Here is a 46,520-nt window from a genome sequence, read left to right on the forward strand (position 1 = left end):
CCATTCAGCTGGGCATTTCCGTAAGCGTCCGGCCATCGGCGTGTTGCGCGTTCGTGCCTCGTTGGCGAGGAAGCGAGCGACAGGAGTCTCCTTCTGGACTCCATAAGGAGATCAGGAGATGGGCCGGATCGAGGTCATCACCCGCACGGAGCGCCGCCGTAAATATTCCCCTGTCGAGCGGGCTGCCATCATGCGCGAGGCTGATGCCCCGGATGTCACTGTCCGGGAGGTGGCGAAGCGGCACGATATAGCCGAGAGTCTGATCTACAGCTGGCGGACGGCACGACGGTAGGCGGAGAAGATTGCCAGCGAACCGCTGGCTTTCATTTCCTACGGGTCGGTGGCGGATCAAGACCTCGTAACTGCCCAACCGGCGGCGCCACCATCGCGGCCTGTGTCTGCTTTGGCGCCGCCAACGATGACGGAGGAGTTGACCCGTCCGCATCCCGGTGCACGTCCTGCCGGGATCGATATCGACCTGCCCAGTCAGCGAACCGGCACCTGCCGAAGAACGTCCATCGATCGCCCGCGAGCCCAAGCGCCTGCCATTGCCCGATCATCTGCCGCGCGACGAGACGGTGCATGTCGCCCCTGATGCGGATGGCTGCTCCGCTTGCGGCGGCACCATGGGTAAGCTGGGCGAGGATGTGACCGAAGTGCTGGAGTATGTGCCGGGCCGTTTCCGCGTCGTGCGCCATGTCCGGCCCAAGCTGGCTTGCGGGCGCTGCGATGCGATCAGTCAACCGCATTGACGAGCTGCTCCCATGGAACTGGATCACCGAATAATATGGATCGGAAGCGGGTAAGCTACTTACCCGGTCCGGACCATCTCGTGCAGATCAAGCGTTCGATCTCTCGTCAAGTCCCGCGAGCACCGTCCCGCCAAAATTTTGGCAATTGAGCCTTTGACCGTAGAGTATGCCGCGCAGTTTACATCTCGATATTGCAGCCACAGTCTCTGCGATGCCCGCAGTTGCCTTGGCTCAATCTCGGCTCGTCTGAGAGCGGCGTGGTATTCTTCGTTCAGGCGCCGGTCCCAAACATCCGATTGAGCCGTGAAGCACTCTGCCATCGCTACCGGGCTGCCATAGCCGTAATCTTGGCAGTCTTTGTCAGCTGGGTAAATGGACGGTGTCGAAGGCGCCTGGGTTACTGCAGCGAGAAAAATCAGCAGAATCATGACATTTCCCAAGTGCAGGGCCCCCTCTGCGGCAAACCTAAACAGAGAAAGCCTACTTAGCGATGAACCCGGCGCTGCCAGCCATCAAGACCATCGGCCCACGCCGGACGCTTACCATGGGCGCGAACATAGCATTCTGCAGCTTCGGCTTGCGTTCGAGCATGACGTGGCGATCTCGCGAATCTCGGCATGGCTCCGCGGACGTTCTCGCCGGACCGTCTTGGGGTCTATGCCGATCAGCACGCACGTCCGGCGCTGCGAGACTTGATAATCCGCACCACACCGAGCGCCGCGTCCCGTCGCTGGCCCGGCGTCGTCCGACTTTTCCCAGCATGTCCTTCGGGATTGCATGTCGAGCACGCTCTCGGCCAGCAGCCGCTTGAGCTTCGGGGCCAACTGATCGGTCCGATGGCCTTCCTCCTGTTGCTGATCCCCATCGCGCTGGTGCTGTCGGGCGTTCACGGCAGCGCCGGACTGGCGTTCGTTGCCCTGCTTGTAGGTTTTTCATTCGGGTCCGAGATGGACGTGGCCATCTATCTGAGTACGCGCTATTTCGATTCGAGGATCTTCATTACGATCCTCGGAGCGATCATGGGTCTGCTGATGCTCGGAAACGGAATAGGCGCAGCGATCCCCGGCAGGATATTCGATGCGACCGGCAACTACCGGCTTTTCCTGGCCGCCGTCATCCCTCTCGTACTGATTTCATCCCTTCTGACGCGAACGCTCGGTCCTTATGCAAGGGCATCGGCGCTCTGAACAGCGATGACTGGAAGGGCAAGGCCTCCCGAACGCCCCGGCAACCTATTCACGCCGGACCCGAATGCGGAAAACCGCCGGTCAGTTGAAGCTTCCGGGATCGGCGTCTGCCGAGCAGCGCATATACCAGGACAGGAGGTCGTGGTACGATCCGAGGCAGAGCTTCTCGTACAGCCGCTTGCGATAGCAGATGACCGTTTCGCGCCCGATGCCGAGATCGAGCGCGATCCCCGCGGCGGTGATCCCCCTCAAAATGCGTGCGGCGACCTGGATCTCGCGGGGAGGGAGCTTTTCGGGCGCATCCTGCATGCGTCGTTCGATCTCGCGGACGTCGAGCAACTCTTTCGAGAATTTCGCGCGCTGCGAACAATAGTCGCGGTGCTTCATGAAGAGGGGGAGCGCTATATCGCGCACCAGTTCGAGGTTCACGCCGGTATCGTGGAAGGTGCCGGTGCGCACCGAATTGGCAATCGAAATCCCCGAAACACCCTGCTCGCCCGTGCCGCACACCATTACGCGGTCCGCGACCTGCATGGTGTCGTAATAGTTGCGCATCTCGCCACAGCGCGCTTCCCGCCGTGTGAAGTGGAACAAGGCCGGCGCCGTCGAAGGGCCGTTCATCCAGTCGGCCACCCAGGGATCGATGCTGAACAGCTTGCGCGATAGGTAGAAATCGGCTTGCCGCTCCGCTTCGCCCGAGGCGTCGAGGCTCACCGAACGGAGGACGTGCGGGCGCGAATCGAACATTTCGAAGAAATGGACGAACTCGGCCCCCGAGGCTTGCCTGAGGAAATGCAGAAGCTCGTCGGCGAACCGGGGCGTTCCGATCGCATCGACGAGGCCGCCAAGGTTGGCGCGCGCGATACGTCCATTGTCCTGGTCGCGTGCCGGGTCGGCTATCGATGTTGTCACCATGTCGTCACCTCCCTTGATCGGGCGCGGTCAAAAACGAATTTGCACGGCTTTGGTCTCTGTATAGGCCGCAATCGACTCGGCGCCAAATTCCCGCCCGATCCCTGATTGCTTGAAGCCGCCGAACGGCATGACCGGATCGGTTTCCCCATAGGTATTGATCCAGATACGGCCCGCCTTCAGGGCGCGCGCCACCTTATGCGCGCGGCCGACATCCTTCGTCCAGATCCCTGCTGCAAGGCCGTAGGTCGTATCATTCCCCTTGAAGACCGCGTCATCCTCGTCGCGGAACGCGATTATGGTGACGACCGGGCCGAAAATTTCCTCGCGCGCGATCTTCATGTCGTTGGTGACGCCGGTGAAGACGGTGGGTTCGATGAAGAAGCCGGGACGGGACAGGCGGTTTCCGCCGGTGAGCATCCTCGCCCCTTCGTCATTGCCCGCGTCGATGTAGGACATCACGCGGTCGCAGTGCGTGGCGGACGCGACGGGACCGAGGAATGTATCTGCACCGAAGGGGTCGCCGACCTTGCGTCCCGCCGATATCGAAGCGATCCGCTCCGCCACTTCGTCATAAATGTCGCGGTGCACGAAGATGCGCGTGCCGGAGGAACAAATCTGGCCGGAGTTGCGGGTAAAGCCGTTGACCGCGGCGTCGAGCGCGCGGTCGAGGTCGGCGTCGGGAAAGATGATGTTCGGCGACTTTCCGCCGAGTTCGAGCGTGACGCGCTTCAAGTTGCCGGCCGATGCCTGCAGGATCCGCTTGCCGACCGCGGTCGAACCGGTGAACGAGATCTTGTCGATACCCGAGTGGTTGGCCATGCGTTCGCCGACCGACGGGCCGAAACCCGTTACGACATTGAGCACGCCGGGCGGAAGATCGGCCTCCTGGATGAGCTCGGCGAGGCGGAGTGTCGACAGGGATGCGATCTCGGACGGCTTGACGACGATCGTGTTTCCGCAGGCGAGTGCCGGGGCGATCTTGAAGCAAGCCAGCAGCAGCGGAACATTCCATGGTGTGATGGCGCCGCATACGCCGACGGGTTCCTTCAGCGTATAGATGAAATTGGATGCGTCAGTGGGAAGCGTCGAGCCGGCAATCTTGGTCGTCCACCCCGCGTAATAGCGAAAGGTCTCGCCCGCCATTTTTGCGACGGCCGTGCTGAACCAGGCCGGCATTCCCATGTCGATGGTTTCGATCAACGCGAGTTCGTCGGCGTGGCGGTCCACCAGGTCGGCGATTTGCAAAAGGTAACGCGCGCGCTGGTGCGGAGAAATTCCCGCCCAGCTTTTGCATTCGAGCGCCTTTTGCGCGGCGGCGACGGCCGCATCGACGTCGATGTCAGCGCCCTCGGCGAGCAGTGCAAGTACAGCCTCGCTGGACGGGTCGATCGTCTCCAGCGTCTTTCCCGAAGCGGCCGATACCCACCTGCCATCGATCAGCAGCGATTTGGGCCCCGCGCCGATCCACGCGCGCGGGGCCTCGACTGCGGCGCGATCAATTTTCTGTGTTCCCGAGATTCCGGTGAACGACATGCTTTTCTCCCCCGTCCCATTGTCGCTGACTCTTCGAAAGCTGTGCTTCCCGAAAGTCTGCCAGTGCGGATGGGACCGATCGCCCGGCTATCTTTTCAGAGCTGTGAATATCGCCGCGCTGAGTTCCAGTTCAATTTGCAAATTGTGAAGCCCTGCTTCGCCTATGCCGAACCGGCCCGGCCGGGGACCGTATGGACGCCGGGGTCTGCATGCCCCCAATATTGGGGGCTTCAGGCGTTTCGCCTCCCGCCTAGCTTGGATCCAATAGCTGAACGACTCTTTGTCGGATCAGGCTGAAAGCTGGACCCTTGGGAGGGGAGAAAAGATGCGAAATATTCTATGTCTGGGCGGGCTGATCCTGTCGTGTGCCCCAGCCGTCGCCGCCGCTCAGGACAAGCCAGGCGACGAAGCGACCGGGCGCGATCCGAACGTAATCATCGTTACGGCGCAGCGCCGCGCCGAACGCCTCGTCGATGTGCCGATCTCGGTCAATTCGGTGAGCCAGGAGGATCTGGAGCTCAAGAAGATCAATTCGATCCTCGACCTGTCCAAGGCCGTGACCAGCCTCCGTTTCGAAGGGCACACGCCTGCGTTTCAGCCGACGCTGCGTGGCGTTGGCAGCCAGGTGCAGGGGGCCGGTGTCGATTCCAACGTCGCGGTCTACATCGATGGCTTCTATCTCTCAAACAATTACGGGATGGGGTTCGACCTTCCAAATGTCGAGAATGTCCAGATTTTGAAGGGTCCGCAGGGCACACTCTTCGGGCGTAACGCAACCGGCGGCGCCATCCTCGTTACCACCGCCGAACCCTCCTTCGAAGCAACAGGGCGGCTGAAGCTCAAATATACCGAATTCAACGACGTGACAGCGTCGGGTTATATCTCGGGGGCGCTCAGCAGCAATGTTGCGGCGGGGCTGAGCGTCTATTTCCGCAAGGGTGATGGCTATACCAGGAACATCGTCACCGGCGCGGACGACGATGCAGGAGTGAAGCAGTTCAGCATTCGCCCCGACATCCTGTTCACCAACCACGACAATCTTAAGCTTCGCCTGATCTACGAGCATAATTATAACTCGACCGCGCTCGGGCTCGCGGCATCTTATTCGGATGATTACAATATTTTCGGGGCTCTCGGCGTCCCCGTTGGCCGCAAGGCGAGTGAAACCGCCGAAAATGTCCTGCCGTTCAACCAGTCGAAGGGGGACGCCATCTACGCATTGGCGGAATGGAACCTCAACGATGACATGACGCTGAAGAGCAACACCGGCTACCGCCACGACCACCTCTATTTCCAGACCGAGGGTGATTTTTCGCCTTTGGATCTCCTCTGGGTGTCGGCTGTCACCGACAACAAAACCTTTTCGCAGGAGTTCGTCTTATCCGGAGAGAGCGGCCGCCTCGATTGGGTGGCGGGCGTTAACTATTATTATAACCTCGGCAAGGAACCGGATTCCGGGATCGTCCAGGGTACGGTCCGCACGACGCTGAAATCGCAGACCGTGAAGACCAATGCGATAGCCGCGTTCGCCGACGTCACGCTCGAGGCCAGCGATGGCTTGTTCCTCACCGCGGGCGGTCGGTACAGCACCGAAAAGAAGGTATCCGATACGATCCTGTTCGGCGCTCGGCAGCCCACCGAAAGCGAGCGCTGGAACAAGTTTACACCGCGCGCTGTTGTCCGGTACCAGATCGAACCCAATACGAATGTCTATGCATCGTATAGCAAGGGCTTCCGGTCGGGCGCATTCACGGGCTTCCCACCCGAAAAGGTCAATCCCGAAACGCTCGATGCCTTTGAGGCGGGCTTCAAACATGCTTCGCCGGTCTTCGACCTGAATGCTGCGGCCTTTTTCTACAATTACAAGGATGCACAGGTCTCGATCATCGACCTGAATGGTCTCGGCCGAACGTTGAACGCGGGCAACCAGCATAATTACGGCGCCGAGATCGAACTTGCCATCCGTCCGGTTCCGGAATGGTCGATCAACCTCGCCGGGGCATATCTGCGCGCCAAATACACGGATTTCCAGGGCGCCGCCGCAGCGGTGCCGGTCGATGTCCAGCTCGCCCCAGGCTTTTTCGTTCCGGGTGGGTGGGCACAGGTCTCGCGCGATGCTTCGGGAACCTATGCGCCGCGATCGCCGAAATGGACGGGCAATATCGCCTCGACTTACGATATCGATGTTGGCGCGGGGACAATCCAGCTCGCCGGCAATGTGAGCCTGACGAGCCATTTTTTCCACTTTACCAATGAGGGTTTTCGCGAGCCCGGCTACGCCAAGGTCGATCTCAACGTCTCCTACACAACAGAGGACAAGCATTGGCGCGGCGAACTGTTCGTCACCAATCTCACGAACCACCACAGCGCCGCCGAACGGATCGGGGGCCCGTTCGGGACGCTAGCGCTCTATACCCCGCCGCGCGTGTTCGGCGGCTCGATCAGCTACAACTTCTGAACCGGCGACAGGCCGAGATCGTCTGCCCCCCAATAGTGAGGAGAGAATTATCATGAGCACCGAACAGCTGATGCAGCGTTTCGCCGCGGCACTGGAAACCGATATCTCGATCCTCAAAGAGCTCTGCTCCGAGAACTGCAAGCTGTGGCACAGCAATGACAATGTCTGGATGGAACAGCGTCCGGCCCTCGAAGCTTTCATGGTCGCACAGCAGGCCGGAATGATCCCGAAGTTCGACGAGGTCCGGACAATGGCAACCGCGAACGGCTTTCTCGCGCAGACGTCGCTTACCATGCCGAAGATCGGCAAGATCCACGCTTTGCAGCTGATGACGGTCAAGGACGGCAGGATCAGTTCGATCGAGGAATATATCGGGCCCGAAATGGATCTGGCTGCCAGGCTGGCAGAAGCTTGACTCGGTTCCGTCCGCGGCCGCGCCAACACATGGATGATTAACGATGACTATTGCCAAATCTGCACGCCGGATGCCGTTCGTCGCCGCCGTTGCCATCGCAGCGATGGCTGTAACGGGCTGCGGCAAGACCGAACGGGCCGCGCCGGCGGCATCGGCTGCCGACCTCGACAGGGCGGGTGAAGAGACGCTCGCCGTAATGAATCGGCATGCCGAGATGATGAAGACGCGCGATGTCGAGAAAATCGTTGCGGACTATTCGGACGATACGATCGTGATCGCGACGCTGTTCCCGAAGCCGATCGTCGGCAAGGACGCGCTGAGGAAGGCCGTCGCCGACGTTCTCAAGATTCCCCCCGTGGCAGACGCCGCGCAACCGACATTCGCCCGCAAGGAAGCCATCGGCGAACTGGGCTATCAAATCTTCGAAGCCGAAGGGCTCACCGGAACCGAAACCTATGTCGTCCGGAACGGGAAGATCGTCTTCGAGACCGCGAACATCACGCTGAAGGCCGCGACAAAGAAATAGGTCGGCGCCGCTCGCTGCTGGAGGAATTCCATGATGAAATTGAACGGGTACGCGATCGTGGCAGCCATTGCTGTGGCCATCTCGATGACCGGCGGGGCCGCGGCCGAAGAGGCGCCGGTCGCCGGATCGTCAGACCTCGACAGGTCGGGCAGGGAAACCATGGCGGTGATCGACCGCCATATCGCCGCCATGCCGACCAAGGATGTCGAGACGATCGTCTCCGATTATTCCGACGATACGATCGTGATCGTCACGCTGTTTCCCCAGCCGATCGTCGGCAAGGATGCGTTGCGAAAGGCCGTGGGGGATGTTGTCAAAATGTCGGCCGATCCGAATGCTCCGAAGGAGCTGAAATTCCTCCGCAAGGAGGCGATCGGCGAATATGGCTATCTCGTGGTCGACGCGGGCGCGGCAATCGTGACCGAGACCTATGTGGTACGCGGCGGCAAGGTCGTGTTCGAATCTGCTACCTTCGTTCCCAAGGTGCAGCCCGCAGAATAGCTCGCGGGCGGCGCCTGTCGGGAGGATATCCGACTTCCGGCGCTCTCCGGCTCATCCCCGCCGATAGGTGTGCCGCACAAAACTCCGGTACGCATCGATGAATCCGGCCTCATGATCCTGCCCGGGGATCATCTCGCTGCTGATTCGAAGGCCCGGCAAAGGATCGGCCATCGCCTGGTCGAGAAATCGCAGCGCGCCCATCGCGAGCTTCCGGTAGGCGCGCACCGGGCCCTCCATTTCATGAATGTTGATCGACAGGTGAAGATGCGCGGGGTGCGCTTCGGCCCCGGCCGCCAGCATCGTCTCGTACAACCCGAATACCACGCTGTCGTCGACCATGATTCCGGGGCTGCCGGCACCATATTTTACAAAGAAGCGGTTCCCGCACGACAGGGCGTAGAGGGCGAGCAGCCCGCCGAATGAATAGCCGAAAAAGCCAACATCCCATGCGTCTGCGCGAAATCGGGCTGCGACTTGGGGATGGAGCTCTTCCTCGATGAATTTCAGGAGCCTGTCCCCATGCCCGTCGGCGTAGGAATCGAAAAATATGTCGAGCGCAGTTTCGGGAGCCAGCCCCTCGTCGATCCCCAAATGGTCCCGCATATAGGGGATCATCTCCGGCGCCACGCGTTCGCCGGGCGGCACGAGATCGCGATTGCGCGTTGACAGCATCCGCCGGGCTCCGTCCTCGGGGTAGCCGATATTCACCTGGATGAAGGGCCGGCAGGGTATCGCCGCCTCCGGCAGAAACATCGAAAAGGCCACGCCGCCGGTCATCGGAGCGGCGATATTGCCGTCGGTCACGTACAGGACCGGGAGAGGATCGTCCGTGAGGTCATAGGTTGCCGGTAGCGATATGGATATCGCGAACCGGTCGCCGACATGGTCGGAATCGATCTCGAGATAGGTGCACCGGTCCAAGGGGTTGAACATGCTTTGCGTCGCATTTGCCGCCACGTGACTCACTCCTTCGGCACAAAAAAGAGCGCCGGACTTTCGGAGGAAAGTCCGGCGCAGCCATTAACCCCAAGGAAATGTTTTGGTTGGCGGGAAGGGCGCGCTCAGCCGAAGCTGGGCTCGCCTTCGAGGATCACGGTCTTGGCCTCAAGGAAGGGATGAAGCCCTTCGATGCCGCCTTCGCGACCGATTCCGGACTGCTTGAAGCCGCCGAATGCGATTGTGAAATCGCTGCGGAACCAGTTATGGCCGATGGTGCCCGACTGGATTTGGCGCGCAACCTGCCATGCGCGCGTCGGGTCGTTGGTGAACACCGATGCGTTGAGGCCGTAAACCGAATCATTGGCGATCTCGACGGCCTGGGCATCATTGTCCGCGGGAATGATGCTGACGACGGGCCCGAAAATTTCCTCGCGGGCGATCGTCATATTGTTGTCGACATTCGCAAACACCGTCGGTTCGACGAAATAGCCGCGGTTGAGATGGGCGGGCCGGCCGCCGCCAGCCGCGACCGTTGCGCCTTCTTCCCGGCCCTTCGCGATATAGCCTTCGACCCGGTCGCGCTGGCGCGACATGGCGAGTGGCCCCATCCCGGTCGCGGCGTCCATGGGGTCGCCGACGGAAATCTGCTTGAACGCCGCCGCCATCGCCTCGGTGAATTCGTCATGGCGATGCTTCGAAACGATCAGGCGGGTGAGCGACGAGCAGGCCTGGCCGCTGACCAGCGGTGCATAGGCCGCAATGCGGTTCGCCGCTTCCTGAACGTCGAAATCGTCGAGGATGACCGCCGCTGACTTGCCCCCGAGTTCGAGCGTGCATCGCGCGATGCGCTCACCGCAGATCGAGGCTATCTTCTTGCCGGCCGCCGTCGAGCCGGTGAAGGTGATCTTGTCGACCCGCGGGTCGCGCACGAGCAGTTCGGATACTTCGCGATCGGCGGTCACGACGTTGAGTACGCCCGCCGGAAGGCCGATCGCCTTCGCCACCTCGGCATAGAGAAGAAGGCCTGCGGGAGATTCCGGCGAAGCCTTAAGGATCACCGTGCAGCCCGAGATGAGCGCAGGAGCGATTTTCCATGCTGCGAGCGGTGCCGCGAAATTCCAGGGTACAATCGCGCCCACCACGCCTACCGGCTCACGGACGAGGAAACTGGCCACGGCGCCGGGCGAATGGAGCGCCTCGTGGCGTTCGACCCACTGGAAAGTCTCGCCAAGGCCGGCATAATATTCGAATGTTCCCGGTACGCCGGCGAGGAAGGCGTCGGCCACGCCCCGAGTAACCCCGATCTCGGAAATCCAGAGGTTGCTGACGTCGCCGATACGGCGCTGGAGCTCCTGGGCGAAAGCGCGCAAATAGGCGGCGCGCTCGGCATGCGAAATGCGCGGCCAAGGCCCCTTGTCGAACGCATGACGGGCGGCAGCGACGGCCCGCGACATATCCTCGGCCTGCGCTTCGGCAACCTTCAGGAAGAGCTCCTCGGTTGCGGGATTGATGACGTCGATGAAGGAACCGCTCGAGGGCGCGACCCATTCGCCACCGATGAAAAACTGGTCAGGCAGTTCAAGAATGCAGGAAGCGGGGGTGTCAGGCATCATCTTCTCCATTGAATTACGATTTTCGAAAGACCTGCCGGTGCAGGCCCGTGCCGTCGGTTGCGGATTCCGTGGGTGAATTCGGCACGGCGACGGGTATCCTTCCGTTCCGGCGAATATTTACGCGCCTTCTCATACGGTCGCTGCCCCCACTTATGGGGGCAGTCTGATTGGTGGGCGCCGTCGATTTCGCTTCGGTGCAAAGGCGTGTATTGATGACGAACGGCCCGTTCAGGGCACTGAGGGAGCGGGCGGCGGCATTCAAATCGCCGGTTATGATATGGGCAAATTCAATCAGACGCATTTGATCAGGCGGATCGACCTGTTCACGCTACGACTCTTCCTGTCGGTGGTCGAAGAGGGGCAGATCGGTCGCGCGGCGGCGCGCGAAAACATCGCTCCGTCTACGGCCACCAAACGAATCCAGGACCTTGAGGAGATCGCGGGTATCGAGCTGCTCGATCGAAGCGCCAAGGGCGTCGTTCCCAGCGCGGCAGGTGCGGTGATGCTCCGATACGCGCGCGATATTGTCGACAGCATCGAAGGTTTGCGCGCGGAAATCGCCGCGTTCAACGATGGACGCGAGGGCAAGGTCACCATTGCTTCGGCGCGCTCGATCATCGACCCGTTCCTGACCAGCGAGCTAAGCGGGTTTGCGCGCGACTTTCCGTTGGTCGAACTCGACGTCCACGAGGTAGAAAATAGCGAGATCGTCGAGATGGTCGCGCGCGGTGACGCCGACATCGGCGTTTTTGCCAAGGAGCCGAGGCTCGGCATTGAGGGCCTGCGCACGATCCCTTTTCGCGAGGACCGGCTGGTTGCCATCGTGCCCCGCTCGCATCGCTTCGCGGACTGCGCGCGCGTGAGCTTCAGCGAACTCATGTCGGAGAACATCATTGCGCTGAAAGCGCTGATGGCGGCGTTCGTCACCGCCGCCAAGCGTTCGGGCGTCCGTTTCGATCCTCGGTTCAGCGTGAAGAGTCCGGGCCTCGCGGTGAATCTCGTTCGCGACGGTTTCGGAGTCGCGATCCTGCCCGAAGGCCTTCTCACCCGCGAGAATCTGGAGAATGTTGCCAGCATCGAACTCGACGAGATGTGGGCGCGGCGGATCATCCATGTTGCGACGGCGCGCAATCGACCGCTCAATCCGGTCGCCGAGCAATTTCTCGGGCGGTTGACGGCGGACGTCTGACGGCCGCGCTCGGCGCGCTTTGCTGCTCCTTCGAAATCGCCAAACCCGAGGTTCGAAAATCGCCAATTGCCGCTCGTGGCAGTGGAGATGACGATGTGGCGGCGAGAGCGCGATATGCGCGCCGCGATGGGAGGGAAGCCGTGCCACGGTACAAGCTGATCGTCATGACCAACGCGGTCGAGGGGCGGGCCGACGAGTTCAACGACTGGTATACGAATGTCCATCTGGCCGACTTCCTGAAATTGCCGGGTGTCGTGGGGGCTCAACGGTTCGCGCGCAGTGAGGCGCAGCGGTCCGACGGTCCGTTTCCATGGGATTACCTGGCGATCTATGACTGCGACACCGACGACATCGAGGGCGTAATTGCCGAACTCAGGGCGAAGGCGGGGACGCCCGAAATGCCGATAAGCGACGCGCTTGTCCCGGAGCGCTTCGTCTGTTTCTTCGAGGAAATGACCGATCGGCTCACGGTTTCGGACAAGAGCTGAGATGGTGGGATCGGAGGGGTAGGGGGACGAGACATCCTCGGTACGTCCGGCGATCTCCAACCCGACCGGATCCTATTATACCAGCCGGCGTGGTGACCGAGCTCGACGCGGAAGGGCAGTCAGCCGTCGCGTCCGACATGACGCTCGATCAAATCGTAAGCGCTAAAACACCCCCACGGGGGAGCGCTCAGGCGGCCTGATCGATGACGGGGCTGGTGGCAGCGCGACTATCTACCCAGTTGTATGGGAGCAGATCATCGATGGGATCTGCATCGCCGCGCAGGACGATGCGGGCGAGGACATCGGTGAGGTAGGCCTGAGGGTTGATGCCGCCCAGTTTGCAGGTTTCTATCAGGCTGGCAAAGGTCGCCCAGTTTTCAGCCCCCAGGTCATGGCCTGTGAACAGGGCATTTTTCCTGTTATGGAAAGGTATGCATAACCGCAATTATGCGAAGCGCAGGATTATGCGCAGGTGCTCCCGGCGGACCCAGATATTACGCTGGCCCCGCCGCCCCGAACTTCACATAATCACAATGTCTGCAGAAAGCTCATCAGGTAGTCGGAGGCACGGAAGCGACCCGGCGTGGCGGTTCCTGGTTGCAGCTTCATCAGGGCTTGTTCCTTCATCGCGAGATCCGCTTCCACATACATGTGCGTCGTCGCGGTATCCTCGTGTCCGAGCCACAGTGCAATGACGGTAATATCGACCCCCGATTGAAGCAGGTGCATTGCCGTCGTGTGTCGAACCGTATGGGGAGTGACCGGGCGCTCAAGGAGTCCCGGATACTTGCGCCCTGCAATTGCGACGGCGAGGCCCAAACGCTGGGTGACGTTTGAGCGAGTCATACGGCCACCGCTACGGTTGGGGAACAGGATGCTATCGCCAGCGGGATCCCCGATCTGGCGGCGCCAGGATCTGATGAGTGCGGCTGTCGGTCGCCAGAGCGGCACACTACGTTCTTTGCGACCCTTACCGCACAAATGCACTGCGGGTTGCCCTTCCAGCACAACATCCCGACAGCGGATGCCGATCATCTCGGAAACGCGGGCACCAGTATTGTACATCATGCTGAAGAAGGCGCGGTCACGTTGGCCGGCCCAACTGGACCGGTCAGGCGCTTCGATGATGGCGATGACCTCGGATCGTGAGAGAAAGCCGACCAATGGCCGATCGAACCGCTTGAACGGTATCGCCAACGCCCGCTCGATTGTGGCCAGCGACGCAAGGTCGTAATGCGATGCATATTTAAGGAACGTCCTGATTGCAGCGAGACGTGCATTGCGGCTTCGGACGCTGTTGCCTCGGCCCTTCTCCAGATGATCAAGGAATGCGAGCAACAATGGTGCGTCGAGATCGGACAATGTGATAGCGCTTGGCGTTCGACGAAGCACTGTAGCCGCATAGTTGAAGAGCAGGCGCAGAGTATCCCGATACGCCGCGACGGTCTGCGCGCTGACCGCGCGCTGTTCCGTGAGATGATCGAGAAAGAATCGCTGCACGAGCGTCGGCAATGAGAGAGGCGCATGTTCAGCCACGGCCGCTCTCCCCGAATGCATAATCTTCGAACCGGTCGCCTGCGATAGCCATCAGATCCGGGATGCCGGTCAAATACCAATATGTATCGGATACCTTTGTGTGGCCGACGTAAGTCGAGAGCGCCGCGATCGCGTTATCGATATCGGCACCTTCGGCTTGCCACCTCTGGATGCGCCGACAGATAAATGTATGCCGGAGATCATGGATGCGGACGTCGGGATAGGCCCCCCGAGCGACGATCCCCGCCTCGTTGCGCAACCTCTGGAAGGTCCAGTGCACGGCGCGCGATTTTAGCGATCGTGTCGGCGTCGAGACGAAGAAGGCATCTTCCTGCTCACGTGGCAGGAAACGATCTCGCACGGCCACATAGTCGGCGAGCGCAGCCGCGACGGTTGGATGGAAGGGCACGTGCCTTGACTTGCTGAACTTCGTCATCCGAACGGTCAAACATCGACTCCCGAGGTCCACATCGGCGCATCGCAGCTTGATCGCCTCAGACACACGCAGGCCGGTTGCGGAGATCAGACCGAAGAAAGCCTCGAACGCTGCGGGGCGCAGGCTGCCTTCCGGATCGAGATGTCGTGCCGCTGCAAGCAGCGCCATGACCTCGTCCTCGGTGTAGATATGCGGGGTGGCCCGGCGCTGGGACTTGCCGAATATCCGGGTCTGCGGAAACTCCGTGGCCGGATCCATCCGCAACAGGTAGGTGGCGAAGGGTCGGATAGCATCGAGCCGACGCGCCCACGCCCTCGGTTCATGGGTACGAGCATGACCCTTTGCCCATTCGATCGCGAGATCTGTCGTTAGGGAACCTTGATGGCCAGAGCCGTCGAAGAATCTGGCGAAGGAATGAAGCTGGCTGGCACCCGGCCCGGTATCGAGAAACCCTAATGCTCGCCGCTCGGCGAGATAGGCCTCGGCTTGTGCTGTCATAGTCGTCATCATCACGCCCTCCCTGGCCAAGGCAGAGCCACAGCCGACAGGCGATCAAGATCGATCTTGGTGTAGATCTTCGACGTGTCGAGGCTGCGGTGACGCAGAATATCGGCGATGTGCTTCATGGGCGTGCCGTCGCGGAGCAGACGGCTCGCGATGCTGTGACGCAGGACGTGCGGATCAGTCCGATCCCACCCGCAGCGTGCGAAAGCCGCGATTACCGCATGCTTGGCGACGCCAGCCCTGATCGGGACGTCATACGGCGCGACATGGCGAACGAAGATCGCGCGGTTGTGGGTCTTCGGTCGTTCATGGCGCAAATAATCTGCGATCGCGTCGCCGGTGGCCACCGGCAATGGAAGGCTATCGGTAAAATGCGTCTTGGTCCTGGCTATCCGAATGATCCCATTCCGCCAGTCTACGTCGTCGAGCCGAAGCTTTATGACCTCGGAGCATCGGAGCCCAAGGTCGGTGACGCATCTCACCATCGCATATGCGCGTCGCCAGGAGGGCAGATGATCGTCGAATGATGCGAGAACCGCGTCAATTTGGGCTGGAGACAACACATCGGGCAACCCCGCCAAGCGCCAATGCGCGGCGCGCGGGATCTCACGCAAGAGTCCAGCGACATCGTCGCCCAACATCTTGCGAAACTTCAGATAGCAGCCGACTGCGCCGCCAGCGACGCGCACGGCACCAGCACTCCAACAACGGCCTTCGCCCAGGACAAACCGTCGAACAAGGGCTGGCTCGAGCTTCTCAGGGGCAATCGCGCCATCGCCAAACCGCTCGAGGAGCAGTCGGCGAACGATATGGATCCGCTGCCGCCGTGTCGTGTCCGCCAGACCACCGACATCGAGCATGTGGCGATCGAAGGCCTCCAGTTCACCGCTGATGTGATCCCTCTGCTCCGCAGCCCGAATCTGGCCCTCGATGCGAAGCACATGCAGCAGATGCCGGATAGCGACGCGCAACTCGCGGCGCACTTTGCGAACCGGCGCAGTGCATGTGCAAAATGGTAGGTGTGCATCCAGGAACTGGCGCTGCGCCACCTCATCTATCTGGGCGAGGTTGATACCTTCATCGGTTACCCACTTCGCGAAGTGGGCAACGCATGCAAAATACACGCGCGCTGTGTTGGGATGATATCTGCCCGCTCGAAGATAGCTGACATACCCCTCTTCGACGGGCGCGAAGACACTGCTCGCCAACCAGCGACGCGGCTCCGGCTGCAATAGATCAGACTTCATGACAGGGCTCCTCTCCAGATGGTGGGTGGAGAGGATGCGGTATTATGTGCAGCGGGAGTTAGTCATGCCGCAGCGCGTGCGGCGCAAAGCCGAGAGCCACATAGGTCACTGAATGGCGAACTGCGCATAATCCTGCGCTTCGCATAATTCCGCTGGAGGGTAATTGGCCTGATTGAGCGCTCGACGGTATTGTTATCCAGCTCGATCCGTCCATCCTCAAGGAAGCGGACGAGGCCCTTCCAGTGGTTGAGGGTGTAACCGATGGCCTCGGCTGTATGGGAGCCGCGGGGTAGTTTGGGCAGCATTTCCTTGAGCCATGGCAGCATGTCCGCGATGATCGGAGCGGATTCAGCCTGGCGTACCGCCAGTCTGTGTTCGGGGCTGGAGCCTCGGATACGAGCCTCGATCTTGTAGAGCCCGGCGATCCGCCGCAGCGCCTCATCGGCGACCGGTGCGTTGCCGCCCTTGGCATCGTCGAAGTAGCCCCTCCTGACATGTGCCCAGCAGAAGGCGAGCGTTCCGGGACCGGCCCTTCGGTCCGGCGCCTCGATATGCTTGTACGCGCCATAGCCGTCGCACTGGACGATGCCGGTGAAGCCCCCGAGCAGCTTTTCCGCCCAGACTTTCCCGCGACCTGGCATGTAGGTGTAGGCGACAGCCAGTGGATCGGTGCCGCCATGCGCCCCATCATCACGAGCGATCGCCCAGAGATATCCTGTCTTCACCTTGCCGGTGCCGGGAGCCAGGACCTTGGCGGTGGTTTCGTCAACGAACAGCCTCGCGCCCGACAGGAGGTCGGCTTTCATCCGGCTGGTCAGGCGGCCGAGCCAGGCGGCGGCTCTGCCTGCCCAGTTACACATTGTCCCCCTGTCGATCTCAATACCCTGGCGCCGCATTGCCTGTGCCTGCCGGTAGAAGGGAGTGTGATCGGCATATTTCTTGACGAGAACATCGGCGATCAGCGCCTCGGTGGGCAGGCCGCCCGGCACCACATGCTTGGGCGCGGGCGCCTGGAACACGCCATCCCTGCATGCCCGGCACGCCATTTTCGGTCGGGACGTCACGATAACGCGATACTGGACAGGGATGACATCGAGCCGGCTTGATATGTCGCTGTCGATGCAGTGCAGCGCGCCTCCGCAGCAGGGGCATTCCGTCTCGTCAGGGAGGATCACTTCCTCAACGCGGGTCAGATGCGCCGGCAGCGACGCCCGTGCTGTCCCGGGCTCCCTTCGCGCCCGTTCCTTCTTTTGGCCCGCTGTGGCCGCAGCCTGCTCGGCCAAGGCTTCCAGTTCAGCGCGGGCAACATCGAGATCGTCGAGGCCCAGCGCCAACTGATCCTCGTTCAGCTTCTCCGACCGTTTTCCGAATGTCGTCCGGGTGATCTGGTCGATGATATGCTGCATCCGAGCTTCACGCTCGAGGCCGGCCAGGACCATCGCCTTGAGAATGGCGACATCGTCAGGAAGGTCGGCTGCCGTGGCGGACATGCCCTATTTCTGGCAGTTTCCGGGCAGTCCGCAATGGCATTTCGATCAGGGGAATCAGGCTTGCGACCTATCGCGTCGTCACCGGAACCTGAGCGCGCGGCGTGTGCATTTTCGACCATTGCAGCCCTTCGAACAAGGCTGACGCCTGTGATGCCGACAGCCGCATCACGCCATCCTGCGCCCGTGGCCAATGGAAGCCCCCCGTCTGCAAGACCTTGCTCACGAGCACCAGGCCGCTGCCATCCCAGACCAGGAGCTTGATCCTGTTCGCCCGCTTGGAGCGGAAGATGAAGACTACCCCCGAGAAGGGTTTGAGTCCGAGTTCATGCTCGACCAGCGCCGCCAGGCTGACGGCCCCTTTCCTGAAGTCGACCGGCTTTGTCGCCACCATCACCTTGAGCGGCCCTGGCGGGATGATCATCCCGACCGGCTCACCGCGGCAAGCACACGGGCGATATGTTCCTCGCTCACCCCTGGCGGCACATGGATCGCCAGCCTTGCCGTGCGGATCACGATCTCATCGCCTCCACCATCAGCCGAGCCGGAGCCGTCCGCATCTTCAACCACCGCCGGAACGAAACCCAGCTTCTTGCTGGCCAGGCGCTTGCCCGGAATGCTGTCATGCCGCCACGCATAAAGCTGCTGCGGCAGTAACCCATGCGTCCGTGCGATTTCTGCGATGTTGGCGCCGGGCTCAAAACTCGACGCGATGATCCGCGCCTTGGCCTCGGCCGACCAGCGACGACGCGCCGGTCCCGCTGGAATGACATCCATACGCGAGGGTCGCTGGCCCTCCTGCCTTTCGAAACCTGTTTCGAATGTTCTTACATCATCAGCCACTACGATACCCCTCGGATGAGGGACAAAACATAGACAGATCAGCAGCTACGAAAATGTGGGGAGGTTTTGGCGCTTACATCAAATCGACGGTTGCCGGTCGCTCAGCGCGCTGATCTGGCGAACCGAGGGTTTTCCCGTGGACAATGATGCGGTGGTCGAGGCCGGCCCGGGATCTCGTCGTTGACCGGGGCGTCCGTCATAGCTGGGAAGCGCTCGATGATCAGCCCGCTGTCCTGCTGATAACACTTGTTCGCGCGAGGCCGCGGCAGGCCGGCATGGGTCGGTATACTCCCTCCGGGACCTGACGGTCTTCCATCCCAGCGAGACGAGGGGCCGGTCCGGTCGGGCGATGCCGGCTGCGAGCAGACACATCTTCGGCTTCTTCGAACCTGCGGTCTTCGAGTTCTTCGAATTTGCGTTTCCAAAACCCTCACTAGGATTTGAGCGTGCGCCGAATAGTTAAGCTTCCGATCCGATTTCGCGCCGCGATGGGCGAGAAATATTGCCGATGGGAGACGAGACGTGCAGCCGAATTTTCTGACCGACGAGCAGGCAACCTGGCTCGAGACCGTGAACCGCTTCATGGATAATGAAATCACGGTCGAATATGTCCGGGAATGCGACATGAACCGCGACTACCCTTATGAAGCCTATGAAAAGATCGCCAAGCAGGGCTGGCTCGGCCTGCTCTTCAAGGAAGAAGACGGCGGCGCGGGCGCGAGCATCTTCGATTATACGCTGATGGCTGAAGGTCTCGGGAAATTCGGCTTCGACTTCGCCGCCGCAATCCTTGTCCCGACCTTCACCGCGATGAATATCGCCAAGTTCGGTACGCCCGAGCAGAAGGCGAAATATATCCAGCCGTTCATCGACGGTAAGATCCGCTTCTCGGTGTCGATTTCCGAGCCCGGCGCGGGGTCGGATGCGGCGGGCACCAAGACCCGCGCGCGCCGCGACGAGAATGGCGATTGGATCGTCACCGGCCAGAAACTGTGGTGCTCGGGCGCTGCGGCGAACGATGTTGTGATCGCGATGCTCGTGCGCACCGACCCCGACGACAAGCACGGCGGGCTTTCGGTCCTGCTCATCCCGAACGATACGCCGGGTCTCGTGATCAACAAATTGCCGACGCTGTCGCGCCATGCGACGGGCACGACCGAAATCTTCCTCGACGAGGTCAAGGTTCCCGGCGACGCACTGCTCGGCAAGGAAGGCGAGGGCTGGAAGATCATCGTCGAACATCTTGAGCTCGAGCGCGCTTCGGTCGCCGGTGCCTATACCGGCAATGCGCAGACCGCCGTTTCGAAGGCCGTCCAATATGCGCATGAGCGCGAGCAGTTCGGCCAGCCGATCTGGAATTTCCAGGTGCTGCGTCACATGCTCGCCGACTGTCAAACGCAGGTCGATGCCGCACGTCTTCTCGTTTACCGCGCTGCGGCCATGCTGGCCGACGGCCTTCCGGCGAGCCGCGAAGTGTCGATGGCGAAGCTCTACGGGTCGGAGACGCTCAAGCATTGCGCGCTCACCGGCATGCAGGTGCTCGGGGGCCACGCCAACCTGCCCGAGGCCGACATGGAGCGCTACCTGCGCGAAAGCGTCCAGTCGACGATCGGGGGGGGCACTTCGCAGATCCAGAAGACGATCATCGCAAAGTCGATGCGTCTCTAATCAACCAATTATTAGGGGAGAGCTTCGAGATGAGCCTCATCAACAATCGCATCGATCATACGTTCGAAGAGCTTCAGGTCGGCGAGGTCTTCCGGTCGGGCGGCCGTACGATCACAGAAACCGACGTCGTCAACTATTGCGCGCTCACCGGCAACTGGATCGCGATCCACTCGAACACCTATTATGCCTCGAAGACGCGTTTCGGAAAGCGCTTGGTGCAGGGCGCGCTGACCTACTCGATCCTCACCGGCCTTATCCAGTTCGGGCTCGGCATCCAGGCCAATTGCGGCATCGACAAGATGCGCTTCCTCTCGCCCGTCAACATCGACGACACCATCTACGCGGTGTGCGAGGTCATCGGTAAAAAGGAAAAGGATGACAAATATGGCGTCATCCAGTTCCTGATGAAGGCGGTGAACCAGGACGGCGTCGTCTGCCAGCAGGGCGAATGGAGCCTGCTCATGCTCCGGAAGCGCGAAGATCTCGATGCTCTCGTCGCCTCTTCACTTCCCGAACTCAAGAGCTGAGGACAACCGCGATGAAGACAGTGCGGATAGGCGCGGGAAGCGGCTTCTGGGGCGACAATCTCGATCCCGCGATCGAGATCGCGAAACATGGCGACGTCCAGTATCTCGCCTATGACTTCCTCGGCGAGCCGACGATCCCGATCCTCCAGAAGATGCGCCAGAAGAATCCCGACGCGGGGTTCGTGCCGGCGATCCGCGCCGTCGTTCGCGGCGTACTCCCCATCTGCCTCGAAAGGGGGATCAAGATCCTGACCAACGCCGGGGCGGCGAACCCACAGGCGTGCGCTGACAGCATCATCGCCGCGGCGAAGGAAATCGGCATCACACGCCTTAAGGTCGGCATCGTCACAACCAACAATATCCAGGAGAAGGTCGAGGAACTCCTCGACAAGGGCGTGACCTTCGCCAATCTCGATAACGGCGACGATGACCTAGGCCGCTTTCGCGACCGGATCGTCGGCTCCTATGTCTATTCGGGCGCCTATGGCTATGTCGAGGCGCTCGAGGCCGGTTGCGATATCATCATTTCCGACCGTGCGACCGACGATGCTGCGATCCTCGCACCGCTCGTCCACGAATTCGGATGGAAGTGGGACGATTGGGACAAGCTCGCGGTGGGTATCCTCGCCGGCCATCTGATCGAATGCGGCGCGGCCTGCAGCGGCGGCATCACCAGCCTGTGGAAAGAAGTGCCCGAGCCTTGGAACATCGGCTATCCGATTGCCGAGGTGAACGAGAGGGGCGAACTCTTCATCACCAAGGTCGATGGCACCGGCGGTTTCATCAATCGGGTGACGCTCACCGAGCATCTCCTCTACGAGGTGCAGGATCCGGGCAATTATCTGATGCCCGAGGTGATCACCGACTTCACCCATGTCGAGATGGAAGAAGTGGCGAAGGATCGCGTCAAGGTATGGGGAGCGAAAGGCAAGCCAGCGCCCGCGACGCTCAAGGCGGGCATTGCCTATACCGATGGCTTTATCGGCGAGGTCGAATCCTCGGTGACATGGCCCGACGCGGTGGCGAAGGCGCGCCGGTCGTTCGATATCATCAGGAAGCGCTTCGAGATGGTCAATCTCAAGGCCGACGAGGTGCGCTTCGACATGGTCGGTGTCGATAGCTGCCACTGGTCGGCATCGCCCCAACCCGACGAGGACATCAACGAAGTCCGCATACGTGTCGCCGCGAAATGCGCCGAGCGCAGCGAGGCCGGAAAAGTGGCGCGGGAGTGCGTAATGTTGATGGGCACCGGTCCGATCGGATCGACCGGCCAGCTCAATACGCCGGCGCCGCGCGAGGTGTTTGCGCTCTGGCCGACGCTGATCGCGCGCGAGGAGGTTACCCAGACCGTCGAAATCAGGGAGATCGGACAATGACCCGCATCCAGCTCAGGGATCTCGTTTACGCACGGTCGGGCGACAAGGGCGATGTTAGCAACATCGCGGTGATCGCGAAGGAAAAGCGCTATTATCCGCTGCTTCTCAAATATCTGACCGCCGAGCGGGTGAAGGCCTTTTTCGCCGAAATGGTGAAGGGCGATGTCGAGCGCTACGAGGTACACACGCTGGAGGCGATGAACTTCGTTCTCCGCAACTCGCTCGGCGGCGGCGCGACCCGCAGCCTGCGCATCGATTTCACCGGCAAGACGATGTGCCAGGCGATCCTCCGGATCGAACTCGAAATCGACAAAGCTGATTTGCACCTGATGCATTGAGCCGGCGAACGGCGGCATCGGGACAGGAGACATTTATATGAGCAAGGCGAAGATTATCGGCGTCAGCATGGTGAAGTTCGCCAAGCCGGGTGCCAACGAACCCTATGAAGTGATGGGCGCGAAAGCGATCCAGGGTGCGCTCAACGATGCGGGCATCGGCTATCACGAGGTCGAACAGGCGTTCGCCAGCTATGTCTATGGCGATAGTACCTGCGGCCAGCGCGTCGCTTATTCGGTGGGGATGACCGGTATCCCGGTCTTCAATCTCAACAATTATTGCGCATCGGGTTCGTCGGCGCTGATGCTGGCGCGCCAGGCGGTGGAAGCGGGCATCGTGGAATGCGCTCTCGCCTTCGGTTTCGAGGAGATGCGCCCCGGCGCGCTCGCCAGCGCCTTTGGCGATCGCACCTCGCCGGTGGGCTGGATCTATGATCGGCGGCTGGAGCTGGCGCCGGATCTGCCCGACGACGCGCCGCGCGCGATCAAGGCCTTCGGTTCGGCCGGTTATCACTATATCCAGCATTATAGGGCGAACCCCGATATCTTCGCGCGTGTGGCGGTCAAGACGCGCAACCATGCGATGCGCAATCCCTATGCCTTGTTCACCAAGCCAATGACGGTCGATGAAGTAATGGATGCGCCGCAACTCTACCCGCACCTGACGCGGCTCATGGCCTGTCCGCCGACGTGCGGCGCCGCTGCGGCGATCGTGTGCAGCGACACCTTTGCGAAGCGACACGGTATCAACCATGCGGTCGAAATCGCCGCGCAGGCGATGACGACCGACACACCGGCCAGCAAGGAAGACCTGATGGCGCTCGTTGGATCGGACATGACACGCCGCGCCGCACAACAGGTCTATGAGGCGGCTGGAATCGGCCCGGACGATATCGACGTGATCGAGCTGCACGACTGTTTTACGCCGAACGAGGTCATCAGCTACGAGGGGCTTGGCCTTTGCGATGAGGGGGGGGGCGAGAAGTTCATCCATGACGGCGACAACAGCTATGGCGGACAGTTCGTCATCAACCCGTCGGGCGGGCTGATGTCGAAGGGGCATCCGTTGGGGGCGACCGGACTCGCCCAGTGCGCCGAGCTCGTCTGGCACTTGCGCGGACAGGCTGGCGAACGGCAGGTCGAAGGCGCACGCGTCGCTCTACAGCACAATATCGGCCTCGGCGGTGCCTGCGTCGTCACCATGTATCGTGCGGCCTGAAGTAGAGGCAGCCCGCGTGGGACGCTGGCTCCCCATCGGAACAGATCGCCACGAGCGCAAGTCCTCCTGCTTGGGGCAGACCCGCAGTTGCTGGCGGCTACTCGGGTCGCCGGAGCCTCGAAGCATCGCGCGAGCGCGTCGCGCCGCTTCGAAACGACGAAAGGCGCCCCGATCTCCATCGGCCGCGCGGAAAAACGGAAGAGGAACGCGATGGGACGGATCAAGGGCAAGGTCGCGCTGATAACCGGTGCAGCCAGCGGAATGGGCGCGGCGACGGCGCGCCGTTTCGCGCGCGAAGGCGCGACGGTCATCATCACCGACCTGCGGCACGATCTGGCGGCATCGCTCGCCCGCGAACTGGCGTCGGAAGGATGGAAGGCGAGCGCACAGCCTCTCGACGTGACCGATTCCGGTCAATGGGCGGAGGCCATCGGCAAGGTCATTGCGGAACATGGCCGGATCGACATCCTCGTCAACAACGCCGGTTTGCCGGGCAAGCCCGACAGCTGGGCGGCCACGACGCTGGAAGGGTTCAACGCGATCCTGAACCTCAATCTGGGCGGCCAGTTTCTGGGCATCAAGGCGGTAGTGCCGCACATGGAGGCCACGGGGGGAGGCGCGATCGTCAATCTATCGTCGATTGCGGGAATGGTGGCCTGGCCCAATCTCCATCCCGCTTATGCGCCATCGAAGGGTGCCAGCCGATTGTTGAGCAAGGCCGCGGCGGCCGATTTCGCGTCGCGCAACATCCGGATCAATTCGGTTCATCCCGGAATCATTCACACGCCGCAGAGCGACTATATCGTCTCGGACGAGGATGTTCTTCCGCATGTGCTGGCGTCGATCCCGCTGGGGCGCGTTGGCCAACCCGAAGAAGTTGCAAACGTCGTCCTGTTCCTTGCCAGCGACGAGGCGTCCTATGTGACGGGCGCCGAGTTCATTGTCGATGGCGGCTATACAGCGGTCTGATGCGAGGGAGCAGTCGGCGCGAGCGCCGGATCGCCTGAAGGGCGGATGTTTCGCATAAGCTGAACAGCCGCTTCGCAAAACGCCAATTGGTTTGAATGCAGCGGCCCGGCAAGGTCTGCGCTCAAAGACAGTGCATTGTGGAGACAAGCAGGATATGGGACCGCTGGCCGGCATACGAATTGTCGAACTGGGTGGGATCGGCCCCGCGCCATTTTGCTGCATGCTGCTCGCTGACCTCGGAGCGGAGGTTATCAGGATCGACCGGGTGGCTCCTTCGGACGGCGGCATCCCCATGGCCAAGCAATTCAACTTGCTCCACCGCGGCCGCAAGTCGATCGCCTTGGACCTCAAGAACGCTCGCGCTGTCGATCTCGTCAGGCGTTTCGTCGGACAGGCGGACGCACTGATCGAGGGCTTTCGACCCGGCGTGGCCGAGCGGCTCGGACTTGGACCGGACCTGTGCGCCGAAATCAACCCGCGTCTCGTTTACGGCCGGATGACCGGCTACGGCCAGGACGGCCCTCTCGCACGGGCGCCGGGGCACGACATCAACTATATTGCGCTCAGCGGCGTTCTCCATTCGATTGGAGAGGCCGGGCGCGCACCTGTGCCGCCGCTCAATCTCGCCGGCGATTTCGGCGGCGGCTCGCTCTATTTGGCCCTGGGCGTTGTGTCGGCTATCCTCGAGGCCCGTTCGTCGGGACAGGGGCAGGTTGTCGATGCGGCCATGGTCGAGGGCTCCGCTTCTTTGATGGCCTTGATGTACGGCCTTCGGGCGGCCGGAAAGTTCAAGGATGAGCGGCAGTCGAATCGGCTCGACGGAGGCGCGCCCTGGTATTCGGTCTACCAGACGAAGGATGGCCGATATGTCGCCCTCGGGTCGAATGAGGCTCGTTTCTACGCCGAAACGCTTGACCTTCTGGGGCTTCGCGATGCGGGCTTGTCGGGACAGCACGATGAAGCGGGCTGGCCCGAGATGCGCGAGAAGTTTGCCGCCGCCTTTCTGATGCGAACCCGAGACGAATGGTGCGACCTTGCCCAGGGTCGTGAGGTCTGCCTCGCGCCCATTTTATCGCTTGGCGAAGCGCCGCATCATCCGCACAACAAGGCCCGCGGCGCGTTCGTGGAACGGGACGGCGTGATGCAGCCGGCTCCTGCCCCCAGGTTCAGCCGGACGCCGGGAGAGATTGCGCGCGGTCCTGCGGAGGTCGGCGAGCATAGCCGCGAGATTCTGGCTGAATGGGGGATAGACGATAGCGACGCGGCGGATCTGATCGAAACCGGAGCCGTCTTCCAGGCGGCCGCGGCATGACCGAGCAAAAGGTTCCCAAAATGACCAGTTCCCCTTCAGCGCCCTCGAGCGGAACGGCCGGCCGCCCTCTCGATGGCATCAAGGTGCTTGCGATCGAGCATATCCTCGCCGGACCCTTTTGTTCGATGTGGCTTGCCGACGCCGGTGCGGAGGTGGTCAAGATCGAGGCGCCTAGAAGCGGCGATATTGCGCGTTCGAACAGCCCGACGCGGCCCGACGCCGAGGGGAAGCAGCAAGGCCTCTCATTTCTTCGCGGCAACCGCGGAAAGAAGAGCGTAACGCTCGACCTCAAGAATCCCGAGGGCCTCGCGACGTTTCTGGAACTCGCGGTCGAGGCGGACATCGTCGTCGAGAATCTCCGGCCCGGCGTCATGGACCGGCTGGGGATCGGCTACGAGGCCTTGCGCCAGTTGAACCCGCGCCTGATCTATGTTGCGATCTCCGGCTTCGGGCACAAGGACATTCTTCCAAGCCCCTATCTGGACAACCCGGCGTTCGACATCATCGGCCAGGCGCTGAGCGGGCTGATGAAGCGCCCCGAGCGCGAGGGCGAAAAGCCGGCTTATCTCGGCTTTTCGCTCGCGGACATCCAGGGGGGCATCCTCGGTGCTTATGGTGCGATGCTAGCGCTGTTCCAGCGAATGATGACCGGGCAGGGACAGATGGTCGATATTTCGCTGTACGATTCCTGCCTGATCCTCAACGAGATTTCGGTCGCAATGTATTCCGCGTTCGGAACAATACCCAAGCCTGGTCTTCATGCCGTAACCGCACCTTTCGGTTCCTACCGCACGAAAGATGGCTACATCGTCATTGCCGTAATGGGTGAGCATATCTGGCGGCGGCTGTGCGAAACGATCGAACGTCCCGACTTGCTCGCGGATTCACGCTTCCGCGATGGAATGTCGCGATCGGCGAACAATGCCGACCTCACTGCCGAACTCGAGCCGTGGCTCCTTGCGCGCACCGCAGATGATGCTGTTATGGAACTGGTCGCAGCCAGCGTTCCGGCCTCGAAGGTTCATGAGATCGATGATGTTTTCAGGTGCCCCCATGCGGCCGCTCGCAACATGTTGATGACCTTGGACGACCCGGTCTGGGGACCGATCCAGGTCGCCGGAAATCCGGTAAAAATGTCGGCCGTAGCAGAAGTCGAGCCGCGTTTGCCGCCGCGGCTCGGGGAGCATAACGAACAGGTCCTGAGCGGCTGGCTTGGCGCCGACCCCGCGCGGATCGCGCGGCTGCGCGCGTCAGGAGCGATTGGCGACTAACCGGGTGGGATGGCGGAGGACTGCGTGCCTCAGCAGGAGCGAAGACGATGGCCCAAAGATGCGATCCGCAGATGGCAGTTGCACCGCTCTTCATTCCGGCTAATCGACCCGGCCTGTTCGAGAAGGCGTCGAAATCAGGAACCGAAGCGATCATAATCGACCTCGAGGATGCCGTGGCCCCTTCCGCGAAGGAAGAGGCCCGCAGGCGTCTCGTCGAGGTCGCGCTTCCTTCAGTGACGCGTATTGTCCGCGTGAATGCGATCGGAACACCCTGGCACGCCGATGATGTCGCAGCCCTCTCGGGACTGGATATCGACGCTGTCATGCTGCCGAAATGCGAGTCGGCGGAAGATGTCGCATTCCTCGCCGGCAAGCTTGGCCGCGCGGTGCAGATCATCGCACTCATCGAAACCGCAGTCGGCATTGTCAACGCGGCGGCTGTCGCAGCCTCTCCCGATGTGTCGCGACTGGCGTTCGGATCGATCGATTTTTGCGCCGACATCGGCTGTGCCACAGGGTGGGATTCGCTACTTCATGCGCGATCGGCGATCGTCCTGGCTTCCCGCCTCGGGAGCGTCGCGGCTCCGATCGATGGAGTCACACTCGGTCTCCATGACACGGTTCGCGCGCAGCAAGATGCGCGCCGCGCCGCGCAACTCGGTTTCTCCGGCAAGATGTGCATTCACCCGAGCCAGGTCGCCGCCGTGCAGGCCGGGTTTGCTCCGCGCGATGAGGAAGTGGCCTGGGCGCGGCGGGTGGTGGGAAGCAAGGATAGCGGGGTCGCCAGCATCGACGGGATGATGGTCGATCCGCCCGTAATTCGCAGGGCGGAACAGATATTGGCGCAGGCGCGGTCGATCGCCGCGCGCTGATCGCGGCGTCCCCTCCGCTACGCCGGGTCGTCGCTCGCGCGATAATAATCGGGCCAAAGACGGCGAACCATCTCGCGCCCGGCACCATATGCGTGGCAGCTGTCGATCTTGACCGGCCGGTTTTCGGCATCGCGCTCGTCGATCAAATGGCTGCGCAGCGCGGTGAGGGTTTGATAGGCCGCGCTCGCCATTGGCGTGAGTATCTCCTTCATGTGGGTGCATGTGTCGCAGGCGGGTAGCCGCTTGCGAATCTCGCTGTTCCAGCCCGCTCCGATCCGTAGCCCGACGAGGGATTGCAGGGTGTCTCCGCCACCGAGGCAGGAGCGATACGGATAGGCGTCCAGTGCCGTATGAACAGCGTGAATGACGAGATTGCTGTCGAAGACCAGCGAGACATGGACATCGTGGATCGGCGCTCCGGCCGCGACGGTGCGGTCGTCGCCAGGGGGTGTGAAAGCGCTCGTCTTCCGGTCCGTGAGGTGAGCCTGAACCTCGTATAGCCCGTCGCTGCGTTCATAGCCTTCCATTTCGATCCGACGATCGTGAAGCTTCGTGCGCACGACACCATCGGACAGCTCTGCGTAACTTCTTGCCATGATCGATATCCTTCAGTCTTGCCGACTTGCAATGGCCGCCAACAGCGCCGCGGCGCCCTGGCTGCCGTCCCAGATTGCTTTGGCGAGGTCTTCGCCCAAGGGAAGTTTCCCGAGCGATCCGAGTCCGTCGCCCTTCGCGAGGATTTGCGCGCGGGTCATTGGATTTCGTGCCGTCCCGACGCTGTCGACGACCATGGCCGAGCGCGTCGATCCGTCCTTGAAGCGGATCGTAGCACCCGTCGCGAACTGCTTCGGATAATATTTTCGCTCGAGCTCCTCGTCGATCTCGAAGCGAACCTTCGCCGCAATATCGAGGATGGCGGGATCGTCGAGATGGTCTTCGCCATAGGCGTCGTACCGCGTCGGCCCATAGGCGAGCGTCGCGCCGACGACGAAGGGGCAACTATATTGTGCGGTCATCGTCGATTGCGCGGGGGTCATATGCTGTGCGGCGATCAAACGCGGGCCGGTGATCATGATGTCGGCGATACTGGCGGCATCGACCGAGAAATTGTCGGTAATCTCGGCGAGCGCATCGATCGTGGAGTGAAAAAGCCGGCAGCACGCATAGGGCTTGAGGCTGATGACGTGCAGCTGCAATTCGGCCGATGGCTCGACCTGCCGCAGCGTTCCGCCGAACATGCCGGCAATGCCATATGACCCGTCGACCGTCTGATGGGGCGTTGTCATCGCAGGCAAGCGAGCAAACTGCGCGGCAAGGACCCCGTTGCGCGCGCCGAGACCGGCATGAAGCCGCTTGACCTCGCCGCCACGGGGCTCGACCGAAAATTGCATCGATCCGCATGCCTGTGAGAGCGCATGGCCCCAGGCCGTTGCCAGCATCTCTTCCTCGACCGGCTCGCCGTCGGCGAAGGCATAGAGACAGCCGCAGGCCGTTGCCGCCCCGAACGAACCGAAGACGGATGTCGGATGGAAGCCGTTTTGGACCGTGTCCATCCCGCCGGCGGCGCAGCCGACAAGCGCCATCGCTTCATAGCCCGCTGCCACAGCGCGGAAGAGCTGCTCCTGCGAGGCTCCGGTCTCGGCGCCGACCGCGAGAGCGGCGGGAATGACGACGCATCCCGGATGGCTCGCCGTTTCGTCATGGGTGTCGTCGAGTTCATAGCTGTGTCCGGCAGTCCCGAACACAAGCGCTGCGATCGAGGCATCGGTTTGCGAGGCGCCGCCGAGGATGGGGCAGGGGCCGGTGCCGTCGAAGCGCGCCGACCATTGTACCAACTGCTTCGCCGCGGGGCGCGTACTACCCCAGAGCGACACCAGAAAGCAGTCGAGAAAGAGGCGGCGGACCGCTTCGACATCCCGCGTGGCGAGATGCGAATTGGCTACTTTTGCCACGTGGCGAAGGAGGTCGAAGGTGAGGGTCGAGGAGGCGTCTGCTTCGCGCGGCACTGGTCTTGTTCCTTCTCGTGCAATTTTTCCGTCCGCCGCCGGCGGTCCATGGGAATAAGGCTAATCGTGCCGGCGAGCGGCGCCAATTTGCGATTTTCGAAGCGGTTGTTCGAAGCCGCCGAACCGGGCCGATTGCTTCGGCGATGCGTGCGAAACTCGGACGACACTCTTGCTGCCACCCAGCGATGGTCAGGGCTGCCCCCCGGCAAGGGGGCAGCTTCGGCATTCTCCATTCGGTAGCTTGCGGCGATTTCGCTCGATGCCGGATGAGGTGTCGCCAACCCAAGGCGACGAAATAAGCCGTCAGTGTCGCGGCGATCAATATCCGACACAACCTGGGAGGGTGACATGAGAATCCGGACGATCGTATTTCCGACCGCCGTTAGCGTGCTGGCGCTATGCATGACTGCAACGGCAACCGCCCAGGAGGTGGCGGCCCCCACCGAATCCGACAAAGAGGTCTATGACGACGCGATCGTCGTCACCGCCAACAAGCGCGAGCAGAATCTCAACGATGTTGGCCTCTCGGTCGCGGTACTGGGTTCCGAGCAGCTTCAGCAAAAGCAGATCAGCAGCCTGCAGGATATCGCCCAGAGCATCCCCGGATTGTCCTACACCCAGGGCATTACGGGGTCGCCGGTCTATACCCTTCGCGGCGTGGGCTTTTACGAGACGTCGCTCGCCGCCTATCCGTCGGTGAGCGTGTATATCGACGAGCAGCCGCTCGCCTTTCCAGCGCTCACCCGCTATTCCGCCTACGACCTTGAGCGCATCGAGGTTTTGAAGGGACCGCAGGGCACGCTTTTCGGCCAGAACGCCACCGGCGGTGCGATCAACTATATCGCGGCAAAACCGACCGACACATTCAAGGCGGGGGCGAACGTCAGCTATGGGCGCTTCAACCAGATCACCGGCGAGGGCTTTGTCAGTGGACCGCTCGGTTCGACGCTGACGGCGCGGTTCGCCGGCCGTTTGGAGGTCGCCGATGGCTGGCAGTACAGCACGACCCGGCCCGACGACCGCAATGGAAAGGCCGAGAATTTTGCCGGACGCCTGACGCTCGCCTTCGAGCCATCGAGCAGCGTTCGCTTCCTGCTCAATCTAAATGGCTGGAAGGACAACGGCGAGACCGCGGGGGCGCAGCATATAGCGCTCCAGCCGCAGCAGGTCGGCTTCGTCCCCGTAGAGGTGACGAGTGCACCATTCACGCCGCTCAAGCCGCGCGCGAGCGACTGGTCGCTGAGCTCCTATTATTATCCCGGCCAGAAGACACCGTTCAAGGACAATTATATGTACCAGGTGGCGCTGCGCAGCGAGGTCGATGTCGGTGACATCGGCACGCTGACGTCGCTGACGAATTATGTCCACCTGCGCGAGGACTCCGGGACCGATTTCGACGGGTTCGCGCTCAACGTCTTCGAAATTCCCTGGAACAAGGGCAAGATCGATTCCTTCACACAGGAACTGCGCTTCTCCAACGGTGGAAGTGGGCCACTTCGCTATGTCTTTGGGGGCAACTTCGAACGGAGCAAAATCCATCAGGAACTCGGCAACCAATATACCTATACATCTGCCAACCTCTTCTTCGGCACCGCGTTCGGCGCGCCCTTCCAGACTTCGCTCGGGATCAGCGACCAGACGCTCACCAACTATGCGGCATTCGGCAATGTCGAGTATGACATCGCGTCCAACCTGACGATCAAGGGCGGGGTTCGCTATACGGACTCGAAGAACAAATACAGCTTCTGCGAGCTCGACGTCGAACCGCCTTACTATGCAGGTAACCTCCTGCACACCTTCGCCAATATCCTCAGCGGCAATCCCAATCTCGCCGGCGCCTATCAGCCCGGCGGATGCTTCGTCCTGAACGTCAGCACCGATCAGCCCTATGCGGCGGTCGACCCGTCGCTTCCGATCTATGCACCCGGGCGCTTCAACAGCGTCTTGCACGAAGATAATGTATCATGGCGCGTGGGCGTGGACTTCAAACCGCAGCCCGACATCCTCCTGTATGCCAACCTGTCGAAGGGCTATAAGGCCGGGAGTTTCCCGACGATCAACGGCACGATCTTTGGCCAGTATTTGCCGGTCCGCCAGGAATCGGTTCTGGCCTACGAAGGCGGCTTCAAGGCGACGTTGCTCGACCGCACCCTGCAGCTCAACGGTGCGCTGTTCTACTATGATTATAAGGATAAACAGCTTCGCACCAAATTCCTCGATCCGGTCTTCGCTCAACTCGACGTCATCCAGAATATCCCGAAATCCCACGTCGGCGGCTTCGACCTCGAGGCCACGATCCGGCCGACCCGCAATTTCACGGTGAGTGCAGCCTACACCTATCTCGACGCCAAGATCGATCGCTACACCGGGGTCGATGCCGGCGGCACGCCGGGGGTTGTGTTCGACGGAACGCGCATCCCGTTCACGCCTAAGCACCAAGTCGGCGTCAACCTCGACTATGAGCAGCCACTCGGCGGCTCGCTCGTCGGCTTTGTCGGGGCGTCGGTCAATCATCGCTCCGATACGATCTCGGTTGTGGGTGGCGACCGCACACCTGTCGCCGTCACCGGCGTCGCGCCCGGCGTCACGAAAGTATATGGAATCGATGGCTATACGCTCGTCGATGGCCAGCTCGGCATCAAGGATGAGGATGGCCGTTGGCGAGCCTTCATTTGGGGCAAGAACATCTTCAACGAATATTACTGGTCGAACGTCGTGTCGGGGTATGACACCGTCACGCGTTTCGCCGGCATGCCTGCAACTTATGGCGTGACCGTGGCCGTCAATTTCTGATCCGCAGGCCGACCCGCCCGCCCCCTTCCGGCTTGAACGGGAAGGGGGAGGGCGGTCTCGTTGCGAGCTGTTGACGGAAGCGAGATGTGCGTGTGGCGGGTCCGATCATGAGCATGCGTGAGGACGCTCGGGCCGACCTGCGATTGCGATCGATAAGGGCGCTTCGGATCCTAGCGCCAATGCGCGCGGATCATGTCGGCCGCCTTTTCACCGATCATGATGCAAGGCGCGTTCGTATTTCCCGATGTGATGGTCGGCATGACCGAACCGTCTGCCACCCTTAGCCTGTCGATGCCCCGCACCCGAAGGGCGGGATCGACCACGGCGTTCGCGTCCTTGCCGATCCGGCAGGTCCCGACCTGATGCCATCCGCAGTTGCCGACAGTTTGAAGATGCTCGAGAATATCGGCGTCGGAGGTGACGCCAGGGCCGGGCAAAACTTCGGCCTCGATGCGCGACGCAATTGGTTCGCTCGCCATGATTTCGCGCATGCGCCGGACTCCGGCGATCGTGCGCTCGGCATCGCCTGCATCGGACAGATAATTGGGCTGGAACGACGGCGCAGCCAGCGGGTCGGCCGAAACCAGGCTGACCGAGCCGCGCGATCCCGGGTTCAGGAGCACGAGCCCCGCGCTGATCCCGGGGAAGCTGTCGACCACTACTGCGCCCTTCGGATCGAAGGTGTAGGACAGCGGACGCAGGACCATCTGAAGGTCCGGACGGCCGACCTTGTCCGAACTGCGCACGAATGCCGCCGATTGCGAAGCGGAAATGGCGAGCAGGCCCCGGCGGCCCAGCAGATAGCGAATGCCGCTCAGATATTTGCGCCACCCCGAAACGTCGCGATTGAAGGAGCTGTCGGGGGTCGTGCGCCAGATCATTGGCGCAAACCAGTGATCCTGCAGATTTTGTCCGACCCCCGGGAGGTTCGAAACGGGACGGATGCCCTGCTTCATCAGGGCGGCGGCAGGACCGATGCCCGACAGCATGAGCAGGTGAGGGGAGTTCAGCGATCCGGCAGACAATATCGTTTCGCGCGCCGCCTCGATCATGCGTATCCGTCCGCGTTCGAGAATTTCCACGCCGATGGCCGTCCGGTCGCGCAGGACGACGCGGAGCACCTGCGCGTTTTCGAGAATGGTCAGGTTCTTCCGGCCCCGTACCGGCGCGACAAAGGCCGTATAGGCGGATTCCCGGCGGCCATCGCGGATCGTGTGCTGATGAAAGTCGGCGCCTTCGTAAGGCGGCGCGTTGTGATCCGAGGTCCGCGGAACGCCCGCCCGTTCGGCTGCGCTGATATAGTCCTCGATCGTCGTCGACCGGATGAGCGGGTCGCTCACCGACAAGGGGCCTTCCCCGCCATGATATTCACTTGCGCCGCGGCTGTTCGCTTCCGATTTCAGGAAATAGGGAAGGACGTCGCTCCAGGACCACCCGTCGGCTCCGAGGCGGGCCCAGCCGTCGAAATCGTCCGGGTGCCCGCGCACATACACCATGCCGTTGACCGCGCTGGTGCCGCCCAGAACCCGCCCGCGCGGCCAGAATATGCTCCGGTTGTCGGCGTTCGGTACGCCGTCGGTAAAATAGGCCCAGTTGATCGACTTCTCGAGAAAGAGGCGACCCATCCCGGCGGGAGCGTGAACCCAGAATTTGTCGGCGCTTCCGCCCGCTTCGATTAGCAGGACATTGACCGAAGGGTCTTCCGACAGACGGCTGGCAACGACGCATCCGGACGATCCGGCGCCTACCACGATATAGTCATAGCGGCTCATGTCCGGTCCTCCGGATTGCATTGAAGATTGGTCTCTCGGACACCCGACGCGCCGTCGGCGCGAGCGTCAGTCTTTCAGATACTGCTCGAAATTGTCGCCGAAATGGCTTCCGCTGCCCACCGGATCGGCGCGAACGACCGAACAGAGCATCACGGCAGGCTCGTCGCCCACCGCGCGCCAGCTATGCGTCACGCCGCGGTCGACGACGAGGTCGCCGGCGGCGAGTTCGACGCCGCCCGCCTCAAGTTCGAGGACCACCCGGCCTTTGAGAACCGCGACATAATCGATCGAGTCCGTCGCATGCCAGGCCGAAGGCTTGCCTGGTTGGGCGGTGAACAGGAGGAAGAAGCTCGAACTGTCGAAGACGCCGATATCGAAGGGGACCGCTGCTTCCGCATTGCCTTCATTGCTAACGGGGAAACGCTCGGTTCTCCAGATCACGGTGGGATCGTTTTGACAGGCAGGAATCTGATCGAGCCTGGCGTCGGAGACGACGCAGGATCTTCCTTCGCTGTCGATACCGGTGACCACCCGGCGAATATTGAACGCCATCTTTCCCTCCCGAACGAGACACGGGCGCTGCGTCGTGCGCGTCCTTCATGTCTCCATTTCGCTATCCTAGGTGGGACCTGCGGGCCTTTCAGCCCCCTGCGCGGGGGGCTGCAATTGCTCCCGCGCTTCGAGCGCGCCGAAATCCGGCTTCACGAATCGCCAAACCGGCGTAGATTTACACGGCTTTGGGGCGCTGCTAATTTCCGCTCAAAATGGGTGTAAAACCCTGGATCGAGGAGAGGCGCGATGAGCATCGGTCAGGGGCTGCGGGGCAGCCCGGCATCCCGGCCATTCGAGGTGGCTCGCCCCCAATATGGCATTTCGAGCTTGCTCGCTTCGCTGGGCAACGCTTCGTTCGAGGGCGAACTGTCGCGGCTCGTGACCGATATGCTCGGCTCGAACGAGATGCATATCTTTCGCATGCCAGCAGATCGGCCGGCCATGATTGCATCCATTTCATCCGATGGCACCCGGGCCGCCGAACGCCAGAGCGCTACCTACATCGACAAGCGGGTCTGGCATTTTGATCCTGCGATGCAATCGATCGCGGCCGAGACATCGCCAGCTCCATCGATCTTTCGCCTGAACACTTGCGAACCCGGTTCTAACGAGCTGAAATCCTACTATGACGCAGTGGACATGCGCGAGCGGGTCATGGTCGTTGGCGACGGACCGGAGGAACGGATGTGCCTCGCCGTCACGCGGCGGGGCCAGGCGGGTCATTTTCCACTGGAGCAGGAATATCGCGTTCCGCTGCTCGGCGAGCTCGCTTTCCCCCTGCTGATGCGCCACTACTCGGTTGCGGCAGAAAAGCGCGGCCTGTCGCGGGCCCTGACCTCGCTCCCGCTGATCGAAAGATGCCTGTCGCTATCAGGCGAGATTTTTCCCAAGCGCGAAGCGGAAGTTGCCGCGCGCATCATCTACGGCGTCTCAGCCGAAGGGATTTCGCTGGATCTGGGAATCGGAATCGAAACGGTGATCTGTTATCGGCGGCGTTTCTACCAGCGCTTCCGGATCAGCTGTTTTCGCGAACTCGTCGTCTGGTATCTGGAGCTTTATGGCCGGGTCCGCGGGCTCGTTGCCGAACATTGATGCTCTGACTCGCTGATCGTTGCCGCGTGGAGCCTGTCCCCAAGGAAGGGGACGGCGCAACCGATCCTGCGCGCCTCTGCCATATCGAAATATGGAGATTTATGATGAGTATGAGTGTGCTTGATGTTCGCGATCGTCTCTGCGTCAAGCGGGGCCGGTTCTTTATCGATGGGGCATGGGTGGACATCGGCGATGGGCGCTATGACCCGATTCATCCCTCGACGAACGAGGTCGTGACCGACTGCGCCGAAGCCGAGTGAGCGGAGATCGACGCACCCGGGGATCGACAAGGTGAGCTTTACCGGAAGTCCCGTTGTCGGCGAAAAGATCATGTCGACCGCAGGCCGCAACATGAAGCGGCTGACCCTGTAATTGGGCGGCAAGAGCGCCGCTCTGGTCTTTCCCGACACGCGTGACGTCCGGACCGCGGCGCGCAATCTCATGGGGCTTTGCTCGACCTTTCTTTCCGGGCAGGTCTGCTCCACGCCAACGCGTGCCGTCGTCCACAAGTCGATCCTCGACGAATTCGTGCATCACGCCGCAGAGCAGGTACGCGAAGTGAAATTCGGCGATCCGTTCGATCCCGCCACCACCTCGGCTCCGATCATCTCGACAACCCAGATGTCGAAAATCCTCGTCTATATCGCGAGCGGAAAGGAGGAGGGCGCGCGCCTCGTCTGTGGTGGCGACCAGCCGGGCGGCGAGCTGGCACAAGACAATTGGGTCAATCCTGCCTTGTTCGTCGATGCCGGCAATCACATGCGAATAGCGCGTGAGGAGATTTTCGGACCCGTGCTCTCCGTCATACCGTTCGAGACTGAAGAGGAAGCCGTCCGGATCGCCAATGACAGTGACTATGGCCTGTCGGGTGGCGTTTACACCGCCGACCTGACGCGCGCCTTTCACATCGCGCGGGCTATGCGTACCGGCTCGGTCGGCATCAACGGCTATTCGGTCATGCCGAATTCGCCGGCTGGCGGGATCAAGCGATCAGGAGTTGGTCGTGAAGGCGGCTGGACGACGATCGAGGAATATACCGAGATCAAGACCGTCATGCTCAACATGGATGCATGAGGTCATCCGGCTGATTGTTCGCAGGCGTCAGCCCCCGAAGCGTAGTGCATCGATCAGCGCCGCGAGGGCAGGGGGCTGCTGCCGGCGGCTCGGATAATAGAGGTGATACCCTTCGAATGTGTGCCGCCAAGTCTCAAGAACCTCGACCAGCCTTCCGGCATCGAGGTGAGGGCGCGCCCATTCGGCGGGGATATAGGCCAGCCCGAAGCCGGCGAGTGCGGCGTCGAGCATCGGCGCAAGACTGCTGAAGACCAGGCTGCCGGCGACTTTGATCTGCTGCTGTTGGCCGGATTTTTCGAATGGCCAGTGGAAGAGGGCGCCGTGCGTCGGCAGCCGCAGGTTTATGCAGTCATGGTCTGTCAGGTCGCGGGGGCTCGTCGGCGCCGAGTGGCGCTCAAAATAGGCTGGCGCGCCAACGACGGCCATTTGAACATCGGGGCCGATGCGGACCGCAATCATGTCCTTCGCGATGAGCCCGCCCCGACGGACGCCGGCATCATAACGATCGCTGACGATATCGATGAGGCCATAATCCGTGGCAACCTCGACACTTATATCAGGATAATCGCGCAGGAATTTTTCCAGAGCCGGCCAGATGATGCTGCGCACGGCATATTCGTCCGCAGTCAGCCTGATCGTTCCGGCGGGCTTGTCGCGCAATTCGCCGAGCTGCGCGAGACCTGTCTCTATTTCCAGGATTGCCGGCGCGGCAAAGCCTAGCAGTCGTTCCCCCGCTTCCGTAGCCGAAACGCTGCGCGTCGTGCGGGTAAGGAGGCGGATGCCAAGCCGTTCCTCGAAGGTACGGATCGTCTGGCTGAGGGCGGACTGCGAAACGCCGAGCCTTGCGGCGGCGCGCGTGAAACTGCGCTCTTCGGCAACGGCAATGAACGCTGACAGTTCGCGCAGATTGTCGCTCGCCATTCCTGCCCTCCTCGGGAGCATACCGTTTGGCACCGGCGGGATGCTCGCGCAGGGAGGCCCTGCCGCTCGCATTCCGTCCGCTGCTTGCCAGCTAGAGATTGTCGTTGAAGAACGTCGCCAGCTTGTCGGCCGCCTCGGCCACGGGTTCCGGGTGGTCGTAGAGGTCGTAGTGACTGGCGCCCTTCACGACATGGATATTCTTCACGTGCGAGCGGGCCCGGTCGAACAACTCGAAGCCGTCGCGATAGGAGCCGAAGCCGCCGGGAACGTCGCCGACGATAATCTGCAGCGGCTGCGTGAGCAACTGGTCGGCGAGATGGAACGCGTCGAAGGCCATCGCGGCGCCGAGCGGCGCGAAGCGCAGCTTGTTCGGCGAACCCGCTGCGGCACCGCGGGGCGTCTTATAATAGTCGATCGCCTCGCGAAGGTCGATGTCGTCGATCCCGGCGGCCTCGCGTTCCGCCTGCGAGTTCGGGATATAAGTGCCGATGAGTGCTTCCCCGCCGCGTGCCTCGGCGCTGCGCTGGTTGGCTATTGCCTCAAGCGTGCGGATTGCCGCGTCGGGAGACAAGTCGCCCTCGCGCAGGATGCGCCCATAATTTGCGGCGACCACCGATGCAACGGCCTTGAAACGGCGCTCAGTCATGGCCGCGTTCACCGCATAGGCACCGCCGCCGCAGATGCCCATCACGCCGATCCGGGCATCATCGACATAGCCAAGCGTCACCAAAAAGTCGGCGGCGCAGCGAAAATCCTCGACGCGCGTCGCGGGGTCTTCGGCGAAGCGCAGATTGCCGCCGCTAGCACCTTGGAATGAGGCGTCGAACGTCAGCGTTACATATCCCTCTTCGGCGAGCCGGCGGGCGTAGATGCTGGCAGTCTGCTCCTTGCAGCTGCTGATTGGGTGGGCGACCACGACCGCCGGATAACGGTGCTTTTCGTTGAAGTCGGGCGGGAAATACAACTGACCCGCTACATCCCAGTCGCGGTTCCTGAAGGTCACGTCTTTCATTTCTCTCATCCTTTCTTGCTGCCCGATGAGCCTGTCCGCGGGCTTGCGGAGGATCGGCGGAGGGCATGCAGCGAATATGGACGCGGGTCGGGCTTGCGATAATCCACTATAATTGGGATGAAGATATTAGAACAGCTTATGAATAGTTTGATCCTTTGCCGTCGGCTGCCATGGCGCCGAAGACCATTCCGCGGCGCAAGAAAAGCAATGCCGCCCCTGGTGTCCCACAAGAACAACGCCTGTATCCGGCTTCCTGCGAGGGCCGGAGGCCGTGGTATCTGGACCTCCCGGCGCGTTCACGGCACGCCCCTGATCAGGGGGTTGAGGCGCCCGAGCGGCCGAACCTAACAACATTCCAACGATGCGGACTTCGCAGCGGAACAATAATGAAGATATCCGGAGGCCAACAGCCCCGGAATCTCGAAAATCATATTGGGAGGGTTCTGGTGGCATTTGACAAGTCATTCTTTCTGGCGAGCGCGTCGATCAGCCTCATGGTTCCAGGGGCTGCATTCGCGCAGGCCGCGAGCGACGGCGGTCACAACGGCTTCGGCACCGGCGAAATCGTCGTCACGGCAAACAAGCGCGAACAGAAGCTCAGCGACGTCGGGGTGACCGCGACCGTAATCAGCGGGGATTCTCTCCAGCAGCAGGGCATCAGTTCGCTGGAAGAGGTTGCCAACCATGTGCCGAGCCTTTCCTATGCGGCCGCCCCGAACGGTACACCCGTTTACACGCTCCGCGGCGTCGGTTTCTATGAATCCTCGATCAGCGCCTATCCATCGGTAAGCATCTATGTCGACGAGGTGCCGCTGCCTTTCCCGATCCTCAGCAACCATATCACATTCGATATCGAACGCCTCGAGGTGCTGAAGGGACCACAAGGCACGCTCTTCGGTCAGAATTCGACCGGCGGCGCGATCAACTATATTGCGGCAAAGCCGACCGACACTTTCCGGGCAGGCGGCAGCCTGAGCTATGCCCGCTTCGACCAGGTGGACGCCGAAGCTTTCGTGAGCGGACCTCTCGGCGAAAAGCTGAAAGCCCGTCTGGCCGGCAGGGTCGAACTGGGCGATGCGTGGCAGCGCAGCGAGAGCCGGCCGGGTGACCGGAATGGCAAGACGCGCAACTATATGGGCCGCTTCCTTCTGGCATTCGAGCCGAGCACGAGCGTTCGGTTCCTGCTCACCGTCAACGGCTGGAAGGACAAGAGCGAGCCTCTGGCGCCGCAGCACATTGCCCTGCAGTTCCAGAATGAGGCGCTGGGTGTCCCTTCGGGCTTTCCGGTGGGGGCATTCCGACCGGCGCAGGAGCTCGAGGCACCATTCTCGTCGCTCGGTCCGCGCGACGCGGATTGGTCGACGCGTTCAACCCTCTTCGATCACAAGACGCCCTTTGCCGACAACGACATGCTGCAGGCATCGCTCCGCGCCGATATCGATGTCGGCGACTTCGGGACATTGACGTCGCTCACCGCCTATACGAAGTTCAACCAGAGGCAGGGCAATGACTATGATGGCCTGCCGATCAATGGGCTCGACGCGCCGCTGATCCTCGGCGACATCAAGACGTTCACGCAGGAACTCCGCTTCGCCAACGACCCCCGAAATCCGTTCCGCTTCGTCATCGGGGGAAATTACGAGAAGGACAAGGTCTACCAGCAGCTCAACACCAACTTTGCCGAATCCTCGGCGTTCATCGGATACGGGACCGTCTTCGGAACGCCGATCACGATCAATACGATTGATAATAATCAGGCGATGCGCGCCTACGCCTTTTTCGGGAACGTCGAATATGACGTCGTCGATGCGCTGACTCTCAAGGCTGGCGTTCGCTACACCAACGCGCGCGATCGGGCGACGACATGCCAGACCGATATTCAGGGTCCGCAATATTATCTCGGAAACCTGTTCGCGGTCTTTAGTCCGCTGCTAGGCGGCCCGGCGCGGGGGCCCTATCAGCCGCGCGAATGCTTCGCGCTCAACCTTGATCCCGAAACCTTCCTGCCGGTGGTCGACTATCTGCCGTTCGCTGCGCTTGGCGAGTATCGCGACACGTTGAGCGAAGACAATGTGTCGTGGCGCATCGGCGCCGACTTCAAGGCATCGCCCGACATCCTCCTCTATGCAAATGTCTCCAAGGGCTACAAGGCAGGCAGCTATCCGGTGACCGCCGCGACTACCTTCGGACAGGCGGTTCCCGCAAAGCAGGAATCGGTCTTTGCAGTGGAAGGCGGGATCAAATCGTCGCTTCTCGACCGCCGCCTGCAACTGAATGTCGCGGGTTTCTATTACGACTATCGCGACAAGCAATTGCGCACGAAGCTCAACGATCCGACGTTCGGCCAGCTCGACGTCCTGCGCAACATCCCCAAATCGAGTATCAAAGGGGTCGAGGTCGAGCTGACTGCGCGGCCGAGCGACCGGCTGACGGTCAATGCCGCCTACACCTTCCTCGATGCCAAGGTCGACCGCTTCGTCGGAACCAATGCCGGCGGCGAAACGGGGATCGATTTCGCCGGTACGCCGATCCCCTACACGCCCAGGCACCAGGTTTCGGTTGGCTTCAACTATGATCAGCCCCTGTCGGGCGATCTTGTCCTCTTTTCCGGGGCATCGATCAATCATCGCTCCGGCACGATCGCGACGCTAGGCGGCAATACCAATCCCTCGACCGTTTTCGCAAAGGCCGTCCCCTGCGTCTATTGCATCGATGGCTATACGACGATCGATGCACAGCTCGGAATCCGCGACGAGTCGCAGGGATGGCGGGCGTTTGTCTGGGGCAAGAATATCGGCAACGAATATTATTGGACCAACGTCGCGGCCGGCTACGACACGGTCGCGCGCTTCGTCGGTCGGCCCACTTCGTACGGCGTGACCGTGGGATACAGCTTCCGTTGATGGGCAGGGCGACGATCCGTCCCGCCGACCGCGCCGACCAAGCATGACATGGGAGAGTGAACGATGGCAATGAAGCTTCTTTGGCAGGCCGAAAACCGGCCGACGGATCCGAGTTTTATCGGCATTCCTGAAACATATGGGGCAATGGTTGAATATGCCCGGCAAGTGGCACGTCCTGACACGATGATCGAGCTTCGCTACATGGAAGATGCGCCGACCTATTTCGCGAACCAGATGCTCTATCCCCGCACTCTAACGAAAGTGCAGGTGATCAACAGGGTGGTGGATGCCGAGGCGGAAGGTTTCGACGCCGCGCTGGCCGGCGTCTGCATCATCGATGCCTATTCGCAGGAATGCCGGCAGGCCGCCAGCATACCGGTCGTGGGAGGCGCGGAATCGGCTATGTTCCTTGCTCAGCTGGTGGGCAAGAAATTCGCATGGATCACGATCGCGCCCTCCTTCATCATGCCCTTCGAGACGCATATGCGGCTTCATGGCTGGGAGCAGCGTGCGATTTCGCACCGTCCGGTGCGCGCCCTCGATCCCTCGTGCTGGGGCGCGATCGTCGATGCGGCCAACGGCAACTCCGCGCGCTGGATCGAAATGTTTGACGAAGCGGCCTTGCAGTGCGTCGAGGATGGTGCCGACACCATCATTTGCGGATGCAACCCCGGCGGCGCCCTGCTTCATCTTGCCGGCTATCATGAGGTTCGCGGCACCGGCGTTCCTGTCATCGTCGGACCGGCTGCAATGGTGAAGCTTGCCGAAATGATGGTCGATCTTCGACGCAGCATCGGGTTGACGAAGTCCGAGGGCGAAATGGGTGCCTATCGCTCGACGCCCGCGCCTGTGCTGGAGGAGCTGCAGGCGATGGGGCGGCAGATGATGCGCACCGCACCCAATCTGAAGGATGTTGCCGGGGCGAGCTGACGCGCGGCCTCGTCACTGAGCCAGCCCCGGCGCTGCCACCCGCAGAGGGGGCATTCGTCGCTGCGTGGTCGTGCTATCGCTGCGAAAGGTCCGAAGAGAGCCTGGGGATGCAGGAGGTGGCGTGATGAGGTCCGACCTCGAACTCGTTGGCCGCGGCAGCGCTTCGGCGGCCGGTTCGATGTCGATGCCCGCAGCGCCATTCCGGCGCTTGCTCGACGCGATCGGGCGGCCGGTCTTCTATTCCGAACTCGGAGCACTTTTCGGTGAGATCTGGGGCGCCGAACATGTCCATTTCTGGTTGTTCGAAGGCACCAAGCCGAACATTCTGTCGGGCTTCAGCGCGGATGGCAGCGGTTATGCCGAACACCTTGCGACGACCTACATGGCCCGGGAACTATGGCACCATGACACGGCGATGTCCGCCGGGAGCCAGATCGAGGGCGATGTTCCCGCCCTTTTTCGGCTCGACACAACCCGCCCCCTGTCGTCCGAGATCCGAAATTTCTACACGGGTGCGCATATGCGCGACCGTCTCGTCATGTGCGGCCGGGAGCGGTTCGGGACGCTGGGCATCAGCCTGGTCCGGTCAGGCCGAGCGCCGGGGCCATCTGCGGAAGCCACCTCTCCGATCCTGCCGGTGTCGGACGCGATTTTCCGGATGCTCGTCAGACATGTCGAAATCTGCGCGCGGGACCGCAGCTTTCTTCGTGCGTTCGCATCGCTTGAGAAAATCGAGGAAATCCTGGCGCGCGCGCCCGATCGAATGCCGAGCCGCCAGGCGCAGGTGTGCGCTCGATTTCTTTACGGCTTGAGCGCGACCTCGATCGCCGCGGACCTCCACCTGTCCCCCGAAACCGTGCTTTCCTATCGCAAGCGCCTGTATCAGCGTATGGCGATTTCCTCGCACCGTGAACTAATGCTCTGGTATCTCGAGCTCCATACCGATCTCGCCGAACCCGATCATGATGCTGCCTGCCTTCGCCACTGACGAACGCGGACCATCGTCGAAGATCACGCCCCTGATCGGGGGCTGTCTGCCTGCGGGCGTCAATCCTAGGCTCGTCTCTCGATAACAGAAACGAGCCATGCGGAGCGGACGTGTGATGATCTTGTCATCATCCGATCACGCGAGTGGCTCCCTGGAGATGGGCAAAGTGGGCAGATTGCCGTCGGGTTTCGAAAAGTTTGAAGAGTTTGTGTACTATTGGGACGTCGATACGTCCGACGTGCGCTGGACCCGCCGCGCTGCCGCCGGATATGACGAGATCCTCCGCTTCTACGACGCTCTTACACCGCGCATGGAAGAAGAAGCGACGGTTTATCCAGCGATATCCACTCCACGCAATGTCGGCGGATGCCGCCTGCCTCTTTCGCCTGCTCCTTGCCCTGACGCAGGCGGCGATTGCCGTCGAACTCCATCAGGCGTCGCGTGTCGGCGAGTCAACCCCACGAAGCGCGGCGGTTGGTCGAGCGACATCAACTGGGTCTTCCCGAACTGGCACATCCAGATCGCCGCAAGCCGTTTCTGGACGCACGAGTTCTGGCCTCGCACGCACAACAGCTCAAGTTGGGAGGCTCGCTTCTATCAACCAAAGGTCACGACTGTGCGCGAGCGCCTCCAACTCGAGCATTTCACCGCTACGATCGCTGACGCCTTTCTTGAGGACTTAGCGAATATCGAAAGCACGCAGAGCGGTATGGAGTGCGGCGCGAAATCCTTCGTCTATCTCCATGAGAGCGAGATTCTGATCCGACATCCGCTCGAACAGGTCCAGAAATGGACGCACGCGACTTGTGTGGACGAGGCGCTGCGCTGATCCATCGGAGGAGGGGGCGAAATTGCCCCATCACATGGGGGCATCGATCATTAGTGGCGACTGTTAACCCACCGAATAGGTTCGCTGCTTCTGTCGGGAGTCGGTCGGCGGCGATCACGAACTCGAAAATTTGCAGTTGAGCCCGGCGTTCGCGATTGGGCCGAAATGGAGAGACACATGGCGGGAATAAATGGCAAGTCGATCATCGTTACCGGTGGCGCCAGCGGCATCGGTGAGGCGGCCGTGCGGCTTTTTACGAGCGAGGGAGCGCTTGTTACTTTTGCCGACATCAACGGGGAAAAGGGCGGTGTCCTTGTGGACCAACTGACGGGCGAGGGGTTCCAGGCGCAGTTCGTACAGGCAGACATATCGAACGAAGCCGACGTCCGGGCGATGGTAGATCAGGCGGTTGCGGGCTTCGGCCGCCTCGACGGAGCGTTCAATAACGCTGGCATCATCAATCAGCCCGGCCTGCTCGCCGACATGTCGCTGGACGAGGTACAGCGAGTTTTCGGGGTCAACGCCTTCGGCACGTTCCTTTGCATGAAATATGAGATTAAGGCGATGCTGCGCTCGGGCGGCGGCTCGATCGTCAACACGACGTCGGTGAACGCCATCATCTATGACACCCAGCTCGCCGCCTATTCGGCTTCAAAGCATGCCATCAACGGGTTCACGCGCGCAGCGGCGGTCGAATACGGCGAGCACGGCATCCGGGTCAACGCGATCGCGCCCTCGGCAACGCGTACGCCGCTCTACGTCGAATATATTGAGACCCATCCGGAATATGCTCCCGTCCTCGAAGGCGCCCATGCGCTGCGCCGCGTCGCGGAGCCAGACGAACAAGCACGCGCCGCGATGTGGCTGCTTTCCGACGAGCCGTCGTTCGTGACCGGCGTCAACCTACCGGTTGAGGGTGGCTACACGTTGTTCTGATCTCCGCCTGCGAGGTGCCCCCTCCCAGGGGGCTGCGTGGGTAGGCCCGTGGCTTAGTATAATGTTGTTCTCCATGCACACACATCGAGGAGGCTCCGATGGCCGCGTCAGATCGATCGGCAGGTGGCGGAAATGGGATCTCTGCCGACCTCGTGCCGGGGCTCGACCTGTTCGCAGCGGCATGGCTCGAGAAATTCTGCGAGATCGGTGGATCGGTTAATATGGGGTCCTATGGCAAGGCGACGTTTGGCTGGGCCGAATATAGCTGTCGCCGTTCTACAACGAGCCATCAGCGGAACTCTCCGAGGCCGACCAGCGGTGCGAACATGCCTTTCGCGGTGCCGATTATAGCGGACAGAGCGGGGCTTTGATGGACCCGCTCGAAACGCTGCCGTAAGGGGCCAAAGCGGGAAGGCGCATATGCGTCTCCACGGTATGCGCCATTATATGCGACTAATCGGCCCGCTCCCGCCGGCGAACTGAGAGGCGCACCGCAGTGCCGACATCGGACAATGGTCCGAATAATGTTTCTCGCCGCTGACCTGCCCCCCCGGAATGTCCCTCGATCTGATGTAGAGTCTTCTCTGATTGGGG

Annotated in this window: 41 protein-coding genes and 5 pseudogenes; 27 read left to right on the forward strand and 19 right to left on the reverse strand. The window is 61.6% G+C overall.

From position 1 onward, the window contains the following. Positions 1-118: 118 nt before the first annotated feature. Both C100_RS49150 and C100_RS47905 read left to right on the forward strand, forming a co-directional pair. Complete coding sequence (locus tag C100_RS49150) at positions 119-292, forward strand: transposase (RefSeq protein ID WP_235219083.1); 174 nt, start codon at positions 119-121, stop codon at positions 290-292. 247 nt (positions 293-539) lie between these two features. Then, a pseudogene (locus C100_RS47905) lies at positions 540-743 on the forward strand (IS66 family transposase zinc-finger binding domain-containing protein); the annotation flags it as partial. Between the two features lie 68 nt (positions 744-811). Here the strand turns inward: C100_RS47905 and C100_RS49545 are convergent. Together C100_RS49545 and C100_RS49155 are read right to left on the reverse strand one after the other, a co-directional pair. After that, the gene (locus C100_RS49545) at positions 812-1,180 is read right to left on the reverse strand and encodes a lysozyme inhibitor LprI family protein (RefSeq protein ID WP_084625391.1); all 369 of its coding nucleotides are present in this window, start codon (positions 1,178-1,180) and stop codon (positions 812-814) included. Positions 1,181-1,354: 174 nt separating this feature from the next. Continuing rightward, positions 1,355-1,567 (reverse strand): annotated as a pseudogene (locus tag C100_RS49155) (IS3 family transposase); the annotation flags it as partial. A gap of 21 nt (positions 1,568-1,588) precedes the next feature. On the opposite strand from C100_RS49155, the gene C100_RS49160 reads away from it, so the two are divergent. Further along, positions 1,589-1,939 (forward strand): hypothetical protein, encoded by a 351-nt coding sequence (locus C100_RS49160; RefSeq protein WP_031309547.1) that lies wholly within the window; start codon positions 1,589-1,591, stop codon positions 1,937-1,939. A gap of 81 nt (positions 1,940-2,020) precedes the next feature. Here the strand turns inward: C100_RS49160 and C100_RS36910 are convergent, their stop codons facing one another. Then, complete coding sequence (locus C100_RS36910; protein ID WP_024020110.1) at positions 2,021-2,854, reverse strand: helix-turn-helix transcriptional regulator; 834 nt, start codon at positions 2,852-2,854, stop codon at positions 2,021-2,023. 27 nt (positions 2,855-2,881) lie between these two features. After that, positions 2,882-4,387 carry an aldehyde dehydrogenase family protein gene (locus C100_RS36915; protein ID WP_024020111.1) on the reverse strand — a complete coding sequence of 502 codons (1,506 nt, stop codon included), beginning with the start codon at positions 4,385-4,387 and terminating at the stop codon, positions 2,882-2,884. A 325-nt stretch (positions 4,388-4,712) separates the two neighbouring features. On the opposite strand from C100_RS36915, the gene C100_RS36920 reads away from it, so the two are divergent. The 4 genes from C100_RS36920 to C100_RS36935 are packed head-to-tail and all read left to right on the forward strand — an operon-like array spanning position 4,713 to position 8,287. Then, the gene (locus tag C100_RS36920) at positions 4,713-6,845 is read left to right on the forward strand and encodes a TonB-dependent receptor (RefSeq protein ID WP_024020112.1); all 2,133 of its coding nucleotides are present in this window, start codon (positions 4,713-4,715) and stop codon (positions 6,843-6,845) included. 52 nt (positions 6,846-6,897) lie between these two features. Continuing rightward, the gene (locus C100_RS36925; protein WP_024020113.1) at positions 6,898-7,260 is read left to right on the forward strand and encodes a nuclear transport factor 2 family protein; all 363 of its coding nucleotides are present in this window, start codon (positions 6,898-6,900) and stop codon (positions 7,258-7,260) included. 43 nt (positions 7,261-7,303) lie between these two features. Further along, entirely contained in the window at positions 7,304-7,786 is a 483-nt protein-coding gene (locus tag C100_RS36930) for a nuclear transport factor 2 family protein (protein WP_152536467.1), read from the forward strand. Between the two features lie 30 nt (positions 7,787-7,816). Then, a complete protein-coding gene (locus C100_RS36935; protein WP_024020115.1) occupies positions 7,817-8,287 on the forward strand; it encodes a hypothetical protein in 471 nt (156 codons plus the stop codon). A gap of 51 nt (positions 8,288-8,338) precedes the next feature. Here C100_RS36935 and C100_RS36940 read toward each other — a convergent pair whose 3' ends face one another. Beyond that, on the reverse strand, positions 8,339-9,244 hold the full coding sequence (locus C100_RS36940; protein ID WP_024020116.1) for an alpha/beta hydrolase: 906 nt from the start codon (positions 9,242-9,244) through the stop codon (positions 8,339-8,341). 104 nt (positions 9,245-9,348) lie between these two features. After that, positions 9,349-10,839 (reverse strand): aldehyde dehydrogenase, encoded by a 1,491-nt coding sequence (locus tag C100_RS36945; protein WP_031309551.1) that lies wholly within the window; start codon positions 10,837-10,839, stop codon positions 9,349-9,351. Positions 10,840-11,140: 301 nt separating this feature from the next. Between C100_RS36945 and C100_RS36950 the strand changes: the two genes are divergently transcribed. Both C100_RS36950 and C100_RS47545 read left to right on the forward strand, forming a co-directional pair. After that, a complete protein-coding gene (locus tag C100_RS36950; RefSeq protein ID WP_235219084.1) occupies positions 11,141-12,028 on the forward strand; it encodes a LysR family transcriptional regulator in 888 nt (295 codons plus the stop codon). Between the two features lie 140 nt (positions 12,029-12,168). Then, positions 12,169-12,516 (forward strand): DUF4286 family protein, encoded by a 348-nt coding sequence (locus C100_RS47545; RefSeq protein ID WP_024020119.1) that lies wholly within the window; start codon positions 12,169-12,171, stop codon positions 12,514-12,516. Between the two features lie 187 nt (positions 12,517-12,703). On the opposite strand, the pseudogene C100_RS36960 reads toward C100_RS47545, so the two are convergent. The 7 genes and pseudogenes from C100_RS36960 to tnpA all read right to left on the reverse strand — a co-directional run. Beyond that, a pseudogene (locus C100_RS36960) lies at positions 12,704-12,937 on the reverse strand (transposase domain-containing protein); the annotation flags it as partial. A gap of 107 nt (positions 12,938-13,044) precedes the next feature. Continuing rightward, positions 13,045-14,052, reverse strand: coding sequence for a site-specific integrase (locus tag C100_RS36965; RefSeq protein WP_031309554.1), 1,008 nt, complete (start codon positions 14,050-14,052; stop codon positions 13,045-13,047). Next, positions 14,045-14,998 (reverse strand): tyrosine-type recombinase/integrase, encoded by a 954-nt coding sequence (locus tag C100_RS36970; protein ID WP_024020122.1) that lies wholly within the window; start codon positions 14,996-14,998, stop codon positions 14,045-14,047. Before C100_RS36970 ends, C100_RS36965 begins: the two co-directional genes overlap by 8 nt. Beyond that, positions 14,998-16,239 (reverse strand): tyrosine-type recombinase/integrase, encoded by a 1,242-nt coding sequence (locus tag C100_RS47920; protein WP_024020123.1) that lies wholly within the window; start codon positions 16,237-16,239, stop codon positions 14,998-15,000. The genes C100_RS36970 and C100_RS47920 overlap by 1 nt, the downstream gene beginning before the upstream one ends. Positions 16,240-16,379: 140 nt before the next feature. Beyond that, a pseudogene (gene tnpC, locus C100_RS36980) lies at positions 16,380-17,729 on the reverse strand (IS66 family transposase); the annotation flags it as partial. A gap of 67 nt (positions 17,730-17,796) precedes the next feature. Continuing rightward, entirely contained in the window at positions 17,797-18,150 is a 354-nt protein-coding gene (gene tnpB / locus C100_RS36985) for an IS66 family insertion sequence element accessory protein TnpB (RefSeq protein WP_024020125.1), read from the reverse strand. Continuing rightward, positions 18,147-18,503, reverse strand: a complete 357-nt coding sequence (tnpA, locus tag C100_RS36990) for an IS66-like element accessory protein TnpA (RefSeq protein ID WP_024020126.1) — start codon at positions 18,501-18,503, stop codon at positions 18,147-18,149. Before tnpA ends, tnpB begins: the two co-directional genes overlap by 4 nt. A gap of 588 nt (positions 18,504-19,091) precedes the next feature. Between tnpA and C100_RS36995 the strand changes: the two genes are divergently transcribed. The 9 genes from C100_RS36995 to C100_RS37035 all read left to right on the forward strand — a co-directional run bounded on the left by C100_RS36995 (position 19,092) and on the right by C100_RS37035 (position 28,118). Further along, positions 19,092-20,237, forward strand: coding sequence for an acyl-CoA dehydrogenase family protein (locus C100_RS36995; protein ID WP_024020127.1), 1,146 nt, complete (start codon positions 19,092-19,094; stop codon positions 20,235-20,237). Between the two features lie 29 nt (positions 20,238-20,266). Continuing rightward, on the forward strand, positions 20,267-20,764 hold the full coding sequence (locus C100_RS37000) for a MaoC/PaaZ C-terminal domain-containing protein (RefSeq protein ID WP_024020128.1): 498 nt from the start codon (positions 20,267-20,269) through the stop codon (positions 20,762-20,764). Positions 20,765-20,775: 11 nt separating this feature from the next. Further along, positions 20,776-22,140 (forward strand): acyclic terpene utilization AtuA family protein, encoded by a 1,365-nt coding sequence (locus tag C100_RS37005; protein WP_024020129.1) that lies wholly within the window; start codon positions 20,776-20,778, stop codon positions 22,138-22,140. Next, positions 22,137-22,478: an AtuA-related protein gene (locus C100_RS37010; protein WP_024020130.1), complete on the forward strand. Its 342-nt coding sequence runs from the start codon at positions 22,137-22,139 to the stop codon at positions 22,476-22,478. Before C100_RS37005 ends, C100_RS37010 begins: the two co-directional genes overlap by 4 nt. Positions 22,479-22,515: 37 nt before the next feature. Then, a complete protein-coding gene (locus C100_RS37015) occupies positions 22,516-23,694 on the forward strand; it encodes a lipid-transfer protein (RefSeq protein ID WP_024020131.1) in 1,179 nt (392 codons plus the stop codon). 210 nt (positions 23,695-23,904) lie between these two features. Then, on the forward strand, positions 23,905-24,663 hold the full coding sequence (locus C100_RS37020) for an SDR family NAD(P)-dependent oxidoreductase (protein ID WP_031309556.1): 759 nt from the start codon (positions 23,905-23,907) through the stop codon (positions 24,661-24,663). 154 nt (positions 24,664-24,817) lie between these two features. Then, on the forward strand, positions 24,818-25,975 hold the full coding sequence (locus C100_RS37025; protein WP_024020133.1) for a CaiB/BaiF CoA transferase family protein: 1,158 nt from the start codon (positions 24,818-24,820) through the stop codon (positions 25,973-25,975). Continuing rightward, positions 25,972-27,246, forward strand: coding sequence for a CaiB/BaiF CoA transferase family protein (locus C100_RS37030; RefSeq protein WP_024020134.1), 1,275 nt, complete (start codon positions 25,972-25,974; stop codon positions 27,244-27,246). The genes C100_RS37025 and C100_RS37030 overlap by 4 nt, the downstream gene beginning before the upstream one ends. A 47-nt stretch (positions 27,247-27,293) precedes the next feature. After that, positions 27,294-28,118, forward strand: coding sequence for an HpcH/HpaI aldolase/citrate lyase family protein (locus tag C100_RS37035; protein WP_235219086.1), 825 nt, complete (start codon positions 27,294-27,296; stop codon positions 28,116-28,118). A gap of 17 nt (positions 28,119-28,135) precedes the next feature. Here C100_RS37035 and C100_RS37040 read toward each other — a convergent pair whose 3' ends face one another. Together C100_RS37040 and C100_RS37045 are read right to left on the reverse strand one after the other, a co-directional pair. Continuing rightward, positions 28,136-28,714, reverse strand: coding sequence for a DUF2889 domain-containing protein (locus C100_RS37040; RefSeq protein ID WP_024020136.1), 579 nt, complete (start codon positions 28,712-28,714; stop codon positions 28,136-28,138). Between the two features lie 12 nt (positions 28,715-28,726). Then, the gene (locus C100_RS37045) at positions 28,727-30,124 is read right to left on the reverse strand and encodes an MmgE/PrpD family protein (protein ID WP_024020137.1); all 1,398 of its coding nucleotides are present in this window, start codon (positions 30,122-30,124) and stop codon (positions 28,727-28,729) included. A gap of 402 nt (positions 30,125-30,526) precedes the next feature. Between C100_RS37045 and C100_RS37050 the strand changes: the two genes are divergently transcribed. After that, positions 30,527-32,917 carry a TonB-dependent receptor gene (locus C100_RS37050; protein WP_037530518.1) on the forward strand — a complete coding sequence of 797 codons (2,391 nt, stop codon included), beginning with the start codon at positions 30,527-30,529 and terminating at the stop codon, positions 32,915-32,917. A 170-nt stretch (positions 32,918-33,087) separates the two neighbouring features. On the opposite strand, the gene C100_RS37055 is transcribed toward C100_RS37050, so the two are convergent. After that, positions 33,088-34,689, reverse strand: coding sequence for a GMC family oxidoreductase (locus C100_RS37055; protein WP_024020139.1), 1,602 nt, complete (start codon positions 34,687-34,689; stop codon positions 33,088-33,090). Between the two features lie 66 nt (positions 34,690-34,755). Beyond that, on the reverse strand, positions 34,756-35,241 hold the full coding sequence (locus C100_RS47565) for a cupin domain-containing protein (RefSeq protein ID WP_024020140.1): 486 nt from the start codon (positions 35,239-35,241) through the stop codon (positions 34,756-34,758). A 327-nt stretch (positions 35,242-35,568) separates the two neighbouring features. Here C100_RS47565 and C100_RS37060 point away from each other — a divergent pair, with 327 nt between their 5' ends. The 3 genes and pseudogenes from C100_RS37060 to C100_RS37065 form a co-directional block, all read left to right on the forward strand. Beyond that, a complete protein-coding gene (locus C100_RS37060; protein ID WP_152536470.1) occupies positions 35,569-36,333 on the forward strand; it encodes a hypothetical protein in 765 nt (254 codons plus the stop codon). A 104-nt stretch (positions 36,334-36,437) separates the two neighbouring features. Further along, on the forward strand, positions 36,438-36,593 hold the full coding sequence (locus tag C100_RS48625) for a hypothetical protein (RefSeq protein WP_161633915.1): 156 nt from the start codon (positions 36,438-36,440) through the stop codon (positions 36,591-36,593). A 19-nt stretch (positions 36,594-36,612) separates the two neighbouring features. After that, positions 36,613-37,407: pseudogene (locus tag C100_RS37065) on the forward strand (aldehyde dehydrogenase family protein); the annotation flags it as partial. Between the two features lie 27 nt (positions 37,408-37,434). Here C100_RS37065 and C100_RS37070 read toward each other — a convergent pair. Together C100_RS37070 and C100_RS37075 are read right to left on the reverse strand one after the other, a co-directional pair. Continuing rightward, the gene (locus C100_RS37070) at positions 37,435-38,328 is read right to left on the reverse strand and encodes a LysR family transcriptional regulator (RefSeq protein ID WP_024020143.1); all 894 of its coding nucleotides are present in this window, start codon (positions 38,326-38,328) and stop codon (positions 37,435-37,437) included. A 91-nt stretch (positions 38,329-38,419) separates the two neighbouring features. Further along, on the reverse strand, positions 38,420-39,340 hold the full coding sequence (locus tag C100_RS37075; RefSeq protein WP_024020144.1) for an alpha/beta hydrolase: 921 nt from the start codon (positions 39,338-39,340) through the stop codon (positions 38,420-38,422). 446 nt (positions 39,341-39,786) lie between these two features. Here C100_RS37075 and C100_RS37080 point away from each other — a divergent pair, with 446 nt between their 5' ends. From C100_RS37080 to C100_RS37100, 5 genes are all read left to right on the forward strand, one after another. Next, on the forward strand, positions 39,787-42,243 hold the full coding sequence (locus C100_RS37080) for a TonB-dependent receptor (RefSeq protein WP_161633916.1): 2,457 nt from the start codon (positions 39,787-39,789) through the stop codon (positions 42,241-42,243). 144 nt (positions 42,244-42,387) lie between these two features. After that, a complete protein-coding gene (locus C100_RS37085; RefSeq protein ID WP_152536471.1) occupies positions 42,388-43,173 on the forward strand; it encodes an aspartate/glutamate racemase family protein in 786 nt (261 codons plus the stop codon). A gap of 124 nt (positions 43,174-43,297) precedes the next feature. Next, the gene (locus C100_RS37090) at positions 43,298-44,161 is read left to right on the forward strand and encodes a helix-turn-helix transcriptional regulator (protein WP_024020147.1); all 864 of its coding nucleotides are present in this window, start codon (positions 43,298-43,300) and stop codon (positions 44,159-44,161) included. 115 nt (positions 44,162-44,276) lie between these two features. Beyond that, positions 44,277-44,990, forward strand: coding sequence for an RHO alpha subunit C-terminal catalytic domain-containing protein (locus tag C100_RS47570; RefSeq protein ID WP_024020148.1), 714 nt, complete (start codon positions 44,277-44,279; stop codon positions 44,988-44,990). 177 nt (positions 44,991-45,167) lie between these two features. Continuing rightward, on the forward strand, positions 45,168-45,926 hold the full coding sequence (locus C100_RS37100; RefSeq protein ID WP_024020149.1) for an SDR family NAD(P)-dependent oxidoreductase: 759 nt from the start codon (positions 45,168-45,170) through the stop codon (positions 45,924-45,926). The last annotated feature ends 594 nt before the right edge of the window (positions 45,927-46,520 follow it).

Source organism: Sphingobium sp. C100 (assembly GCF_000508185.1).
GTDB lineage: Bacteria > Pseudomonadota > Alphaproteobacteria > Sphingomonadales > Sphingomonadaceae > Sphingobium.

What these genes read in the sequence shown, in the direction of transcription:
- C100_RS49150 (WP_235219083.1), top strand. Translation starts at nt 119, where the DNA reads ATGGGCCGGATCGAGGTCATCACCCGCACGGAGCGCCGCCGTAAATAT.
- C100_RS49545 (WP_084625391.1), bottom strand. Translation starts at nt 1,180, where the DNA reads ATGATTCTGCTGATTTTTCTCGCTGCAGTAACCCAGGCGCCTTCGACA.
- C100_RS49160 (WP_031309547.1), top strand. Translation starts at nt 1,589, where the DNA reads ATGGCCTTCCTCCTGTTGCTGATCCCCATCGCGCTGGTGCTGTCGGGC.
- C100_RS36910 (WP_024020110.1), bottom strand. Translation starts at nt 2,854, where the DNA reads ATGGTGACAACATCGATAGCCGACCCGGCACGCGACCAGGACAATGGA.
- C100_RS36915 (WP_024020111.1), bottom strand. Translation starts at nt 4,387, where the DNA reads ATGTCGTTCACCGGAATCTCGGGAACACAGAAAATTGATCGCGCCGCA.
- C100_RS36920 (WP_024020112.1), top strand. Translation starts at nt 4,713, where the DNA reads ATGCGAAATATTCTATGTCTGGGCGGGCTGATCCTGTCGTGTGCCCCA.
- C100_RS36925 (WP_024020113.1), top strand. Translation starts at nt 6,898, where the DNA reads ATGAGCACCGAACAGCTGATGCAGCGTTTCGCCGCGGCACTGGAAACC.
- C100_RS36930 (WP_152536467.1), top strand. Translation starts at nt 7,304, where the DNA reads ATGACTATTGCCAAATCTGCACGCCGGATGCCGTTCGTCGCCGCCGTT.
- C100_RS36935 (WP_024020115.1), top strand. Translation starts at nt 7,817, where the DNA reads ATGATGAAATTGAACGGGTACGCGATCGTGGCAGCCATTGCTGTGGCC.
- C100_RS36945 (WP_031309551.1), bottom strand. Translation starts at nt 10,839, where the DNA reads ATGATGCCTGACACCCCCGCTTCCTGCATTCTTGAACTGCCTGACCAG.
- C100_RS36970 (WP_024020122.1), bottom strand. Translation starts at nt 14,998, where the DNA reads ATGATGACGACTATGACAGCACAAGCCGAGGCCTATCTCGCCGAGCGG.
- C100_RS47920 (WP_024020123.1), bottom strand. Translation starts at nt 16,239, where the DNA reads ATGAAGTCTGATCTATTGCAGCCGGAGCCGCGTCGCTGGTTGGCGAGC.
- tnpB (WP_024020125.1), bottom strand. Translation starts at nt 18,150, where the DNA reads ATGATCATCCCGCCAGGGCCGCTCAAGGTGATGGTGGCGACAAAGCCG.
- tnpA (WP_024020126.1), bottom strand. Translation starts at nt 18,503, where the DNA reads ATGGATGTCATTCCAGCGGGACCGGCGCGTCGTCGCTGGTCGGCCGAG.
- C100_RS37000 (WP_024020128.1), top strand. Translation starts at nt 20,267, where the DNA reads ATGAGCCTCATCAACAATCGCATCGATCATACGTTCGAAGAGCTTCAG.
- C100_RS37005 (WP_024020129.1), top strand. Translation starts at nt 20,776, where the DNA reads ATGAAGACAGTGCGGATAGGCGCGGGAAGCGGCTTCTGGGGCGACAAT.
- C100_RS37010 (WP_024020130.1), top strand. Translation starts at nt 22,137, where the DNA reads ATGACCCGCATCCAGCTCAGGGATCTCGTTTACGCACGGTCGGGCGAC.
- C100_RS37015 (WP_024020131.1), top strand. Translation starts at nt 22,516, where the DNA reads ATGAGCAAGGCGAAGATTATCGGCGTCAGCATGGTGAAGTTCGCCAAG.
- C100_RS37020 (WP_031309556.1), top strand. Translation starts at nt 23,905, where the DNA reads ATGGGACGGATCAAGGGCAAGGTCGCGCTGATAACCGGTGCAGCCAGC.
- C100_RS37025 (WP_024020133.1), top strand. Translation starts at nt 24,818, where the DNA reads ATGGGACCGCTGGCCGGCATACGAATTGTCGAACTGGGTGGGATCGGC.
- C100_RS37030 (WP_024020134.1), top strand. Translation starts at nt 25,972, where the DNA reads ATGACCGAGCAAAAGGTTCCCAAAATGACCAGTTCCCCTTCAGCGCCC.
- C100_RS37035 (WP_235219086.1), top strand. Translation starts at nt 27,294, where the DNA reads ATGGCCCAAAGATGCGATCCGCAGATGGCAGTTGCACCGCTCTTCATT.
- C100_RS37040 (WP_024020136.1), bottom strand. Translation starts at nt 28,714, where the DNA reads ATGGCAAGAAGTTACGCAGAGCTGTCCGATGGTGTCGTGCGCACGAAG.
- C100_RS37050 (WP_037530518.1), top strand. Translation starts at nt 30,527, where the DNA reads ATGACTGCAACGGCAACCGCCCAGGAGGTGGCGGCCCCCACCGAATCC.
- C100_RS37055 (WP_024020139.1), bottom strand. Translation starts at nt 34,689, where the DNA reads ATGAGCCGCTATGACTATATCGTGGTAGGCGCCGGATCGTCCGGATGC.
- C100_RS47565 (WP_024020140.1), bottom strand. Translation starts at nt 35,241, where the DNA reads ATGGCGTTCAATATTCGCCGGGTGGTCACCGGTATCGACAGCGAAGGA.
- C100_RS48625 (WP_161633915.1), top strand. Translation starts at nt 36,438, where the DNA reads ATGAGTATGAGTGTGCTTGATGTTCGCGATCGTCTCTGCGTCAAGCGG.
- C100_RS37070 (WP_024020143.1), bottom strand. Translation starts at nt 38,328, where the DNA reads ATGGCGAGCGACAATCTGCGCGAACTGTCAGCGTTCATTGCCGTTGCC.
- C100_RS37075 (WP_024020144.1), bottom strand. Translation starts at nt 39,340, where the DNA reads ATGAAAGACGTGACCTTCAGGAACCGCGACTGGGATGTAGCGGGTCAG.
- C100_RS37085 (WP_152536471.1), top strand. Translation starts at nt 42,388, where the DNA reads ATGGTTGAATATGCCCGGCAAGTGGCACGTCCTGACACGATGATCGAG.
- C100_RS37090 (WP_024020147.1), top strand. Translation starts at nt 43,298, where the DNA reads ATGAGGTCCGACCTCGAACTCGTTGGCCGCGGCAGCGCTTCGGCGGCC.
- C100_RS47570 (WP_024020148.1), top strand. Translation starts at nt 44,277, where the DNA reads ATGATCTTGTCATCATCCGATCACGCGAGTGGCTCCCTGGAGATGGGC.
- C100_RS37100 (WP_024020149.1), top strand. Translation starts at nt 45,168, where the DNA reads ATGGCGGGAATAAATGGCAAGTCGATCATCGTTACCGGTGGCGCCAGC.